The organism is Tenuifilum sp. 4138str, from assembly GCF_041102575.1.
Classification (GTDB): domain Bacteria; phylum Bacteroidota; class Bacteroidia; order Bacteroidales; family Tenuifilaceae; genus Tenuifilum; species Tenuifilum osseticum.
In genome coordinates this window covers 1-57,671 of sequence record NZ_JBGCUE010000008.1, presented here as the reverse complement: position 1 = coordinate 57,671, position 57,671 = coordinate 1, and the positions used below count along the sequence as shown (strand labels likewise).

The 57,671-nt window shown below is 44.5% G+C and carries 41 protein-coding genes (1 of these 41 running past the window's edge); 17 read left to right on the top strand and 24 right to left on the bottom strand.

The annotated features are described in order from the left end of the window. Positions 1–699: the 3' portion of an SH3 domain-containing protein gene (locus AB6811_RS08840; RefSeq protein WP_369490088.1), read on the top strand. It extends 198 nt beyond the left edge of the window; 699 of the gene's 897 nt are visible here — the last part of the coding sequence; its start codon lies off the left edge, out of view; its stop codon occupies positions 697–699. A gap of 9 nt (positions 700–708) precedes the next feature. Here AB6811_RS08840 and AB6811_RS08835 read toward each other — a convergent pair whose 3' ends face one another. The 5 genes from AB6811_RS08835 to ppnP all read right to left on the bottom strand — a co-directional run bounded on the left by AB6811_RS08835 (position 709) and on the right by ppnP (position 4,256). Then, a complete protein-coding gene (locus tag AB6811_RS08835) occupies positions 709–1,770 on the bottom strand; it encodes an ABC transporter ATP-binding protein (protein WP_369490087.1) in 1,062 nt (353 codons plus the stop codon). A 4-nt stretch (positions 1,771–1,774) separates the two neighbouring features. Then, a complete protein-coding gene (locus AB6811_RS08830) occupies positions 1,775–2,563 on the bottom strand; it encodes an ABC transporter permease (protein WP_369490086.1) in 789 nt (262 codons plus the stop codon). Between the two features lie 10 nt (positions 2,564–2,573). Next, the gene (locus AB6811_RS08825) at positions 2,574–3,518 is read right to left on the bottom strand and encodes an extracellular solute-binding protein (protein WP_369490085.1); all 945 of its coding nucleotides are present in this window, start codon (positions 3,516–3,518) and stop codon (positions 2,574–2,576) included. A gap of 4 nt (positions 3,519–3,522) precedes the next feature. Then, a complete protein-coding gene (locus tag AB6811_RS08820) occupies positions 3,523–3,903 on the bottom strand; it encodes a winged helix-turn-helix domain-containing protein (protein WP_369490084.1) in 381 nt (126 codons plus the stop codon). Between the two features lie 71 nt (positions 3,904–3,974). Continuing rightward, on the bottom strand, positions 3,975–4,256 hold the full coding sequence (gene ppnP / locus AB6811_RS08815) for a pyrimidine/purine nucleoside phosphorylase (protein WP_369490083.1): 282 nt from the start codon (positions 4,254–4,256) through the stop codon (positions 3,975–3,977). A gap of 609 nt (positions 4,257–4,865) precedes the next feature. Between ppnP and AB6811_RS08810 the strand changes: the two genes are divergently transcribed. The 3 genes from AB6811_RS08810 (at position 4,866) to AB6811_RS08800 (ending at position 9,338) form a co-directional block, all read left to right on the top strand. Continuing rightward, a complete protein-coding gene (locus tag AB6811_RS08810) occupies positions 4,866–5,126 on the top strand; it encodes a hypothetical protein (protein WP_369490082.1) in 261 nt (86 codons plus the stop codon). A 318-nt stretch (positions 5,127–5,444) separates the two neighbouring features. Further along, on the top strand, positions 5,445–7,088 hold the full coding sequence (gene pruA, locus AB6811_RS08805; RefSeq protein ID WP_369490081.1) for an L-glutamate gamma-semialdehyde dehydrogenase: 1,644 nt from the start codon (positions 5,445–5,447) through the stop codon (positions 7,086–7,088). Positions 7,089–7,193: 105 nt separating this feature from the next. After that, a complete protein-coding gene (locus tag AB6811_RS08800; protein WP_369490080.1) occupies positions 7,194–9,338 on the top strand; it encodes a Tex family protein in 2,145 nt (714 codons plus the stop codon). A 176-nt stretch (positions 9,339–9,514) separates the two neighbouring features. Here the strand turns inward: AB6811_RS08800 and AB6811_RS08795 are convergent, their stop codons facing one another. After that, entirely contained in the window at positions 9,515–10,645 is a 1,131-nt protein-coding gene (locus AB6811_RS08795; RefSeq protein ID WP_369490079.1) for a methyl-accepting chemotaxis protein, read from the bottom strand. Between the two features lie 300 nt (positions 10,646–10,945). Between AB6811_RS08795 and AB6811_RS08790 the strand changes: the two genes are divergently transcribed. From AB6811_RS08790 to AB6811_RS08775, 4 genes are read left to right on the top strand one after another with little or no spacing between them, the layout of a single operon-like run. Then, a complete protein-coding gene (locus AB6811_RS08790; RefSeq protein WP_369490078.1) occupies positions 10,946–13,423 on the top strand; it encodes an endonuclease MutS2 in 2,478 nt (825 codons plus the stop codon). A gap of 59 nt (positions 13,424–13,482) precedes the next feature. Next, entirely contained in the window at positions 13,483–14,802 is a 1,320-nt protein-coding gene (locus tag AB6811_RS08785) for a DUF7033 domain-containing protein (protein ID WP_369490077.1), read from the top strand. Further along, positions 14,786–15,727 carry a GNAT family N-acetyltransferase gene (locus AB6811_RS08780; RefSeq protein ID WP_369490076.1) on the top strand — a complete coding sequence of 314 codons (942 nt, stop codon included), beginning with the start codon at positions 14,786–14,788 and terminating at the stop codon, positions 15,725–15,727. The genes AB6811_RS08785 and AB6811_RS08780 overlap by 17 nt, the downstream gene beginning before the upstream one ends. Before the next feature lie 4 nt (positions 15,728–15,731). After that, a complete protein-coding gene (locus AB6811_RS08775; protein WP_369490075.1) occupies positions 15,732–16,820 on the top strand; it encodes a GNAT family N-acetyltransferase in 1,089 nt (362 codons plus the stop codon). 5 nt (positions 16,821–16,825) lie between these two features. Here AB6811_RS08775 and AB6811_RS08770 read toward each other — a convergent pair whose 3' ends face one another. From AB6811_RS08770 to AB6811_RS08740, 7 genes are all read right to left on the bottom strand, one after another. Then, the gene (locus tag AB6811_RS08770; protein WP_369490074.1) at positions 16,826–17,533 is read right to left on the bottom strand and encodes a cell division ATP-binding protein FtsE; all 708 of its coding nucleotides are present in this window, start codon (positions 17,531–17,533) and stop codon (positions 16,826–16,828) included. Positions 17,534–17,581: 48 nt separating this feature from the next. Next, positions 17,582–18,511: a TIGR01777 family oxidoreductase gene (locus tag AB6811_RS08765; RefSeq protein ID WP_369490073.1), complete on the bottom strand. Its 930-nt coding sequence runs from the start codon at positions 18,509–18,511 to the stop codon at positions 17,582–17,584. Next, a complete protein-coding gene (locus AB6811_RS08760) occupies positions 18,511–19,236 on the bottom strand; it encodes a T9SS type B sorting domain-containing protein (RefSeq protein WP_369490072.1) in 726 nt (241 codons plus the stop codon). The genes AB6811_RS08765 and AB6811_RS08760 overlap by 1 nt, the downstream gene beginning before the upstream one ends. A gap of 12 nt (positions 19,237–19,248) precedes the next feature. Beyond that, on the bottom strand, positions 19,249–21,654 hold the full coding sequence (locus AB6811_RS08755) for a TonB-dependent receptor (protein WP_369490071.1): 2,406 nt from the start codon (positions 21,652–21,654) through the stop codon (positions 19,249–19,251). A 106-nt stretch (positions 21,655–21,760) separates the two neighbouring features. Next, positions 21,761–23,803 (bottom strand): LTA synthase family protein, encoded by a 2,043-nt coding sequence (locus AB6811_RS08750; RefSeq protein ID WP_369490070.1) that lies wholly within the window; start codon positions 23,801–23,803, stop codon positions 21,761–21,763. Between the two features lies 1 nt (position 23,804). Beyond that, entirely contained in the window at positions 23,805–24,596 is a 792-nt protein-coding gene (locus tag AB6811_RS08745; protein WP_369490069.1) for a TlyA family RNA methyltransferase, read from the bottom strand. Next, positions 24,583–25,152, bottom strand: a complete 570-nt coding sequence (locus tag AB6811_RS08740) for a HEAT-like fold family protein (protein WP_369490068.1) — start codon at positions 25,150–25,152, stop codon at positions 24,583–24,585. Before AB6811_RS08740 ends, AB6811_RS08745 begins: the two co-directional genes overlap by 14 nt. Positions 25,153–25,184: 32 nt before the next feature. On the opposite strand from AB6811_RS08740, the gene AB6811_RS08735 reads away from it, so the two are divergent. After that, positions 25,185–25,892, top strand: a complete 708-nt coding sequence (locus AB6811_RS08735; RefSeq protein WP_369490067.1) for a Rossmann-like domain-containing protein — start codon at positions 25,185–25,187, stop codon at positions 25,890–25,892. Between the two features lie 68 nt (positions 25,893–25,960). Here AB6811_RS08735 and AB6811_RS08730 read toward each other — a convergent pair whose 3' ends face one another. The 7 genes from AB6811_RS08730 to rbr all read right to left on the bottom strand — a co-directional run bounded on the left by AB6811_RS08730 (position 25,961) and on the right by rbr (position 32,618). Continuing rightward, the gene (locus tag AB6811_RS08730; RefSeq protein ID WP_369490066.1) at positions 25,961–28,120 is read right to left on the bottom strand and encodes a S46 family peptidase; all 2,160 of its coding nucleotides are present in this window, start codon (positions 28,118–28,120) and stop codon (positions 25,961–25,963) included. A 16-nt stretch (positions 28,121–28,136) separates the two neighbouring features. Further along, positions 28,137–28,745, bottom strand: a complete 609-nt coding sequence (locus AB6811_RS08725) for a Maf family nucleotide pyrophosphatase (RefSeq protein ID WP_369490065.1) — start codon at positions 28,743–28,745, stop codon at positions 28,137–28,139. A gap of 12 nt (positions 28,746–28,757) precedes the next feature. Continuing rightward, complete coding sequence (locus AB6811_RS08720; protein WP_369490064.1) at positions 28,758–29,720, bottom strand: geranylgeranylglycerol-phosphate geranylgeranyltransferase; 963 nt, start codon at positions 29,718–29,720, stop codon at positions 28,758–28,760. A 14-nt stretch (positions 29,721–29,734) separates the two neighbouring features. Continuing rightward, the gene (locus AB6811_RS08715; protein WP_369490063.1) at positions 29,735–30,265 is read right to left on the bottom strand and encodes a KdsC family phosphatase; all 531 of its coding nucleotides are present in this window, start codon (positions 30,263–30,265) and stop codon (positions 29,735–29,737) included. Positions 30,266–30,280: 15 nt separating this feature from the next. Beyond that, positions 30,281–31,078 (bottom strand): Rossmann-like and DUF2520 domain-containing protein, encoded by a 798-nt coding sequence (locus tag AB6811_RS08710; protein ID WP_369490062.1) that lies wholly within the window; start codon positions 31,076–31,078, stop codon positions 30,281–30,283. A 456-nt stretch (positions 31,079–31,534) separates the two neighbouring features. Further along, positions 31,535–31,912 carry a response regulator gene (locus AB6811_RS08705; protein WP_369490061.1) on the bottom strand — a complete coding sequence of 126 codons (378 nt, stop codon included), beginning with the start codon at positions 31,910–31,912 and terminating at the stop codon, positions 31,535–31,537. 127 nt (positions 31,913–32,039) lie between these two features. Then, a complete protein-coding gene (rbr, locus tag AB6811_RS08700; protein WP_369490060.1) occupies positions 32,040–32,618 on the bottom strand; it encodes a rubrerythrin in 579 nt (192 codons plus the stop codon). A 118-nt stretch (positions 32,619–32,736) separates the two neighbouring features. Here rbr and AB6811_RS08695 point away from each other — a divergent pair, with 118 nt between their 5' ends. Then, positions 32,737–33,081, top strand: coding sequence for a DUF8478 family putative metalloprotein (locus AB6811_RS08695; protein WP_369490059.1), 345 nt, complete (start codon positions 32,737–32,739; stop codon positions 33,079–33,081). Between the two features lie 127 nt (positions 33,082–33,208). Beyond that, the gene (locus AB6811_RS08690) at positions 33,209–35,605 is read left to right on the top strand and encodes a TonB-dependent receptor (RefSeq protein ID WP_369490058.1); all 2,397 of its coding nucleotides are present in this window, start codon (positions 33,209–33,211) and stop codon (positions 35,603–35,605) included. A gap of 159 nt (positions 35,606–35,764) precedes the next feature. Here AB6811_RS08690 and AB6811_RS08685 read toward each other — a convergent pair whose 3' ends face one another. From AB6811_RS08685 to AB6811_RS08670, 4 genes are all read right to left on the bottom strand, one after another. Continuing rightward, positions 35,765–38,272, bottom strand: coding sequence for an FISUMP domain-containing protein (locus AB6811_RS08685; RefSeq protein WP_369490057.1), 2,508 nt, complete (start codon positions 38,270–38,272; stop codon positions 35,765–35,767). A 227-nt stretch (positions 38,273–38,499) separates the two neighbouring features. After that, a complete protein-coding gene (locus AB6811_RS08680) occupies positions 38,500–41,874 on the bottom strand; it encodes an FISUMP domain-containing protein (RefSeq protein ID WP_369490056.1) in 3,375 nt (1,124 codons plus the stop codon). 14 nt (positions 41,875–41,888) lie between these two features. Beyond that, entirely contained in the window at positions 41,889–44,279 is a 2,391-nt protein-coding gene (locus tag AB6811_RS08675; protein ID WP_369490055.1) for a caspase family protein, read from the bottom strand. A 354-nt stretch (positions 44,280–44,633) separates the two neighbouring features. Continuing rightward, positions 44,634–48,077, bottom strand: a complete 3,444-nt coding sequence (locus AB6811_RS08670; protein WP_369490054.1) for a PEP/pyruvate-binding domain-containing protein — start codon at positions 48,075–48,077, stop codon at positions 44,634–44,636. Between the two features lie 370 nt (positions 48,078–48,447). Between AB6811_RS08670 and gdhA the strand changes: the two genes are divergently transcribed. From gdhA to AB6811_RS08640, 6 genes are all read left to right on the top strand, one after another. Then, complete coding sequence (gene gdhA / locus AB6811_RS08665; protein WP_369490053.1) at positions 48,448–49,803, top strand: NADP-specific glutamate dehydrogenase; 1,356 nt, start codon at positions 48,448–48,450, stop codon at positions 49,801–49,803. Between the two features lie 216 nt (positions 49,804–50,019). After that, positions 50,020–50,553 carry an NADH-quinone oxidoreductase subunit NuoE gene (gene nuoE, locus AB6811_RS08660; RefSeq protein WP_369490052.1) on the top strand — a complete coding sequence of 178 codons (534 nt, stop codon included), beginning with the start codon at positions 50,020–50,022 and terminating at the stop codon, positions 50,551–50,553. Positions 50,554–50,599: 46 nt separating this feature from the next. Further along, the gene (locus tag AB6811_RS08655) at positions 50,600–52,378 is read left to right on the top strand and encodes an NADH-ubiquinone oxidoreductase-F iron-sulfur binding region domain-containing protein (RefSeq protein ID WP_369490051.1); all 1,779 of its coding nucleotides are present in this window, start codon (positions 50,600–50,602) and stop codon (positions 52,376–52,378) included. A gap of 38 nt (positions 52,379–52,416) precedes the next feature. Further along, positions 52,417–56,130 carry an FAD-dependent oxidoreductase gene (locus AB6811_RS08650; RefSeq protein WP_369490050.1) on the top strand — a complete coding sequence of 1,238 codons (3,714 nt, stop codon included), beginning with the start codon at positions 52,417–52,419 and terminating at the stop codon, positions 56,128–56,130. Beyond that, on the top strand, positions 56,108–56,563 hold the full coding sequence (locus AB6811_RS08645) for a ferritin family protein (protein ID WP_369490049.1): 456 nt from the start codon (positions 56,108–56,110) through the stop codon (positions 56,561–56,563). The genes AB6811_RS08650 and AB6811_RS08645 overlap by 23 nt, the downstream gene beginning before the upstream one ends. An 814-nt stretch (positions 56,564–57,377) precedes the next feature. Next, positions 57,378–57,560, top strand: coding sequence for a hypothetical protein (locus AB6811_RS08640; protein ID WP_369490048.1), 183 nt, complete (start codon positions 57,378–57,380; stop codon positions 57,558–57,560). The last annotated feature ends 111 nt before the right edge of the window (positions 57,561–57,671 follow it).

The following is a 57,671-nucleotide window of genomic DNA, read 5'->3' as shown; positions in this document are numbered from 1 at the left end:
GTATCGGAGATAATTGGCACCCTTGGGCAGGGTGATACCGTAGTTGCAGTGGTATCGGATAAATACTGGATTATGGTGCGGAATGGGTATGCAACCGGTTACGTTTCCACCGATTACCTAAGTAAAATTGAGTATCCCAGCACACCTAAATTTTTGAAGCTAATTGAGCGTTTAGCGAACTGGCAAAATTGGTACTTCTGGGTTATAACCATTGCACTACTGTTTATCTGGGTTATAGCCGAAGAGCTTGTAATAGAAGCAAAACAGTTTTTAAAGAAACGACACGATTTTAATATCAAGGAGGTTATTGTGTCGTACGTAACTTTTTTTGTGGTTGGCCTACTATCGGGCATCATTTACATTTACTGGAAGGATTATTTCATTGAGAGTATAACAAAAGGTATTTCGGCTAACAGTTTTGGAACTGACATCGTTACCATCTCCATATGGATTCAATTATCGCTTTTGGCAATCAGCATACTTTATGATTACCTCGGCTCCATTTTCAAAACCGGCTTAAGGTTTGGAACATTACTTTCATTTATGGACTTTCTGTTTGGGTTATTCATTTTTTCAACCACATTTTTCCTTGTTATAGCCTTAAGCTACTACGCAATTGTGTTTATGATTGTATTTTTCACTTCGCGATACATACATGTGGTTTACCAGAATGGTATTAAACACAGGTTACGGAAATAGCCTTTGGAATTAAATTTCAGGAATGAACCTCACTGCATTAGCCTTTACTGCTGCATAAAGCTTAATGCCCGGTGAGATTTTTAGCTTTTCCAACGATTCTTTAGTTATTAGTGCAAACACCTTAAAACCGCAGTCAATCACTACCTCGTAGCCAAAACGCTGGGCAAAAATATCGATAACCCTTCCGCTAAAAACATTTATTGCACTTTGATTCTCGGCCTGTGTTGATAGCACAACGCTTTCCTCAGGGAAACAGACAAAGCCATTAGAGTAAGATGGGTTAGCATAAAATGCAATGGTTTCACCAAAAGGTAACTCGGCATAAATAAGACCATCGGGAGTAGCACGAACTCCCTTTACCCTATAGAAGTTTTTAGCCCCTGTAAAGTTAGCCACAAACTCGGAACGAGGGTTTTGGAATACCTCAACGGGCTCGCCAACCTGCACCAACTGTCCGTTGTGCAAGACTCCCACCTTGCTTGCCAGCGAAATGGCCTCCTGGTAGTTATGGGTAACGTGAATAATGGTTGTTCCTGCACGGTTGATTGACCTAAGCAGAACACCTAAATCCAGATGGAGCTGAGAATCTATGGCAGATAAAGGCTCATCGAGTAAAAGTATTGGCGGATTAAATGCGAGTGTACGGGCAAGAGCAACCCTCTGCTTTTCACCACCTGAGAGGCTTGTTACACCCTGGTTAAGGATATGGGAAATAGAAAACTGTTCCGCAAGTTCAACTACCCTTTGCTTAACTGCAAAAGAACTGTATTTTCGGAGCTTTAAAGGGTAAGCAATGTTATCGAAAACACTAATATGAGGGAAAAGGGCTAAATCCTGAAAGAGAATCCCTACATTGCGTTTACCTGCAGGACTCTTAGCTATATCGATACCATTAAAAAGGATTCTACCGCCATCGGGCTTCACAAGACCGGCAATTATTTGCAGTAAAAGCGACTTCCCAGAACCAGACGGGCCTAACAACATAAAGTAATCGCCTTGCGACACCTTAAAGGTTATCTCCCTAAGTGAAAATAATTTAAAATGCTTTGATATTTGATCTACAACCATCATAACCCTACCGTTTACGGGAGATAACACGCAGCAAAATGAAAACTACAAGGCTTACCACAAGAAAAATTATAGCGGCAGGCTGTGCATATTTGAGTCCAAAAGCTGTAAACCTATCGTAAATCATAACCGAGGCAACCATAGGATGATATGCAATAATAACTACGGCCCCAAACTCACTCATGCCACGGGCAAACATCATTACCAGCCCGCTTAGGATGTTACGCCAGGCAAGCGGCAATGAGATGGTAAAAAATACCTGAAAGGGGGTTGCGCCCAGGGATAATGCTGCCTGCTCCAACCTCACGGGAACCTGTATGAAACCATCGCGGGCTGAATTAATAAGAAATGGCAAGCTGACAAAGGCCATTGCCAAAGAAATGGCAAATGGAGTTCCAATCAACCTTACCCCAAAGGCATCAAGAGATTTACCAACCAAGCCATCGCCAGCAATTAATCCGAGCAAAGCTATACCAGCTACGGAGTGTGGAATAACGATTGGCAAATCAATTATTCCGTTTATTACACTTTTAAACGGAAAATCGTAACGGGCAAGTATATACGCTAAAGGAATCGCTGGAATTGCAAAAAGAATGGAGGTTAGCATGGCTACCCAAATGGATAACCATATGGAACTTAGCACCTGACTGTCGGCTGTAGTTGCGGCAACATCCTTAAATGGAGTGTTGATTATCATCCCCAGTAATGGAGCAATAATGAAAAGTAACACAAAGGCACCCAAAAGGGTTAGAACAAGACGAAATGTTGAATAGCTATTTACTCCGCCTTTACTCATCAACAATGATTTAGCGAATAAACTCTTTAAAATCGTCGGGGACTGAACCACAACTGTTGCAGCTAAACGGAATAAGCGACTGCTGTCCCATTTTGGTTATAAACTTCATTCCTCCGGTATCGGACAAAAAGTAGGTTGCAAATTTGCGTGCCAACTGGGGGTTAGGTGCGTTTTTAGGAATTGTAAATGCATATACTATAGGTTCGCCTGCAATGGTTATTGAATCGTTGGGCGAGTTTCCCCTTATCTTCACCTGAACAGAGCCATAGTGCTGAGCTAATGAAAAGTTTCCAAGATTTATACTGTCAGGCAAAGGAATGTAATTTAACTTATGCTGCTTAACCACCGACTCATATATAAAAAGGTAATCAATGGCAGATGTTTCGAGCATGGCCACCAAATCCACCTCTTTAGGACGAATAAACTGATTATCTTTCCCCTCGAGTGATTCAGCCAAGCCATCAATACAGTAGTGTTTTTCAGCAAGCTGAAAAAGAAGTAAGGTTCTATAACCGCAAGGGTCGGAATTGGGATCGCTACGTCCATAAGCCACATCGGAACGTAAAAGAATGGTAGGCCAATTTAACGAATCGATTATATTGGCATACTTTGATTTAGATGAATAGGCTATAACCATGCGATTTGTTGCAAAGGGAATAAGAAAATCGGCATGCTCAGTGACCAGTAGGCTGTTAATCACCTTATAGTCGGCCGAGAAAAACAGGTCGCAGGGTCGGTTAAGGTCGGTGATTTTGCGTGCGCACTCAACACTGCCGGACGCCTCGAGGTTGATGGTTACCTCAGGGTTAAACTTCATAAAGCTATCAACCGCAGCTTTTAGGGGCAAGGACAGACTGCCGGCATGGAATACTGTGAGCGTTTTTCTGCTATTGTGTGAATTGGAGCAACCAGTCAATAAATAGATTACAGCAAATAGGGCTATCCAACTTCGCATTATATCACTTGTTTATGGTTTGGAAGAATTTTTTAACCACGCGCTTAACGGATTCGTTAAACTCGTTGCGAAGCTGGCGGTATGCATCAACCAGTTGCTTACCATCGGGAGTTAGCTCCGATTTGCCGCCATCGCTACCACCCCGCGACTTGCTCACAAGGGGAAAACCAAGTTCCTCCTCGGCTCTACGGACCAACTCCCATGCCTTACGGTAACTGATATCCATTTTTTTTGCAGATGCTGCAATTGATTCCAGCTCATCGATGTTCAACAGTAAACAAAGCTGCTCCTGGGTAAGAATCGATTGGTTAGTGTTACGTTCGCGCAACACTATTGAGTAGTCCAGAAAAACATCGTAGTATTTTGAGCCCTTAGGTCCTGCCATAACCCCACCTGATATGCAATTGCATTCCTATCGGCAAATATACAAAAGGGGGATTATTCCCCCTAATTTTTTTACTTGTAAAGGCAACGGTAAGCGGTATCGCCATTTACGCGAACCTTGAACTTAACATCCTTGGGAACAATGTAGGTTTCAAACTCCTTGTAGGTTTTCCAGGTTGACTCACCGGGAAGCATAACGTCCATTTGACCTGAAATAACGGTCATATACTCCACGGTTGATGTACCAAACTCGTATTCACCCTGAGCCATAACCCCTACAGTTGCCCTGCCTTCGGCAGTTTCAAAGGCTATTGACTTAACCTTGCCATCAAAGTATTCATTGGTTTTAAACATAACTTATTTTTTTTCAAAGTTAACCAGTTAAAATATTTTTAGAAATGATTTTAGTCAGAAATTTTTGATTGAAACAACCCCAAGGATGCAAACAAAATTGTCAATTAATACATCAATGTGGTTTAGTTAACAAAAATATTCATGCCTGTCATCCTGAGTGTAGCGAAGGAGCTTTTGAATAGTGTGCAGTGTACAGTGTGCAGTTTACAGGGAAGATGGAGAGTAGTGTTTGGTTTTTAGTGTTTCGTGAAATGCTTTTTTTCACTATCAACTATTAACCATCAACTGTCAACTCCATTTGTCATCCAGAGCGGCCTGTCCCGCCCTAGTCGGGAGCGAAGGATCTCTAATCGCTCCCTTGAGATGTTTCGCATGCGCTCAACATGACAATAGTTTCACGAGCAACGTCTCAAGCCCTGTAAGGGCGTAATATTTGTAACACCATGATTATTCTTAAATGTATCGCGATGCACGCAATACATTTTCCAAAGAGCAAGGGGAAAGCGTTGCATCGCAACAGAAAAGTATGGCAAAGAGCGATTTACACGTTCTTTCTTGTCTTGATACAAGAAAGAACCAAAGAAAATCAAGGCTGAAAAGCCTGACCCGATGGGTGTCCCGTGGGTGGAACTGCAACGCGATACTATTCGCCACGCCTGTGGCGTGACTCATGTGGTATCGCTTACTAAGCCCACCGCCACGTTCCACCCCCGACCCATTGCCGGGTCAGGCTTTTATGCCACTGTGCTTGACTCTCCGTATTGGTTAAGGAATTGCATAAAAGAAGAGTTGAAGGCACTAAGAGATGCTCAGCTTGACAATGGTTTCACAAACAACGAACAACGAACAACGAGCAACTTACACGAATAACTTCATTTGTCATCCTGAGCGTAGCGAAGGATCTCTAATCGACCCCTTAAGATGTTTCGCTTGCGCGCAACATGACAAATAACCTTAACTAAACAACATTGATTAATACATTAAAAAAATCTCGCAAGATGTCTATAAAAGACATGCATTACCGGAAATTCTGTTGAAATTGATTAATACCTCAAAACAATTTGAATTTCTCATTGTTTAATTATTTAGATTAATTCCAAATAGGCAATTTTTGATAAAAGTCATTTCAAGAAACAACCGTTATGCATATTTTTACATATCGATAACAAAAAAAACACATTGAAACCTATGAATAACGCAATTTTCATGTACGATTTACCAAAAAACGAACCGGTGCTCAGCTACCTGCCTTGCTCACCAGAGCGCGAAGCACTGGAAAAAGAAATTAAACGGCTATCATCCAGCGTAATGGATATACCGCTTATTATAGGAGGCAAGGAGGTTCGAACAGGTAAGTTAGGCAAAGTGGTTATGCCACACAATCACAGTCATGTTTTAGCCCAGTACCATATTGCAGGCGAGGAAGAAACCCATATGGCCATTGAGGCTGCGCTTAAGGCGCATGAGTACTGGTCGCAGGTATCGTGGGTTGAGCGCTTGAGCATCACACTTAAGGTGGCCGAACTGATATCAAAAAAATATCGAGCCACGTTAAATGCAGCAACCATGCTTGGACAGGGCAAAAACGTTTACCAGGCTGAGATTGATGCCGCATGCGAAACAATTGATTTTTTGAGATTCAATGCTCACTATATCTCTGAGATTTACAACCAGCAACCCATTTCAGAAACCGGAACAATAAACAGGTTGGAATACAGGCCGCTGGAAGGATTTATTTTTACAGTAAGCCCATTCAACTTTACGGCTATAGCATCGAACCTGAATATGGCACCTGTGCTGATGGGTAATACTGTGGTTTGGAAACCAGCTTCAACCGCACTACTTTCGAACTACATACTCATGCAAATTTACAAGGAGGCCGGAGTTCCCGATGGTGTAATCAACTTTATACCGGGCAAGGGCTCTGCCATTGGCAATGCGGTGTTCAACCATCCAATGCTTGCAGGAATCCACTTTACCGGTTCAACAGCAACATTCAACACATTTTGGAAAGCGGTTAGCAACAACATAGCTAAATACCGTTCGTACCCCAAACTAGTTGGAGAAACGGGCGGTAAGGATTTCATTTTTGTTCACCCTAGCGCCAACATAAACCAGGCAGTGATTGCTGCCGTTCGGGGTGCCTTTGAGTACCAGGGGCAAAAATGCTCAGCAGCATCGAGGGCATACATTCCAGAGTCACTTTGGCCGGAATTTAAGAAAAACATACTAGGCATTATGCATGAGATCAACATGGGTGACCCTACCGACTACGAAACATTTGTAAACGCAGTTATTGACGAGGCATCGTTCGACAATATTATGAGCTACATTGAAAAAGCAAAGCAATCCGATGCTGCTGAAATAATTGCCGGAGGCAAGGGCGATAAAAGCAAGGGTTACTTTGTGGAGCCAACAATCATAGTAACAACCGACCCACACTTTGTGACGATGGAAGAGGAAATATTTGGCCCAGTGCTGACCATATACGTTTACCCCGATGAGAAGTTTGAGGAAACGCTTGAGCTTTGCGATAAAACCTCACCGTATGCGCTTACGGGTGCAATATTCTCGTCCGACAGGCAAGCATTGAACAAGGCATGCAGGGTACTGCGATACTCGGCTGGTAATTTCTACTTTAACGATAAACCCACAGGGGCTGTGGTAGGACAACAACCCTTTGGTGGCGCTCGTGCAAGTGGAACCAACGATAAGGCCGGTGGCCCTTTCAACCTGATTCGCTGGACAAGCCCCCGAACTATCAAGGAAAACCTAAACCCACCAACCGATTACAGATACCCCTACATGACTAATGCCCGCTGTGGCGAATAGCATAAATTCATAAAATTAAGAACGGCTACTTTTATTTAGGTGGCCGTTTTTTTTGTTTGCAAGCCAAAATATAATTTCGTTTTTTTGCGATGAAAATTGAAATTTATGGAGATAGCAAGTAAAACCAAGCACGTAGAACTGATAGCAGCTGAACTTAACATTAACAGCCGAGGAGTTGCGAACACCATTAAGCTACTTGATGAGGGTGCTACAATCCCTTTCATAAGCCGCTACCGTAAGGAGATGACTGGGAACCTTGATGAAACACAAATTACTGCTATCCGTGACCTATCCGTTAAGTATTCAGAACTCGACAAACGAAAGGAAACTATACTTTCCACCATTGTAGAGCAAGGAAAGCTAACCGATGAACTTAGAGCAAGAATTATTGCCTGCTATAACCCTACCGAACTGGAAGATATCTACCTACCCTACAAACCCAAGCGAAGAACTAAGGCAACCATTGCCAAGGAGAAAGGATTAGAACCCTTAGCCTTACTGATTTTTAAACAGCAGGAAAGGAACATACTTGCTAAGGCAGAAGCCTTTATAAACGATAAAGTTGCCGATGCTGACGAAGCGCTTGCCGGCGCACGCGATATTATTGCGGAGTGGGTTAGCGAAGATGAGAAAGCGCGAAACGTGGCCCGAAAGCATTTCCGAAAATCGGCCATCATAAAGTCGAAGGTGGTAAAGGGCAAGGAAACGGAGGGCATTAAGTACTCCGACTACTTTAACTGGGAGGAGGAGGTGAAGCGATGTGCATCGCACAGGTTCTTGGCGATGCAGCGCGGGCAGGACGAAGGATACCTGCGGGTTAGCATAACTCCTCCAACTGAGCCTGTTATTGAAGAGCTGGAGCGTGTATTTATCCGTTCAAACGGCGAAGCCGCCGAACAGCTAAAGCTAGCAATAGCCGACAGCTACAAACGACTTATTGAACCATCGATTGAAAACGAATTTACCGCCGCACTAAAGGAAAAAGCTGACGATGAGGCCATAAGGGTTTTTGCTGAAAACCTGAGGCAACTCTTACTCTCGCCACCCCTTGGTCAAAAAAGCGTGCTTGCCATTGACCCAGGCTACCGAACAGGATGCAAGGTGGTTTGCCTTGACCCACAGGGAAACCTACTGCATAACGAAACCGTTTTTCCACACCCACCCCAAAGCGAGCAAGGGAAGGCCATGAGTAAGATATCGGCATTGGTTGATACCTATAAGATTGAAGCTATTGCAATTGGTAACGGAACAGCAAGTCGTGAGACCGAGGCATTGATTAAACGAATTAGGTTTAACCGCGATGTAAAGGTTTTTGTTGTTAGCGAGGATGGAGCATCGGTATACTCGGCTTCGCCGGTGGCTCGCGAGGAATTCCCAGAATACGATGTAACCGTTCGGGGAGCGGTTTCAATTGGCCGTCGCCTAATGGACCCGTTGGCCGAGCTGGTTAAGATAGACCCCAAGTCGATTGGCGTAGGCCAATACCAGCACGATGTTGACCAAACCAAGCTGAAAGGTAGCCTTGACCAGGTTGTGGAAAGCTGTGTTAACCACGTTGGGGTTCACCTGAACACAGCCAGCAAGCACCTACTAACGTACGTTTCCGGGCTTGGACCCCAGCTGGCAAAAAACATTGTTGAATACCGAGCCCAAAATGGCGCATTTAGAAGCAGAGATGAGCTAAAAAGGGTTCCACGCCTGGGCGAAAAGGCGTTTGAACAATGTGCGGGATTCCTTAGAATTGCCGAGGCTGAAAACCCACTCGATAACACAGCTGTTCATCCGGAAAGCTACCATATTGTTGAAAAAATGGCAGCCGATTTGGGCTGCTCAGTAGTGGACCTAATCAGGAATGAGGAGCTAAGGACAAAAATCAAGCTTGAAAAATATGTAACCGACAAGGTAGGCCTGCCCACACTAAACGACATAATGCAGGAGCTCTCAAAGCCCGGTCGTGACCCACGTAAAGCTATCAAGGTATTTGAATTTGCCGAAGGTGTTTTTAGCATTGATGACCTTAAGCCCGGGATGGTACTGCCCGGGATAGTTACCAATATCACCAATTTTGGAGTATTTGTTGATATAGGTGTTAAGCAAGATGGGCTGGTACATATATCGCAAATGGCCAACCGATTTGTATCAAACCCGCTTGATGTTGTTAAGTTACACCAACACGTAAAGGTGAAAGTACTTGAGGTTGATATTCCCAGAAAAAGGATTCAACTATCAATGAAGGATGTGGAGCAGTAAGAAATGCATTTACACCAAGTGACATGAATTTTATGGAATGAGTCGGAATGAATCGGAATGAGTCGGAATAGATAGAATGGGATGGAGTTAGAGGAAGTTAGAGGAATTGTAAAAGTGAACAGTTAAACCAAAATTTTTTAATTGAAAAATACAGTCGATGAATCAACAAACAGAATCTATTCCTTCCGAATCTTAAAATACGATACCAATTCCACAAATTGGTTTGCAAACTCTGAAAGTTTATTACTGGTTGTAACAACCTCCTCGCTGATAGCAACATTTTGCTGTGCAACAACATTTTGCTGTTGAATGGCATTATTAACCTGCTCAACACCTACGTGCTGCTCAATACTTGCAGATGTAATCTCCTCAACCAGATTGGTGGTTCGTGTAATATCAGGAATAAGCTCGTTAAGCATGACCTGAGTATGCTGGGCAACATTCACACTTTTACCTGCTAGCTGAACTATTTCATCGGCGGCCAGCTTGCTTGTTTCAGCAAGTTTACGCACCTCAGCAGCAACCACGGCAAAGCCCTTGCCATGTGCACCTGCACGGGCTGCCTCAACGGCTGCATTAAGTGCAAGTATGTTGGTTTGAAAGGCTATATCGGTTATAACATTGATTTTTTGAGCAATGTGGTTGATGGACTCCAAATTCTCCTCAGCCGATTTGTTCAGATTTTTAACGCCATCAAGAACCTTGCGCGAGTAAACCTCGGTTTGCTTAGAGTTATCGGCATTCCTTTCAATATGGGCAGCAATTTGCTCCATGGACGATGATATCTCCTCAATTGACGATGATTCCTCAGCAGCCCCTTCAGCCAACTGGCTTGAAATGGTGTTTAGCTCATCGCTCATGTCGCGTAACCTGCTCACGTTATTTTGGATTTGCAAAACAATTCGCCCAAAGTTATCCTTTATCATACTGGTAGCCTGAATAAGCTGACCCAAATCGGTTTTGGGGTTGACATTTGTATCGTCATCGGGAATGTTAAAATCGCCCTCGGCTAGCTTGTAAAGCTTATCAATTGCCCTTGATAGCGGACGAACCACTTTTATGGTTGCGTAATAAAAGCATAGCACGCTGAAAAGCACGTTAACGGCAAGCATCACGTAACGAATCAATGTGTCGCCATCGTAAAATTTCACCCTGATGCTCACCGTTGTCATGATGAACAGCAGGTTTATTAGCCAAACAATGCCAACTTTCACAAATATGCTATTCTTATAAACCCTGCTAAGGAGAATTGCAGCGGCCACTCCCGAAACTAGAGTGCTGATAAGTAAACTAATTATGAAGTCCATAGATAGTTTTTTTTAAAATGTTGGCTACTGATTTGAACTAATTGATGTGTAAGTTATAAAAAAAATCAACATCAAATTATAGCATTAACATAATGGTATCCGAAACATGAATAACTCAGGATTACAATCGCAATTGCATTCTAAACCATAATAATTCAGGTTTTGACAACTGAAACCTATAGCCTTTCAATACATTAACCATAAATAGAATGAGTTATTTTCTATACTTCAAGCAACAAATTTTCATCCACATCGGTATCAAATCGCTAACTTTGCACAAACTAACATTTTGCATTTACAATGATTTACCCCGATACCTTTGAGCAAAAGGTTGGATTTGATAAGGTTCGCGAGTTAACGCTTGCGCACTGCCTATGTGAACTTGGCGAACAGCGAGTAAGGGATGCCGGATTCAACACCAATCCTGACATTGTTTTTGAATGGATTGAGCAAACCCATGAAATGAAGACTATCTGCCAGATGGAGGATGGCTTCCCCACCGATGGCTTTATTGATGTTACTCATGCCCTACGTAAACTTAATGTGGAAGGGCAATGGCTCGATGAGAATGAGCTACAACAGCTACGGCGCTCGCTGGATACCATAAAGCAACTTCTTGCATTTGTGAAAAGGGTATCGGATAAATACCCAGCAATTGCGAAGCTTGCAACAGGAATAAACTACTACCCTTATGTTATTGAACGTATTGACAGCATTCTGGACAGATACGGTCGAATAAAGGATAATGCATCGACAAAGCTGGCCGAAATTAGAGCAAGCATAAGAGCAAAGGAAGCATCGGTAAACAAGCTAGTGCAAGGAATAATGCGCAGCGCTCGCGAACAAGGAGTTGTTGAAGCTGACACACAGCCAACAGTCCGCGAAGGACGGGTGGTTATTCCCGTTGCGGCTGCAAACAAAAGGAAACTAAAGGGGATTGTTCATGACGAGTCGGCTACCGGCAAAACCGTTTTCATTGAGCCCGTTGAAGTGGTTGAACTTAACAATGAAATTCGGGAACTTGAGTACGAGGAGAGGCGTGAAATAGTTAGAATACTGATTGAACTAGCCGATAGTATAAGACCGTACCTGCCGGAGCTGCTTACTGCCTACGATTTCATAGGCGAAATTGATTTCATCAGGGCAAAAGCGCTACTAGCCATGGAGTTTGATGGGGTTAAGCCCATACTAAACAGTAACTCAACGGTAATATACCTTCGTCAAGCCCGACATCCAATTCTACAGCTGAGCCTTAAAAGAGAGGGGAAAAGGATTGTTCCGCTCGATATTGAGCTGAACCTAAACGATAGGATTCTACTGATATCGGGCCCTAATGCCGGGGGCAAATCGGTTTGTTTAAAAACGGTTGGGTTACTGCAGTACATGCTACAATGCGGTTTCCTTCCGTGTGTTTTGGAAAATTCCGAAATGGGAATATTTTCAAAGATTTTCATCGATATTGGCGATGAGCAGTCGTTAGAGAATGACCTAAGCACTTACAGCTCGCACCTAATCAACATGAAACAAATGCTTAGGCATGCCGATGGCCAAAGCCTTGTGCTAATTGATGAGTTTGGGGCTGGAACTGAACCTACCGCTGGAGGAGCAATAGCCGAGGCAATTCTTCAAGAGCTATGCAACAAAGGAACTTTTGGGGTTATTACAACTCACTACTCCAACCTTAAACATTTTGCCGCCAATACACCTGGCATTGTAAACGGAGCCATGCTTTTTGACAACGAACGTATTGAGCCCCTGTTTAAGCTTGAAATTGGCAAGCCCGGCAGTAGCTTTGCATTTGAAATTGCAAGAAAAATTGGACTTCCGGAAAAGGTTTTGGATGTGGCATCACAGAAGGTGGGCTCCGATTACATCACCTTTGAAAAGCATCTGCGTGAGATATCGCGCGACAAACGATACTGGGAAAAGAAACGCGAAAGCATAAGGCTTGCCAATAAACGAGCCGAAGAGGCTGAGGAAAAACTCCAAAAGGAACTGGAAGAGCTAGAGAAAAAACGTAAGGAGATTTTTGCTACTGCAAAAAAGGAAGCCCAGGAATTACTGGCCAACGTGAACAAACAAATTGAAAACACTATTAGAACCATTAAGGAAACTAACGCTGATAAGGAACGAACGCGCGAGGCCAGAAAAGAGCTAGAAAATTTAAAAATCGAAATAGAAAATCCAGAAACCACTAACGCTCTAATTGAGCGTAAAATGGAACTTATTAAGCAACGGCAGGAAAGAAAAGCACGAAAGAATCAGCAAAAAGAGACCATAACAAGCAAACCTGTAAAGGAGGATGAAGTAAAAGCAATAGAACCCGGCGATAAGGTGAAAGTGGAAGGAAGCGATATGGTTGGCGAGGTGATTAGCATTAGCGATAAAAGCGCATCGGTTGCCATAGGCGGAATGATAACCGTAGTTAAGGTAAATAAACTCAAGAAAATATCAACGGGAGAATACCGTGAAGCGGCAAAGCAGAAACCAACTTTAATCACTGGATTCGACGTTTATAAGCGGAGGTTAAACTTCAAGTCCGATATTGATGTACGAGGATACAGGGCCGAAGAGGCCCTTGAAGCAGTTCAGGATTTAATAGATGATGCCCTGATGCTCGGGTTCAACCGGGTGCGAATTCTACATGGGAAAGGAAATGGAATTCTCAAGCAGGTAATTCGTGACTTTTTAAAGGCTACGCCGGGCGTAAAAAACTTTAGCGACGAACATGTGGAGTTTGGCGGGGCAGGAATTACGGTGGTTGACCTTGACGTTTAGCGCCTTAGCCTATGAAAATTGAAAGGCATTTTGTATATTGCCAATCAAAATAATAGGTTGTGGAATTACTTATTTACAGCCGTCAATCAAGTACGAGGCTAGAATATATTTGCCGATTTATTTTCAAGGACATACTCCGTATGCCCTACCGATTATCGAGTTCCTACACCGAAGCATCGGAATACAAAGGGCCAATACTAAGCTACGATAAACAGCCGATACCCGGCTCAATAAGCATTATACCAACAACCCTACTGTTTGAAACAGGAATCAACCAAATTCCAATGGAAATAGGTGAATGGTATAGCACGCCTGCATTCCCCATGACCTGGAACCATAAAGCCGATATTCCTTTTGACCTGCTTGCAGGCGCATTCTACCTGGTTACCCGCTACGAAGAGTACTTACCCCACAAGCCCGATAAACACGGACGTTTCAGGTTTACTAATAGCATTGCATACAAAAATGGTTTTCTGGAAATACCTGTTGTTGATGTTTGGGCGCACAAGCTAGGGGCAGTTATTAAGGAAAAGATTGGCAACTCACACTCAAAACACCGTAGCTTTACCAGCCAAATAACTTTTGACCTGGACAGCGCATTCGCTTTCAAGGGCAAAGGAATAATCAGAAGCGCACTGGGCTTTACCAAGTCAGCCATTACATTCGATTTTAAAAGGGCTAAAACTCGATTCAGGGTGCTTGCAAACAAAGAACAAGACCCCTTTGATATTTACGACCATTTATTTACTAAACTACCAGCAGGCGAAGCCACCAAATGGTTTATACATGTTGGCAGCTGGAGCAAATACGATAAGCAGATAAAAACCAGTAACCCTTCGTTCTTAAATCTGATCAACAAGCTGTCGACACGCTATCCAATTGGCATACACCCATCATATAAAACCTTTCTGAGCGATACAATTTTCCGACAGGAACTGTCGAAACTAGTAGATATTCTAGGACAAGCTGTATCGGCATCGAGGTTTCATTACCTACGACAAAGCATACCTTACTCATACTACCCGCTAATGCGAGCAGGAATCACCCAGGAGTACTCAATGGGGTATGCCGATAAGCCAGGATTTAGGGCAGGAACCTGTACCCCCTACCCCTTTTTCGACCTATTTGATAACACAACCAAGAATCTAAAAATCTTCCCCTTTGCCATAATGGATAAATCGCTGCTTAACATTGTACGCTACGACCCGAATCAAGCCTTTGAACTAGTTAAGCGCTTGGTCCAGGCTGTTAAAAATGTAAACGGGAACTTTGTCAGCGTATGGCACATCGATTACTTAGCTCAAAATAACCCAGGTATTTCGCTCATGGATATTCTGGAAAAAACCATTGAAATGTGCAGGAATGAAGAAAAATCTTGAAATAGAGTTTTTACATCGCGAGGAGATTGACTGTAAGCGTTGGAATGCAACAATTGACAATGCCTTTAATGGAAGTATTTATGCATACTCATGGTATCTGGATGTGGTTTCTCCAAACTGGGGGGCACTGGCAACAAATGATTACAGCTACCTTTTTCCGCTTCCAATAAAACGAAAATATGGCATAAACTACATAGTTCAACCCTTACACTGCCAGCAGCTGGGACTATTTTCAACAAATCACATTTCGGCAAATATTGTAGATTTGTTCATTGACCAAATACCCGCAAAGTTCAAGTATGTTGATTTAAATCTTAACATCCATAATAAAACCAATAAGCACACTGGTCATATCAACAAACGAAAAACATACATGCTCGATTTATTAAACTATAACGAGCAAGTATTCAGAAACTACAACCAAAATACCAAAAGGAATATTTTTAAAGCCATTGCCAACGAGTTTACACTTACCACCACGTTAAATCCGGGAGATTTTATGAAATTTTACAGGCAATACGGCTTTATGGTTAATCGGAAAAAGGATGTCATTGTTATTGAGAAACTCATTGAGAGTCTTTTAACCCACAACAAAGCAAACATTGCCGGAGTAACTGATAGGAATAACAAACTTTGTGCAGTGGCATTGTTTGCTGAAAGCCACAACGCCTTACACTACCTGCTTGGCTCAGCCGAACCCGAAAATAAGAAAAAAGGTGCAATGTTTTACTTAATGGATGGAGTAATAAAAAACCACTGCGGAATGGATAAAGTACTTGATTTTGAGGGTTCAATGATTTTATCAATTGCACGATTTTTTAGTGGTTTTGGGGCAAAACCGTGTACTTATTTTAATTACCATCGTAACTCCTTACCGGCAGGTGAGGCATTGGTTAGCATCAAGCAAAAACTTAAACTCATTTAGGGATATGCTGTCGATATCAAAAATCTCGTTAAGGGAGCTGAAACTATTCAATGATGATACGGGTTTAAGCGAGAAAGATTTTTTGCCCATTAGTAAGGTTAGAGCAATGTCGTTAATAGCAAACCCCCGTGCCAACTCAAACGAAAATGTGCTTTACCAAGCCCACTGGAACGAAAAACTTATTGCATACCTAACGGTATTGCCCGACATTGCATATGCCAACAACCAATCGATACCATTTGCATGGATTAGTGGAGCATGGGTTCATCCCAGTTTCCGAAGGCAAGGAATAGCCACAAAACTAATTGACGCAGTGGTGTTGGACTGGAAGGGTATGTTAATGGCAACTAACTTCTCTAAAATTACCGAAGCTGTATTTGAAAAGACCAAAACATTTAAAACTATCAAAAAAATTGAAGGGCAAAGGTTTTTCCTACGCAAAACCCTATTAAGTTACTACAACTGCTGCAGCCATAGCAATCCCTTTTCCTATACAGCCGAAAAGTTCATAAACTTGTTGAACTACTCAAACCTTACGCGCAAATTTCTTAAAATTCCAAAAAATATTGAAATTGAATACTTTACAAGACCCGACGACGAAATACTAAACAAGCTAACCCTAGCAACAGCCAACACGCTTACAAAACGAAGCACTGAAGAGATAAATTGGATTATCCGATATCCGTGGTTGATTAACGGCCTGCTGCCCGACAGAGCAGCACAAAAGTTCTTTTTTGCCTCGGTGATACCTGCCTTTGCATATTACATGGTAAAAGTATTTAAAGATGATGAACTTATTGGTGTTTTACTCATGCAGCATAGCAATACCCGTTTTACAGTTCCTTACTACTGGTTTGAAAGCGGCACCGAAGATATTATGGCCAGGGTGATACTGCTGCATGCTTCAAGGGCCAAAGCATCATTTATCAACATTTACAATCAAAAGATTGTGAATTCCATGCTTAATCTACGACCATACTACTTCTACAGCAAAAAACGAACCCGTAAATATCTAGTGGCCGACAGTATGGCTGATTCAATAGGAGACAGTTTTGAACTAATGGATGGCGATGGTGACTGTGCATTTATATAGTGGCGCTAATCCATCAAACTTTCGAAATCAATTTCGGTCATTTGCTCGGTCTCAACAACCTTACCCTTTTCACACTTAATGGTGCGGGCTGGAAATTTCTTTATGATTTGATTGTTGTGTGTTGCCATTATTATGGAGATTCCTGAAGCTGAGAGGTTATGGAGTATTTGCATAATTCCCTCCGAGGTCTCCATGTCAAGGTTACCGGTTGGCTCATCGGCAAGTATAAGTTCAGGATTATTCAATAGTGCCCTTGCAATAACAACACGCTGTTGCTCACCACCCGATAGCTGATGGGGCATCTTATAATCCTTAAACTTTAGCTCTACCATATCCAGAACCTCAGCAATACGCTGCTTTATTGCTGACTTGTCTTTCCAACCAGTTGCTTTTAGCACAAAAAGCAGGTTATCGTATACACTTCTGTCAGTAAGCAGCTGAAAATCCTGAAATACTACACCAATTTTTCGGCGTAACTTAGGAATATGCTTGCGTTTAAGCTTCTTCAAGTTGAAACCACACACAAGCCCATCGCCCTCTTTGAGAGGTATTTCGGCAGTAATGGTTTTAATTAGACTTGTTTTTCCGCTACCAACTCTACCCACCAAGTAAACAAACTCACCCTTACCTAGCGAAAAGTTAACATCGGACAGAACAAGATTATCCTCCTGAAATATGTTGGCTGAACGAATATCAACTGTAAAATTATCCATATAATGCCGAAATGTTTCAAAACGCTAAGGTAAGAAAAAAAATAGAATCTACTTTGCCAACAAATCGGCAATGGCATTTTCAAGGACAGGGAGGTTCCAGCTAAAGCCTAACTGGGTTAAACGTTCTGGGTAAACAGGCTGGTTTGCCAAAAGCACCTCGTTAGCCATATTTCCCGGCAAAAGGTGTAGGATAAAAGATGGTATGCGGAATAGGATTGGACGGCGGTAGTAATGGGCAACCTGGGAAGCTATATCGGCATTGGAATTGGTAGTGGGTGCGGTAAGATTAAATGCTCCCGAGGCAGCCGAATTATCGATAAGAAACTTTATTGCCCTAACATGGTCGGCTATATGAATCCACGGGACAATATTTTTACCATCGCCCAGTATTGCGCCTGCAAAGTAACGGATTGGTTTCGCAATTTTAGGAAAATAACCACCATCGCTGGCCAGCACTATACCCGTGCGGAGTAAAATCACCCGGGTAACATTAGCGCAAGCCAAAGCCTCATTTTCCCAATCGCTTACAAGGGCAGGTAAAAAACCAGTACCTACTGCCGATTTTTCAGTTAAAACAGAACTACTATTACATGGATATACGCCAACAGCTGAAGCTTGGACAAACACTTTGGGTGGTTTACGGCATGATGTCATAGCCTGCGCTAGAGCCCTTGTTGGAAGTATTCGGCTATCAACAATCCTCTTTCTATTTCGTTTTGTCAAAAGCGTTGCAATATTGTAGCCCGAAAGGTTAACAACAACATCAACACCCTCAAGCAGGGCAGTTAATTCGCTATCGGGTTTACCGCTCCATTCTATAATATCAACATTGATACCAGATTTTTGAACCTTTTTGGGGTTACGGGTAAGCAATTTTACCCGATACCCTTCATTTAGGAGCATGGGAACCAGACTCCTTCCAATAAGACCAGTTCCCCCTGCAATTACTGCAACCTTGTTATCAATAACTTTCTCCATTATTTGGACAGTTCAATCCAGGCTCTTTCTACTATTTTTAACGCAGATGTAAAGGTAGCTATATCGGGAATAATTTCGCCATTAGCCCCCGATGGGTTGCTATGGCCAATGGGTTTGAAATAGAATAGGCTATCGCCCGTTTTTCTAGATACCAAAGCCTCATAGATGATTGCTGGTTGCCCCGATGTGGCATACTCCTCATCGCCCGGGAACCGGTTGTTGTGCCAGTAGTTGTTAAAGTCCCACGGTTTATTGACCTCCATATACACCTTAAATTCATCAATACCAGCAGGCAGCATGGTCTTTAAAGCAAATGAACCTGAAGGGGTTGCACCGCTAAACGCATCGACCCCCTGATTAACGCGAGGAGCGTTTGACGCGGTTAAATTTTTCCAGCGCGGCAATGCAGCTGGCTTATTTCGCTCACCCGGCAGCCATTTCCCTTTATCGTAAACGCCATAGCGGAAGATTCCTGTTGAAATGGATTGCGATGCGTAAAGTGTGCCTATAAAGTTCCCACTTAAATCTTCAACCCAAATGGCAATAATTGGATACTTGTATTCCTGTCCGCCAATTACTACAACTTGGGCTGGTACACCATTGCTGAATGGTGAGGTTGTCAGCTCTTGAGTAATTGTTTCGGTCAGTGACTGCTGGGTTGGTTTGCACTCCTGCAAAACCAACAAACTCAAAATCACGGAAACTATGATAGAATATCTTTTCATCGTTATCATTTTTTAGAATTCAACAATTACGCCAATGGTAGGTAATACGGTTCCCCCACCGGTTCCCTCAATCTTCTTTAGCAGGTATCGGGTAGCGTCGTTTGGGTCAACCACAGGATTACCGCTGGTATCGGAAACTGTAGTGTAAAGCGGGGGCCTATCGCCCTGGAAGTTGTAAACATTCTGAATATCGACATAGAAGTTCAGCATCCACGACTGAAAGTAGTAAGACTTATCGACACGGATGTCGAGCTGGTGGAACGACTGCAGTCGAAGACTATTGAAACGGGAGTAATCGAGCGATGGCTGACGCTGAACATTCCATACATTTATCAACGATGAGGTTGCTAAATCGTAAGGGGTGTACGGCGGGCCACCTACAAATCGCCACTTGAAGCCAAAATCCCATCCTTTTTTAAAGGAACGAGTGGCTGTAAGTGTAACCAAATGGCGATTATCCCAGGATGTTGGAATCCATTTACCTGAAGGTTTTAGGTTACTATTCATTAAGCTAGTTTCGCTTCTAACCAAGGTGTATGAGAAAAGAGTATTGAAACCCAAAAGCTTTTTATTTCGGTAAAGTAACTCAACCCCAAAGGTTCGCCCTTTCCCTGTGGACACTAAAGGCTCATCGCCAAAGGTTCCATAGTCGGCACTTTTGCTTGATATTGACACCGAGTCGTTTTTGGAAACCGGGTACTTATTGTAGAATTTCATGAAACCTTCAACAGTAATCTGACTTTGCTCATTGGGTTGCCATTCAAAACCAGCCATCAGATGGTCCGATTGGATATACGACAAACCATTTGTTTTATTCACTAAAGAGCCAGTGGCGTTGGCAAACCCCAAGGCTGTGTATGGAGGCAGTTGGTAGTATCTTCCAACATTTGCATTCAAAAATAAATTGGGTTTAAGCATATACGAGGCTGATAACCTAGGGCTAAGCTGCTTAAAGAGGTTATTCATCTCGGCTGAATAGCTACTTGCATCGGCCCGAACCCCTAACGAAACCGTTAACTTTGCGAAAAAGGTTCTGTTCACCTGGCCAAAAATATTCCACTTAAACAAATCCATGTTGGTTTCATAAGTATCGGGGGTAAAGGTTTCACCAATAAACTTTGCTCTATAAGTGGAGTTAAAATATCGGGCATACTCCAAACCCGCTCCAAAATTTATACTGTAATTTTTCAACCCTAAATCGCGCTCATAGCGTAACTTATTCTCGGCCTCCCACGATGTATAGTCGAGAACCTTGGGGAGGTTATCATCGTTATTCGTAAACTTGTACTGCCTGTTGTTTAGCATATTTCGGCTAACCACAAGGGTATGGTAGCCATTGCTAGCATAGTGCTTGTAAACTGTTCCCAGGGTATAATTCCATTGTGTATTTACAGGTAAATAACCAAGGATGTAACGTTGATACTCATCGGGGTTTTTCAAGCCCAGGTTCAGCTCAAACTCATCAATGGCACCGAGTCCAATTACGGTAATCTCATTTTTTGTATCGATACGGGTTTTAGTCTTGAACTGAAAGTCGTTATAGTTGGGCAAAAACGGAAGTCCCAAGGCGTTAAAAAGGAATTGCAGGTAAGAGCGGCGAGCTGAGAAAATCATGGTAGTATTATTGCTTAATGGCCCATCGAGGGTCAGCGCTAAATCCGATGCTCCTACTGCTCCCTTAACCTTTAGCCGCTCACTGTTTCCATCAACCTGACGGAAATCGAGTACTGAACTAAGCGCGTTGCCCTTTGAGGCGGGGAAAGCGCCAGAATAGAAGTTTACCTCACGCACAAAATCAACATTAATGATTCCTACTGGGCCTCCGGAAGCCCCCTGTGTGGCAAAGTGATTCAGGTTTGGGATTTCAACACCATCGAGGTAGAACCTGTTCTCATTTGGCCCTCCACCCCTAACAATAACATCGTTACGGTAAGCAAGCGAGGGAGCAACGCCAGGCAACGACTGAATAACGCGGCTAATGTCGCGGTTTCCTCCCGGATTACGCTCAATCTCATCGATACCGATACGGCGTAAAGAAAGCGGGGCTTCCTCGCTTCGCCTAAAAGGCGATGCCTTTACCACCACACTCTCAATCTCATAGGGCATTTCCTCCAGTGGAATATCGATAAAAATATTTTTTGAGCGGGTTACCATTACTGCTTCGGAAATGTAGGGTTTAAAACCAATGGCAGTAACCTGTAGCTCAACCCACCCAGGTTCCAGACCGGCAATAACAAAATTGCCATCAAAGTCAGAGGTGGTGCCAATAATTTTTCCATATACAATTACTGTGGCAAATGGAATTGGTTCGTTGGTTTTACTATCAAATACTCTCCCCTTTATCATACCCTTATCCTGGGCATTGAGTGGGTTTAATAGTATAATCGATATAAAAAGCAATAATGTTTTACGTAACATAGCATAAAGAATTTTGCATAAGAAACGCATCGCAGCATGTTTTGTTTAACATTTGCGATATTGCCTTATATAAAAATAGCTAAATTTTCAATTCCCCTAAACAAACCTACCTGCTTTTTTCAATGTCTTTAATAAGCAGGTAGTTCATACATGCGGTAAGCGCCTTAGCCCTCAACATAAGTGAGTCGAGATGTTTATCGGGTGAATAGTTGCTTGGCTCAAGCTTACGATGCTCCCTATCGCTCCACCGATAAAACAAAGGGGTTGAACTAAAATCGACCAGACCAATGCTATCGGCAGCAATGCTGTAGCAGTAAAGTCCAAAATCGTTTGCACAATAGGTGTTACATAGGTTGTTTCCAAAGTTTGGATATCGCGCACTTGAAAGCGAAAGGTTGTAAAGGGTAGGAAAAATGTCCTTATGCGATGCAAAACGCCTGGTATTGATTGGATTTTTAGGACGATATTTAGGTGGAATATAGATGAGTAATGGAACTGAGTACTGCATAAACAAATCGGCCTGCGGATACTCAAAGTTCTGTCGGATATTGTGGTCGCCGGTGGCTACAATTATAGTTTTTTCGCCAAGGGGGGAAGCAATAATACGTTTGATAAAATTGCCCAAACAGCTATTGGCGTAATGGTATGCCCTAAGCCCTTTCAACACTATTGCCCCGTCGAACTTCATGCGTTTGCGCGCCCAATCTGGAATTGAAATGGGGTAACCCTGGTAGTTGTCAGGAATGTCGTATGGAGTATGGTGCGAAATGGTCATACCGAATATCAGGTAAGGTTTGCCATTAGAATTTGCAAGCACATCGAAAGCCCTTTGGAAAAGCACCTCATCGTGCATGCCCCACTCCCCTTCCTTGCCCTCGGGGTATAACTTCCTGAGGGTTGGTTCTGCTTCAATGCTATTAAAATACTGACGTGGTATAAACTTATCCATATTCCTCCAACCCATTTTACCTCCGGTTAAAAATATATTTGTATATCCCTTTTCATAAAAAGGCTTTGCTGCCGAAGCATCAAATGAAAAGTTCTGATAAGGTGACTGAGATAGTGGACTTTTGGGAGTGTTTACAAGTATACTTTCTAAGGAGTAGATTGTTCCTGAGTACGATGGTAAAAAGTTACGGAACAGGTAGCAGCTATCCAAAACATCGGCAAGGGAACCCAACATGTTGCAGCTATCGGAATGCATATCGATATAAAAGTTACTCATGCTTTCCATTAGGATAAAAACCACATGCGGCGGATTATTTTCAAGAAAATGGTTTTGAGGAGTGGTGGTGTAAAAGGTTTCAGCTGATACACTATCGACCTTTAAACCATAAAAAACACCTGCTGCATCCTCTATTGATTTGAATTTTAAGGACTTGAGCATTTTAGGTATATTGATGTCAATCCGGCTCCTTTGCCTATCAGTCCACGCAATTTTTGTGCTGAAAAGACCGTTAACAGGCAACGTATTTACAAAAATATTTTTAGATATGATTGTATGCTGCTCATCAATCGAAGTAACGCCTATGTTGCCAAGCATTCCCAAAAAGTATAAGCCCGAAATTGCAACCACAATTAATACTCGCAGCCAAATAGGCCTTAACCTCTTGCAGAAGTTGCAACTTATGGGCTTATAAAGATGCACGAACAGCTTACTAAAAGTCCAAATCAACACTATAAACAACGCCAGAATCGGGATTACGGGATATTCTTTCCAAATGGAAACTAGCACAGCCCAGGTATCATCCTCAAAAAAACCAAAAATTATTACGCTAATCTTTGTATGGTAGAACTTATAAAAGTAAAAGTTGATTACCTCAAACATCACCACCAAAATCATAAGTGCAGTAGAGTAATACCTGAAAAACTTTGTAAAGTTCCCCACCCTATCGCTAAAAATCAATCTAACAAAAGCCAGTAATAAACATGGTAACAGGGCAATAGTCAGCACTTTTAGGTCGAACTTTAAGCCCACGGTGAAAGCCTTTGCAATATCGCCCGACAATCCACTAAGGTCGTTCCAATTAGCAAACGAAAACAGAAATATTAACCTCGAAATAAAAAGGATTAGTACTCCAACCGCTAAGTTTTTTACTATCCAAAGAATAGCCTCAACAAAGCTATCGAAACCCGTTTTATCTGTCATACTAAACTAGCCTGTTATTTTCAAAAGCGCTATCAACTATTGTCTTTACGTTGGGTAAACCTTTAATGGAATTGCTAAAAAGGGCAAGGTATTCAATATTATAGCCCTTACCCTTGAGGGGTGCAAAGGTAATACTATTCAGGTAGATGTTATGCTGAGCAAAGCACTTTGCCACGTTCTCAATTACAACCTCGTGAACCTTTTTATCCTTTACCACCCCATTTTTACCAATATTTTCCTTTCCCGCTTCAAACTGTGGCTTAATGAGCAAAACCATAAACCCATCGGGTTTAAGGAATTTCACTAACGATTGAGCTACCTGCGTAAGCGAAATGAACGAAAGGTCGGCGGTAATTACATCAACCCTAGTACCCAATGCCGAGATATCCAAGGTTCGAATGTCAGTTTTTTCCAAGGAGCAGACCCGTGAATTGTTAATCAATTCTGGGTCTAACTGGTTGGTTCCCACATCAACAGCCCAAACAAACCTTGCACCATGCTTTAGGGCGCAATAGGTAAAGCCACCGGTTGAAGCCCCCACATCGAGCACCAGTTTGTCTTGGAAGTTGAGCCCAAAATCGTCTATTGCCTTTTGAAGCTTAAGTTCCCCGCGGCTAAAAAAATCGTTGGGGTTAATGGAGAGCTGAATAGAGTCGGTTTCGGCTACCGCAAACGATGGTTTAGTAACCTTTTTCCCGTTCACCAGAACCTCGCCTGCGGTAATATGCGCTTTTGCGCGCTCGCGCGAGCGGCATAATCCTTTCTTCACCAAATATATGTCAAGCCTTACCATTCCCTGCCCTTGTCTTTTTTATTCGCCGAACCATAGCTTTAACCCCCTGAGTTGAATCGATTTGAATAAGCCTTAGGGTATTAGGCAACTCCTCGGCAATCCAGGTATATTGATTTGATAGAATCCACATAATTTCAAGGCAATGAACCCTAACTGCTACGGGAACATCGGTGCTAAGCAACCAGCCATAGCAAGCCTCTATCAATCCCTCAACCTTGCTATTGCGCGCTTCAATCCATTCAGTAAGTTTATTTTGATTACTTTCCAACCATGTTTTGAACAGCTTGCAGAAATGGCGACGAACTGAGTTGTTTTGCAAACTGGGAATAACAGCCAGTAACCTATCGGCATGGACATCTAAAAGCGAGGTATTATCCAATAAGCAGTTCTCCAGAACCCAAGCTGCATGGAAAGCCAACTGGCTATTTTTGGACAAGCTTAGTTCAAAAAGCGTATCAGTTCCATTGGGTATGGCAGAAAAAAAAGATGCCAGCTGTTGCACTTCGCTTTTACGAAGTGAGTATTTTAGCCGTTCCGTTAGGTTATCGATTTCCATCAGCAAAAATTGCGAAACCACAAATTTAGTGTATGGCCAACAATTACGATATACTCGAACAGCTTTTTGATAAGGCAAAGAGCATAAACCCCTTTAGCGATGGGCATTTTACCTTTGGTGAAAAGTATGTGGCAGTTCAGAACGGACTGGGACAAATAGGTGTATGCGCCACATTAGGTAAAAAGGTAGACCACACAAACCTTGAAAATTTTGACCTTGGCAAAGCTGAATGCCGGGTTGCTGCTAACGCATTTGCCAACGCAACCCTAAACTACCTTGTAGAACCCGACGGGGTTGGTGATATTTTTGACACGGTTGATTTTAGCAGCCATACCAACCTGGTGATGATAGGCTACTTTGGCTCACTGGTTCAGAAGCTGCAAACCAAGGGTATCAAACCCCTGGTTTTCGACATCGACCAGCACGAAGCGCCAGTGCTACCGATGGATAAACAGCACGAATACCTCACGGTTGCCGACTGTGTTATTCTCACCTCAACCAGCCTAAGCAATGGAACATTCAACGGGATTGTAAAAACCGTAAACCCGCAATGCTCCATATACATGCTTGGCCCCTCCACCCCGCTGGACGACCTGATGTTTACCATTCCACAGGTGAAGGGACTATTTGGCTCAATTTTCCCGATCCATAGCTCCGAAACCCTCAACCTTATAGCCCAGGGTTACGGTACCAAGGGCTTTATGCACACCATGCGGAAGGTTTACAGGATAAGAAAATAGCTATTACGAAAAAACGCTTAGCTACATAAAGAAGCTAAGCGTTTAAGTTAATACTTGATATTTACCTATTATTGCAAAATCACCATCTCGTTAATCAAATTCTTAGCACCGGCATACTTATCGATAACAAAAAGCGCGTAGCGTATATCGAGCGATATGTTACGGCAGTAGTTGGGGTCAAACATTACGTCGCTCATGGTGCTTTCCCAGCAGCGGTCAAAGTTTACACCTATAAGATTGCCTTCGGCATCGAGCACGGGACTACCGGAATTACCGCCAGTTGTATGGTTTGAGGCGATGAATGCAACCGGAACAGTTCCATTAACAGCATAGGGGCCAAAATCCTTTGTCTGGTAAAGCTCTATCAACCGTTTTGGCGGAACGTAATCGGGAACGTCGCGCTGCTGCGATTTTTCGTAAATCCCATCGATAGTGGTATAGTAGTCGTAAACCACACCATCGCGCGGGGCAAAACCGCCCACCTTGCCGTATGCAATGCGGAGGGTAGAGTTGGCATCGGGAAAGAATCGCTTATCGGGTTGCATACGCATTAACCCTTCCACGTAGGTTCTGTAAAGGATATCCAGACTATCGGTAATTTCAAAGTAGCGTTTTTGCACATTCTTACGGTAAAGGTCTTCGAACTCAAAGTAGATGCTAAAGATTGGGTCGTTCAGGAACTCACGGGCATTGGTGCTATCAATGTCATTCAAAAGGGTTAAAACCCTTACGCTATCGGCAAAAGCGGTTTGTGAATAGATTTGCTTAGCTAACTCCCGCCAATTACCCGACTGCTGGATGAACTTACCTAAAAATTCAGGTTGAAGCTGTTGGGGAATACGCTCGTAGTAGGCTTGCATCATAGCAGCAAAAACCTCCCTGTCAACACTGAGTTCAAAGTCCTTGAAGAAATCGCGAACATACTCCACTAGCTTATTACGCTGTTCAGCCAATTTCCCCTTATCAACACCGGGGTCAAGAGCCATGCTCAACAATCGCTCAAAACGCGATGCAAAGCTGAGCATTTCAACCCCATAAACCGCCTCGTTGCGGTAATCCACAACCAGCGACAGAGGAGCTAACTCAGCGTAAAGCCTATCGAAGGTAGGAAGTAACCAACCGTAACGCTCCTTAAGCTCAGGGTTTGTAGCCGCCCACGCAGCAAACATACTCTCCTGCTCCTGCTTTTTGGAAACAGCATCCAACCTGCGCAAACCCATTGTTTCACCAATCCACTTTTTCCAGGCATTGGCCACTCGGGCATGCTTAGCCGCATACTTAATGGCAATAGTATCGTTTGACTCGGTAAACTTATTGAAAATTGAAAGGCGGATATCGCGCAGATTTATTTTATGCGGGTTGCTTTGGTCAATAAGCAACCTAACGGCATGGGAGGTTATAAACTGCTGAGTGCGGCCGGGAAAGCCATAGACAAGGGTAAAATCGCCTTCGTTAACACCTTTCATCGATATTTTGAAGAATTTTTTGGGTTTGTAGGGAACATTGCTTGGTGAGTATGGTGCTGGATTATTGTTCTTATCGGCGTAGATACGGAATAGCGAGAAATCGCCAGTATGGCGAGGCCAAACCCAGTTGTCGGTATCGCCACCAAACTTACCTATTGACTCTGGGGGTGTACCCACCAGGCGCACATCTTCAAACACCTGGTAAACAAACATGTAATACTGATTGCCATAGTAAAAAGGACGAATGCTAGCTTCGTAACCAATGCCTTCCTTTTCAGCTTTTGCAATTAGGCTATCGGCCACCTGCTGAATGCTCTTTGCCCTTTCCTGCTCGGTCATAGATGGGGCTATGTTTTTCAGGACTAAATTGGTTACATCGTCCATGCGCACAAGGAACCTCACCTTGAGACCCGGATTGGGCAATTCTTCGGCTTTACTGCTAGCCCAAAAGCCGTTGGCTAAAAGGTTGTTCTCAACCGTTGAGTGCGATTGTATTTCAGGGTATCCGCAATGATGGTTTGTAATCAGAAGGCCCTCAGCCGAGATAAGTTCACCGGTGCAGCCCCCGCCAAAATGAACTATGGCATCCTTAAGGCTTGCCTTATTTACGCTATAAATATCCTCGGCAGTAAGCTTAAAGCCCATTCGTTGCATCTCGGCAATATTTTTACCAATAAGCATTGGTATCCACATGCCCTCATCGGCCATTCCCCTGAAAGTAAGGGACACAGCAAGCAGTATTAACAAAAATGATTTTCTCATAGCTATTCGGATTTTTCTACTTTGACAGTGAATTGATAAAAGAGATTAATTGCGAGTGCAGCGTATGAATGGGTAACCCCATTACGTTAAAGTATGAACCATCGATGCGTTCAACCCCCACGTATCCAATCCACTCCTGCACCCCGTAAGCTCCAGCCTTATCGTACGGTTTATACCTGCTGATGTAGTAATCTATCTCCTCCATACTTAAGCGTTTGAAATGAACCTCGGTTGCAACATCGAAAACCCTTTCGGAATTTTTGGATTTAAGGCACACGCCGGTAATAACCGTATGCGACTTATTGGACAAAGCGCTTAGTATTCGGCGGGCATCGGCTTCATCCTTTGGCTTGCCAAGGATTTGGTTGCAGCAAATAACAATTGTATCGCAGGTGATAAGGATTGTGCTATCATCGAGCCTATCGGCTAAGTGTGTAGCCTTTTGCTTTGCGAGGTAAACCGGCACATCGGCCAAAGGAAGGTTGGCAAGGAATGGCTCCTCATCGTCGTGATTTGTATCCCATATCTCAAATTCCACATCAAGCCCTTTAAGCAGCTCACGCCTCCTAGGCGATTTAGATGCCAGAACTAGTCGTTTCCCCTGGAGCAATTCATGTAGCAACATCAACAAAAAACTTTACAGGTTTACTATAAAACGGAAAATGAGTGTGTAAATCAGCCCTAAAAGCATGATAATCTTGCATAGCGAACTTGCCTTATGGTAATCCTTCTTGGACGATGCAAGCAATACGCTAAAAATCAAAATAAAAATGGGGATTACTATGAATATCACCAGGTAAACTAACGAAACATAATCGAAAGGCTTAACCGAAAGCTTAAAAAGATATGCCGAAAAGGCAACTAACAGGGCAATCAGGGTTAACGACAACACTGTAGCAATAATCAATTTTGAAGTTTTGACCCCAAAGTGAACGGGTATTGTGTTTCGCCCAAGCGATGTATCGCCTTCAAAATCTTCAATATCCTTAATAATTTCCCGTGCAAGAGTAAGCATAAAGGCAAAAAAGGCATACCCCCCTACCCAGTAAACAATCACCTTCATGTTAAGCTGGTAAATGAAAATGACATCGCTGAAGGTTCCAAGCAAGGGGAACTCAAAAATCAGGGGGATGAGCGGAACCATTGCAGTTAAAAACGCAACCACCAGGTTACCCACAAATAGCTGACGCTTATAGGTAGTTGAGTAAAACCAAAGCACACCGGCAGTAAGGAAGAATAGTAACGAAAACACTGGTCTTCCCACACGAAACGAAACTACCGTGCCCAGAAAAATCCCGAGAATGGAAAGCACTAAATGGAAAGCAATTGCTCCCCGACGGGTTACCTGTTTTCCAACAACCACCGTTTCGGGACGATTAATCAGATCGGCTTTAGTATCAAAGTAATCGTTTATAACGTATCCGCCGGCTGCAACCAGCATGGTTGCAAGAACTAAGGCTACAAAATACCAAATGGGCATCTGTAATTCTAATCCATAACCTGAAAGTATGGTTTGTATAAGCATATACCTAACCAGCACCATTGTTGCTGCAATAATCAGCAAGTTCTTGAACCGGACTAATCGAAAGTATTTAAGCATAGCACAAATGTTTTTTACTGTAACCCGTTTGCGGATGGGCCCCATTTCCCATTGACCCTTAACACCTGCTCAATTACATCGCGCACACAGCCCTTGCCTCCTGCAAAACTCGAAATGTAGGCTGAAATTTGCTGTATTTCAGGTGCTGCATCCCTTGGGCAGGTTGGGATTCCTACTCGTTGCAGAACCTCAAAATCGGGTAAATCGTCGCCCATGTAAAGTATATCGGAGAGTTCAAGCCCATACTTAAACCGAAAATCCTCAAGAGCCTCAATTTTATCGGTAGTACCAAGGTAGATATCGGTTACACCTAATCCCTGAAAGCGTTGGCGAACCGCCTCGGACTTGCCTCCGGAAATGATAGCCACCGGAAAACCACGTTCTATAGCAACGTGAACAGCATAGCCATCGCGCGTGTTCGAGGTTCTAAGTAGTTCACCCGATGGGTGAATGATAATTGTACCATCGGTAAACACCCCATCAACATCAAAGGCAAATGCCTTGACATGACTAAGTAATTCCTTAAAATTCTTTTTACCCACCATAAAGAAAGATTATGCCTATGTACGGTTTTTTAACCCTTTGTCACTTCCTGACAATTTTTGAATGCTCAAAGATAGCTCTTTGTACAAATCGGCCAAGCCAAATACTTTCAACATCTGAGCATGGCGCTCCATGGTTTGAATATCGTTACGTACAGCGGGACCGGTTTGGTAAAGTGCCGGATTCCCCTCAAAAGCCTTGCGAATGGTTTCCTCCACAAGAGGTTTAACAACCTCAAAACTAATATGATGCTCCGTGGTTAATTGGTATGCCAAAGCCAACATGTGGTTTGTAAAATTACATGCAAAAACACCTGAAAGGTGTAACCACCTTCGCTGCTCTGAACTCATGGGAACTATAGTTCCCGACAATTTTGAGGCAAACTGCTCCAGGGAAGCGTAGCATTCATCGTTACTTGCCTCAAGGCAAATAGGAATGTTACTAAAGGGAACTATCTTACTCCGCGAAAAGGTTTGAAAAGGGTAAAAAACGCCAAAGCCCTTAGCCCTCAACCCTTCAAAAACCGACATGGGAGTACTTCCACTAGTATGAACAACACAACCCTTTAGCTCAGGCAAAACTGAAACAATACTGGCAATAACATCATCGGGAAGAGCAACAATATAGATACTCGCACTGGTTCTCAAACTTTCAAGTTTGCAAATTGGCTCAGCCCCAACAAGGTTTGCCAATTTACTTGCACTCTCCACGGTTCTGGAGTAAACCTGTAGGATAGGAAACCCTGCATTGCTTAACGCAACAGCCAACGAGGTTGCCAAATTGCCCGCACCAAGCAGTACCACATCGTGTATCATGGCGTAGATGTAATTTGAGGTATAAAGGTAAGAAAGAAAAATGAAAAGAAGTCCGTGAAACGTGAAAAGAAGAATTGAGAATATGAGGGAGTTAGAGGAAGTTAGAGGAAAAGTGAATAGTGAAAAGTGAAAAGTGAAAAGTAAAACCAACGAAAATGAGTCGGAATGCTCGGAATGAGTCGGAATGAGTCGGAATAGACAGAATATGATGGAGTTAGAGGAAGTTAGAGGAAGTTTGAGTCCGTGAACCGTGAGCCGTGAGCCGTGAGCCGTTAAACGTTAATATGTGACTTTTAGCGGGAGTGAATCGGAATGAGTCGGAATACTCGGAATGATTCGGAATGATTGGGAATGGACACTCTTAAACCAACAACCAACAACTATCAACTAACAACTATCAACTATCAACTACCAACTATCAACTATCAACCAACAGCTGTCAACTACCAGCTAACCTTAAACTCCCAGCATGCTCTTTACCATAGTCACCAACCTTTCGCCATTTATTGGCTTAGTGATGTAGGCATCACAGCCTACCTCAATGGCCTTTTTCTCATCGTCAACCATGGCAAAGGCTGTTTCGGCAATAATTTTTGTGTGAGGATTTTTGGATTTTATCTGCTTTGTGACCTCTAACCCGTTCAGCTTGGGCATTTTTATATCCATAAGGATAAGGTCAACATCGGTGTTTTGCTCAAAAAGGGTAAGTGCTTCCTCACCATCGCGGGCAATAATGAAATCCGCTTCAATGTTTTTTAGGTAATTGGTAAGCAGTATTACCGAAATATTATCGTCGTCAGCTATCAGTATCTTAAACCTTCTGGAGTTTTCCATCCCCCTAATTTTACTCAGACGTTCATTCTAAAGCGCAAAGTTAAAACGCTTTAAATTAATACACAACTAATTGTTCTTAAACATAAAAAAACCGCAGCAAGGCTGCGGTTAAATAATTAATGGCATACTAGTAATTATCAGCTTTTCCCTCAAAGTATGCCTGAGGATGGTTACAAACAGGGCAATTCTTTAGAGCCTTTTTCCCTTTATGAACGTAACCGCATTTACGACAAACCCATTCAATTTCCTCCTCGCGCTCAAAAACAGTTCCGCTCTCAACCCGTTCAAGCAGTTTGCGGTAACGCTCCTCATGCTCTTTTTCAACCTTTGCAATCAATTTAAAAGCCGTTGCGATCTTTGGAAAACCCTCTTCCTCGGCTATCTTAGCAAATTCAGGGTATAGGCTTGTCCACTCTTCGTTTTCACCCATGGCGGCAGCCCTTAAGTTCTCGGCAGTAGTGCCAATAACTCCTGCAGGATAACTTGCAGTTATTTCAACCATGCCACCCTCAAGGAATTTGAAAAACTGTTTGGCATGTTGCTCTTCCTGCATGGCGGTTATCATGAACAACTCGGCTATTTGTTCATAGCCTTCCTCCTTGGCAACCTTTGAGAAAAAGGTGTACCGGTTCTTTGCTTGCGATTCACCGGCAAAAGCCTTTAGTAGGTTCTGTTCGGTTTTTGTTCCCTTTATGCTCTTTTCCATTGCTATTACTGGTTTATGTTTATAGTTTTGCTAAAATACGCAAAAAACACCAATAAACCATTGTTTAGAATAATTCTAAAGTTACCTTTGCAGTGTTAATTCGCTAACAGCCGAGATGGTGAAAAGTACTAGAAGACTGCTTATATCGATACTCCTGGTAATAATTGCGCTGGGGAATATTCTTATTTACAGCAGCTACAGCCACGTTCACCGAATTAACGGACAATGGGTAGTCCACTCACACCCATACGATACACAATCCGATAAGCAGCCCGTTAAAAACCATAAGCATACCTTATCGGAAATTGTATTGCTTGCCCAGGCAAAACAATTCGAGGAAAGCTCACAAAACCAGGTTTATAATCCCGAAATTGCTGTTACCCGAATACATCTAAAAACAGCAGTACACCACCTTCAAGTAGCATTACAGCTTAAACCTAATAGGGCACCCCCATTTGTATAAATAACCACAATGTAAAACCAGCAGTAAACCTGAAACCATTCGGGTTCCTATACTGATGCTTGCAATGCATCGGCTTGCATGGTTATAGAAATCAAATCAGCATTAACTTCGTTAATTTTTTTTCAGCATGAAAAAGTATTTACCAATACTATTGGTATTCATATACATCAATCATATCGCACTAAGGGCAAATGAACTATCGGAAGTTTGCAAGTTAAACGGAACAGTTATGAGCAATGGTAAAGCCCTACCCTTTGCAAATGTCATTGTTAAAGGCACTACAATAGGGACTGTAACCGACGAAGCGGGCAGCTTTGCACTTTGCGACCTGAAAAAGGGAACTTATACCATTACGGTTAGCGCAGTGGGATTTAAAACTGCCGAAATCAAGGTTGATATAGATGAAACCGACAGGAAAACCGTGGAAATTGAATTGCAGGAGGACCTCTTACACCTTGATGAGGTTGTGGTTTCGGCCGATAGGGGTATGCTTAAGCGTACCCAAGCCCCAGTAATGGTAAACACCATTGCACCTGCACTTTTCGCTTCAACACAATCGGTTGTGGTTGGTGAAGCCCTAAACTTTATGCCAGGCCTAAGGCTTGAGAACGATTGCCAGAACTGCGGATTCAACCAGGTTCGCATAAATGGCATGGAGGGCCCCTACAGCCAAATACTCATCAATAGTCGGCCAATTTTTAGCGGGCTGGCAGGCGTTTACGGGCTGGAACTGCTCCCTGCAAACATGATTGACCGTGTTGAGGTTGTGCGTGGTGGTGGATCGGTGCTTTATGGTAGCAATGCTATAGCCGGAACAATAAACATCATTTTAAAAGATGCCAGCATAAACTCCTATGAGGTTGGGGCATCGGGTTCGCTGATTGGAACTGGGATGGCACGTTCAAATGGGCCTATCAGCGACTATACCGTTAACTTTAACAACACATTTGTTGCTACAAACAACCGTACAGGCATAACCATTTACGGGTTTACTCGCGACAGGAACATGTTCGATGCCAATGGCGATGGTTACTCGGAACTTGCACCCATGAGCAACGTAAGCCTTGGCACCCGATTCTGGCAACGCGTTGGCGAGAGAGGTAAAATTAGCGCCGACATTTTCACTATTCGGGAGAAACGCGATGGTGGAAACAAACAGGATTACCCGTTGCACGAACGCGATGTAGCCGAAGCTGTTAAGCACGACATGCGTGCAGGTTCGCTTATCTTTGAGCGTTACTTCAGGCAATTCGACTTACTCTCGATCTTTGCCTCAGCACAGTACCTGAACCGCGACTCATACTATGGGGCAAATCAGTCGCTGAGCAGTTACGGCAACTCATTCGATTTTACCTATAACACCGGGGCACAGTACAAGGCCATTATTGGGCTATCGACCCTGACCGCTGGACTTGAACTTACCGGCAGCAACCTTAACGACACCAAGCTGGCTTACCGCGATTTAACCAGTCCCACTTTTGATATTGATCCAATAACGGGCGATACGTTAGGAGTAAGTTTCCCCCAGGTTAAAAACACAACCGTTTCGGACCAATCACTTTTGACATCGGGAATTTTTGCCCAGCACGACATGGGCATTGGGAAATGGAAAACTTCGGTTGGCTTGAGGGCTGAACAGTACCGTATTGAAGATTTTGCCCATCCGGAAAATGGAATAAAAAAAGGATTGGTGCTTGTGCCACGGCTGAGCATAATGTACAATGCGCTTCCGTGGATACAGACAAGAGTATCGTACTCACAGGGCTACCGTGCTCCACAGATCTTTGATGAGGACTTGCATGTGGAAACCTCCGGTGCCCGTCAGGTATTCAACAGGAACGATCCAAACCTAAAGCAGGAAACCAGCCACAGCTTTATGCTCTCAGCTGACGCAAACCGGGAAATGGGGAACTTTTTTATCGGCTTTTTGGCTGAGATCTTTTATACACGCCTACAAAATCCATTCTATAACGAGATAGGTGCACCCGACGAAAACGGAACGGTAATTTACACCCGTCGCAATGCCACCGATGGTGCAGCGGTTAAGGGGATAAACCTTGAAACCAAAATCAAATCGTTTAAGGACTTTTCACTTACCGCGGGTTTTACCCTACAGGAATCGCTTTACGATACCCCCCAGGAGTTTAACACGCGTGAGTTCTTTCGTACTCCCAAGCAATATGGCTACCTAATGCTCGACTGGGACTTTGTAAAGGATTTATGTCTATCGGTATCGGGCACATATACAGGCCCAATGCTTGCCCCCTACTTTGGGCCAAATACCAATCCCGATGCAGGGGAACTCCGCTCAACACCTGACTTTTATGATGTAGGGGTAAAGCTAACCTATAACATCAAGCTCGAGGGTAAAACGCTTCAGCTATTCGGTGGGGTAAAGAATATTTTCAACTCCTACCAAAAGGATTTTGATGTTGGTATTGATAGGGATCCATCGTACATTTACGGCCCCACATCGCCACGAACAGTTTACTTTGGAATAAAGCTTGGCAACATGATTCGGTAAAGCAAAAACCCCTGCACTTGCAGGGGTTTGGTTTATTGCTTCTTTTTTCAGTATTTCGAAAATGCTCATTTTTATTTTTTTTCGGGCGCTTCGCGACAAATAATCAAATAGTACAAACGAGAGCGAAGTACACTCTCTCGTTTGTAAATAACCAAATAATCAATCCCTAACGCAACGGACATAGAACCCGTTCCTCTTATAGCTGTAGCCGCGGAACACATTCCCGTAGTCGTAGAACATGCACCGGTAACAGGCATTCGTCGCAATGGACTCGGTACTACTCCACCAGTAACCCTGGTAGCCCACACCGTAGAAGGAACCATAGTAGCTGTCGCGGTAGCCACCCGGAAGGGCCGAGAAGCCAAAGTCATCAGTACCATTGCCATCACTATACCACCCGCTTGTTGCCTTTAACTTGGTACCGCCATCGGTGCCTCGATAGCCAGTTGCGTTAGGGTTGTTAATGGTGGGATCAACATAGTTTTCCATGGCATACCACTCGGCATCACTAGGCACATGCCAACCAGTGGGGCAGAGTTTGCCCGTGCTTACGGCGTACCAGTTATACAGCGCACCGTAGGTGTTTCCATAGGTGGTTTGGTCGTTATTGTACCAGCAGTAGGCGGGGGTGCTTAGGGCAGCCCAGGCTGCTGCGTCGGTTACCAGGGGTATGCTGGTGCCGTCGTTGTACTTGGTGGTTTTAAGGTTCTCCTTCATCCACTGGCGGCCGCCAATCCAAATGGTGTTATAGGTGTTACCGTCAGCATCAGTTATGGTTCCTCCGGGGCCATCGGGCATTGGGGTTGTAAAAGAAACCTGATTCCCATACCGTGTCCCGTAACTATTAGTAGCATACGAGCGAACGTAGTAAACCGTGCCGGGCTGAAGGTTCGTTAGGTTGCTTGTGAAGCTACCCGTTCCGGTTCCATCTGCTGTCATGCCAAGGTTGCTGCTGGTGGTGGGGTTCTCGGAGGTGCTCCAAACCACGCCCCGAGCGGTAATTGGCGCACCGCCATCGGAGGTAATACTTCCACCGCTAACGGCAGATGTTGCTGCTATGCTGGTTACAGCATTAGTTGACAGGGTAATAGCTCCATCTTGTGTTGTAAATGATAGCTGGTTGCCGTATGCAGTACCCACGCTGTTGGTGGCGTACGCCCGAACGTAGTAAACCGTGACGGGTTGTAAATTCGTAAGGTTACTGGTAAATGTGCCTGTTCCGGTGCCGTTGGTTGTTACTCCAAGGTTGGTTTCAACGGTTGGGTCCTGGCTGGTGCTCCAAATTATACCCCGAGCGGTAATTGGCGCACCGCCATCGGAGGTAATACTTCCACCGCTAACCGCCGAGGTTGCAGTTATGCTGGTCACTTCAGTAGTAGTTAGGGTAATAACTCCATTTTGCGTTGTAAACGATAGCTGGTTGCCGTATGTAGTGCCCACGCTGTTGGTGGCATAGGCCCGAATGTAGTATACCGTTCCGGGTTGTAAATTCGTAAGGTTACTGGTAAATGTGCCTGTTCCGCTGCCGTTGGAGGTTACTCCAAGGTTGGTTTCAACGGTTGGGTTCTGGCTGGTGCTCCAAACCACACCCCTAGCGGTAATTGGTGCACCGCCATCGGAGGTAATACTTCCACCGCTAACCGCCGTGGTTGCGGTTATGCTGGTTATTGCATTAGTTGATAGGGTAATAGCTCCATCTTGCGTTGTAAACGATAGCTGGTTGCCGTATGCAGTACCCACGCTGTTGGTGGCGTACGCCCGAACGTAGTAAACCGTGCCGGGTTGAAGGTTGGTTAGGCTACTGGTGTAACTACCCGTGCCAGCACCGTCGGACGTTACGCCAAGGTTACTTGTGGTAGTGGGGTTTTCGGATGCACTCCAAACCACGCCCCGGGCGGTAATGTCAAAACCGCCATCGGAGGTGATATTGCCACCACTAGTGGCAGTGGTAGCGGTAATGCTGGTTACTGCGGCTGTGGTTAATACTGGTAAACCATCGTGTGTTGTAAAGGTTTGCTGGTTGCCGTAAACAGTGCCCACGCTGTTGGTGGCGTAGGCCCGAACGTAGTAAACCGTTCCGGGTTGGAGGTTTGTTAGGCTACTGGTAAATGTGCCTGTTCCGGTGCCATTGGAGGTTACTCCAAGGTTGGTTTCTACGGTTGGGTTCTGGCTGGTGCTCCACACCACACCCCGAGCGGTAATTGGTACGCCACCATCGGAGGTAATGCTTCCACCGCTTACCGCTGAGGTAGAGGTTATGCCTATTATCTCAGCTGTGGTTATAGTTGGCTGTCCATCAAGAGTTTTAACTGATACAGACTTGCCATAAACAACACCTTGTTGCGAATTGCAGTAGGCTCTGATGTAGTAACGTGTATTTACAGCAAGGCCATCTATTACACCTGTAAAATCCCCTACTTTAGGGATTCCCTTACTCAATTTACCATCGTTTACAGTAGGGTTATCGTGCGTGGCATAGCAAAACCCATGGTCGGTGTTACCCTCACCGCTAAGCTCAATAATTTTGGCGTTAACCGTTATGGAGGTTGCCAAAGGGGTTATCGTGCCGGTCTCCACCTTGGTCGCTGGCTTAATCTCAAACTCTTGGCAGGTCAAGAAAAGGCCTAGCGAGAGGACTATTGTTGTTAAATATGCTAATCTTTTCATACTTTTCATGCCAATAAAATAATAAATTGCTTTTACACTATTATCAACACAATAAAAATACGAGGCTTTATTCCATCTATTTATTTAAGATTCTTTTGGGTTACTCATAAAAATATCTTTGACTAACCAGATTAACAGCTTTTCTATGTTTACAATGGTTATAATTCCTTTGAAAACTTCCTATTAATCCAAACTATCAGAAATAAAGTTTGCTAGAATTTATGAAATTAATCTTTTATACAACGAACTGAAAAACCCATTTCCTTATAGGCGGTTGAGGAGAGCACTCTCTCTAAATCCCATATCATTTTCCAGCCCAAAGCGTTCGAAACATCTTCTTCGGTACTAGTCCACCAATGGCCATCGAGTCCCTCACTGGAGAAGTAACCGCCAGTGCGTACTCCGCCTGGAAGTGCAGAGAAACCAAAGTTATCAGTACCATTTCCCATACCATAATTAACATACCACCCGCTTGTTGCCTTTAATTTGGTTCCAGCTATGGAATCACCGCCAACGTAATCAAGTAGCGTTGTCCACTCCGCATCGGTGGGTACGTGCCAACCTGTGGGGCAGAGGTTGCCAGTGTTTACGGTATACCAGTTATACAGCGCACCGTAGGTGTTTCCATAGGTAGTTTGGTCGTTATTGTACCAGCAGTAGGCGGGGGTGCTTAGGGCAGCCCAGGCCGTTTTGTCGGTTACCAGCGGTATGGCAGTACCATCGTTGTACCTGGTGGTTTTAAGGTTCTCCTTCATCCACTGGCGGCCGTTTATCCAAATGGTGTTATAGGTGTTACCGTCAGCATCGGTTATGGTTCCTCCTGGGCCATCGACTGGGGTGGTAAAAGAAACCTGGTTACCATACTGCGTTCCGTAACTATTAGTAGTATACGCCCGAACGTAGTAAACCGTGCCGGGTTGTAGGTTCGTTAGATTACTGCTGAAGTTACCCATTCCGGTGCCATCGTTTGTCATGCCAAGGTTGCTGCTGGTGGTGGGGTTCTCGGAGGTGCTCCAAACCACACCCCGGGCGGTAATGGCAAAACCGCCATCGGAGGTGATGTTGCCACCACAAGCGGCAGTGGTAGGGGTTATGCTGGTTACTGCGGCTGTGGTTAATACTGGCAAACCATCGTGTGTTGTAAAGGTTTGCTGGTTACCGTATGCAGTGCCCACGCTGTTGGTGGCGTACGCACGAACGTAGTAAACCGTTCCGGGTTGAAGATTCGTTAGGTTACTGCTGAAGTTTCCCGTTCCTACACCATCGGTTGTCATACCACTGTTGCTTTCAAGGGTGGGATTCTCGAATGTGCTCCAAACCACACCCCTAGCGTTAATTGGCGCACCGCCATCGGAGGTAATGCTCCCTCCACTAGCCGCCGATGTTGCTGTTATGCTGGTTACTGCATTAGTTGACAGGGTAATAGCTCCATCCTGGGTTGTAAATGATAGCTGGTTGCCGTATGCAGTTCCCACGCTGTTGGTGGCGTACGCCCTAACGTAGTAAACCGTTCCGGGTTGCAAATTCGTTAGGTTGCTTGTGAAGCTACCCGTTCCGGTTCCATTGGTTGCTATGCCTAGGTTGTTGCTGGTGGTGGGGTTCTCGGTTGTGCTCCAAACTACACCCCGAGCGGTAATTGGTGCACCGCCATCGGAGGTGATATTGCCACCGCTGGTGGCGGTAGTGGCGGTAATACTGCCAACTGCAGTGGTGCTTAATTTTGGCAGGTCACATTGAGTGGTAAAGGTTTGCTGGTTACCGTAAACTGTACCCACACTGTTGGTAGCGTATGCACGTATATAATAAACAGTTGCGGGTTGTAAATTTACTAGGTTACTTGTGAAGCTACCCGTTCCGGTTCCATCGGTTGTCATACCAAGGTTGCTGCTGGTGGTGGGGTTCTGACTGGTGCTCCAAACCACACCCCTAGCGTTAATTGGCGCACCGCCATCGGAGGTAATACTTCCACCGCTAACGGCAGATGTTGCTGCTATGCTGGTTACAGCATTAGTTGACAGGGTAATAGCTCCATCTTGCGTTGTAAACGATAGCTGGTTACCGTAAGCAGTACCCACGCTGTTGGTGGCGTAGGCACGAACGTAGTAAACCATTCCGGGTTGGAGGTTTGATAGATTACTGCTGAAGTTTCCCGTTCCTGTTCCATCGGTTGTCATGCCAAGGTTGCTGATGGTGGTGGGATTCTCGGAGGTGCTCCAAACCACACCCCTAGCGGTAATTGTTGAACCGCCATCGGAGGTGATGTTGCCACCACTGGTGGCAGTAGTGGCGGTAATACTGCCAACTGCAGTGGTGTTTAACTCTGGTAGGTCGTATTGAGTGGTAAAGGTTTGCTGGTTGCCGTAAATAGTCCCCACGCTGTTGGTGGCGTACGCACGAACGTAGTAAACCGTGCCGGGTTGAAGGTTCGTTAGGTTACTGCTGAAGTTTCCCGTTCCTGTTCCATCGGTTGTCATGCCAAGGTTGCTGCTGGTGGTTGGGTTCTCGGTTGTGCTCCAAACTATACCCCGAGCGGTAATTGGCGCACCGCCATCGGAGGTAATACTTCCACCGCTAACCGCCGAGGTTGGAGTTATGCTGGTCACTTCAGTAGTAGTTAAGGCAATAACTCCATCTTGTGTTGTAAATGATAACTGGTTGCCGTATGCAGTACCCACGCTGTTGGTGGCGTACGCCCGAACGTAGTAAACCGTGCCGGGTTGAAGGTTGGTTAGGCTACTGGTGTAACTACCCGTGCCAGCACCGTCGGACGTTACGCCAAGGTTACTTGTGGTAGTGGGGTTTTCGGATGCACTCCAAACCACGCCCCGGGCGGTAATGTCAAAACCGCCATCGGAGGTGATATTGCCACCACTAGTGGCAGTGGTAGCGGTAATGCTGGTTACTGCGGCTGTGGTTAATACTGGTAAACCATCGTGTGTTGTAAAGGTTTGCTGGTTGCCGTAAACAGTGCCCACGCTGTTGGTGGCGTAGGCCCGAACGTAGTAAACCGTTCCGGGTTGGAGGCTGGTTAGGCTACTGGTAAATGTGCCTATTCCTGTGCCGTTGGAGGTTACTCCAAGGTTGGTTTCAATGGTTGGGTTCTGGCTGGTGCTCCACACCACACCCCGAGCGGTAATTGGTGCGCCACCATCGGAGGTAATGCTTCCACCGCTTACCGCTGAGGTAGAGGTTATGTCTGTTATCTCAGCTGTGGTTATAGTTGGCTGTCCATCAAGAGTTTTAACTGATACTGACTTGCCATAAACAACACCTTGTTGCGAATTGCAGTAGGCTCTGATGTAGTAACGTGTATTTACAGCAAGGCCATCTATTTCGCCAGTAAAATCCCCTACTTTAGGGATTCCCTTACTCAATTTACCATCGTTTACAGTAGGATTATCGTGCGTGGCGTAGCAGAACCCATGGTCGGTATTACCCTCGCCGCTAAGCTCAATAATTTTGGCGTTAACCGTTATGGAGGTTGCCAAAGGGGTTGCCGTGCCGGTCTCCACCTTGGTCGCTGGTTTAATCTCAAACTCTTGGCAGGTCAAGAAAAGGCCAACTGAAAGGATTAGTAATGTTACGTATGCTAATCTTTTCATACTTTTTAATGCTTTTAGTAAATGGCCATCACCAAATTATCATCACCATGGAACATCGGTGTTTGTGTTCCAAGGATTTTAGTTGAGGTTTCCTTAACGTTGTTAACAACGTATTCTCTAAGTTCGCCTAGGGTGATCACCTTATCACCGTTAGCATCAGCAGCACCCTGCAAGCCAGCTGCAAGGTAGTAGGTGAATAGACCCGTTTCGGATTCGTCGAACCCCAGCGAAGTTTCCTCGCCAGTTGACGAAGTGATTACAGTAAAGCCGGGGTCGGAAAGCCATGTATTCTTGGGCCTAACCTTAACCCCTTTCTGTGCAATCAGGTTCTCGGTGGCAACCTTAACCGAACTGCGCGATGCACCGCTAAAGCAGGCATCGAGTATAACAGTCACGTGCTTTGCGCCCAGTTTGCTCAGGTTCTCGTAAAGCTTCTCAATATTGTAGCCCTGGGTTTCCAGTCGGGCTATCCTGCCATCGCTGGGGAATAGGTAAATATTTTTACCTTCCTTATCGGGGACTCCGTGGCCCGAATAGAATACAAACACTTCGGTTTCGCCCTTTACAATGGCCTTGCGAAGCTCCCCAATATCGGGGTTAAAAATATCATCAAAAAAGAATCCTGCCACCTGCTCGTTGGTAAACAGCAACACCTGCTCAACTCCCAAAACCTTCTCAAAATAATTCTTCATAATCTTAGCATCGTTATCGGCATAGGGGGCAGGTGGTAGTTCTTTGTAATTTGCAACCCCAATTACTATACCCACAGAGTTTGGCCGCTTGGTTTGCGATGGAGCTACTGTGGAAATATTTACCACATTGGCAATATTTGCCCTAAACTTGTTTGAGGTGTACTCAAAACGGGCAACACTCTTCCTAAGCGACTCCACATCCGATTTTACCTCAACAATATTTGGTTTTGGCGGGGTTTGGTCGAGCGCAATGGGTAGCTGTTTGTTTTTTAAGTTTCCTCTACCGATATCCTCCACTATACTTAGGAATATGGGCAGATTCTCCTTGATGGTCACCCTGCGGTTGGGGCTAAGGGTGAAGTAAATCTCTTTCACCTCGCCCGGCTGAATATCTCCAAGCTTACCGTTCACATCTTCTAAAAATATATTGGGGTCGGTGGTTGTAATGGTGTAAACAGCATTGTTGGCTACCCCTTGCCCTGTGTTTTGCACAACTAGCTTAACCTTTACCTGCTCGCCAGCCTGTAATTTTCCATCCGATTTTATGGCCATGGTACCAATACCAGCATCAATAATTTCGTAACCTGAAATAGAAAACTGCGGAGGTTGGTAGGCATATGTGTTAAGCACAAGGTATGCAGGTTCCATATCGTAGCCGTAATGCTCGCTCACGTTAATGGCAAGCCTGTGGGTAGCGGTTTTCAGGTCGATATCAGTGGTTATAGGAATAATAATCTCCTTGCTCTCCTTGGGCCTTAAAACGTTAATCCTTTGGCTGGCATTGCCTATCTTAAGACTCTTATCGGTAACATTCGAGGCTACGTTCACCTCGAGCAGCATGGCATCGCCCCCGCCATGGTTGCTCAGGGTGATTTTTAGCTTTGCGCCTTCTCTGTTTTCAAGTATTCCGTTTCTATTATCATCAATAAATTCGAGGTCGGCAAAGAGGTTGGGCGGTAAACTACGTGTGTTTATAGGTTTAGCAGGTGAGGTTGCTGCATATAGCCTGTAACCGTTATCGGTTATCACCGATTGGGGCTTAATATTCTTATGCTTTGATGCTTTTGAAATAATGCCAGCATAATCGAGCAGCCACATTGCAGCTCCTGCCCCGGCCATAATCAGCGAGATTTGGCGGTACTGCTGTGCCGTTTTATAGTTTGGATCCTCGGTGTGTGGCAAGTTGGAATTCAGATACCGATCATAGGCACTGTTTGACATGGAGTATGTTGCAATTGAGCCACCTATTAAGCCATATGCTAGTGCACCCTTTAACCAGTAAGGTTTCCCATGCTTGAACTGATAATCCCCAGCTCCAGGAAAAAGGGTAGAGTAAGCAAAGGCTTTTCCTATACTTGCATCGGGTATAAGTTTTGCACAAACCCTTGCAGTAATCTTCTCATTTAGCACTAAACCATCTGCTTTAGCGTCCCATGTTATTTTCTTTTCCCCAATACCCTTAACCACAAGGTTTATATCACCTTGTAATGTTTTAGCATCCAACTTTTGATTCTTTTCGTTATAAAACTCAACCCACACAACATATCTGTCAGTTTCTTTACCATTTATCAATTTGTAAAGAACCTGCACTTTGTCGTTTGTGTAGTTTAGATCAACATTGGCTAATCGCACCTCCGATGAAAACTGTGCATTAGCGTTCAATGAGCTAATAGCTATTGCAAAGCAAATCAATAGCAAGTTTAACCGCCTCATAAATGTTTTTTTTGGATTTATGAATTTTGCAGTTAAAATTATATTAATTTCATTAAAATGTAATATCTAATATTACTTTTTTTAGAACCGACCATTTAAAATCTTTATCTTCTACGAGGAATTTGAAGTATTCTATTTTCTATTTCTATTACTAGAGTTTAACCGCTTCGCGGTAATAGAATTTCCTTTCGCCGTTAGCGATAAAGTGATTTTAAAAAACAACCCCCATCATTTGCTATTCCTAGTGGAGGATATACTAAATAAGTGTTATTACTTTACTTAAAACTTTAGCCAGATAGTAGAGAATTTTTTATCATTTACAACACATGAGTTTTAGTAAACTACAAAAATGTTTTAGACTTTTGAAGTCACCACAATCAACCGTTGTGTGCCATCCATTTTAACATCCAAAGGTTTTGGGAAGCGTACATGCCGGAAAAATGTTGTTTCATTAACCGCAGGTAGGCTATCGAGCAGTTCCCAATCGATACGGGAGAATGAGTCGCCATTGGGAACAGAACAGTAACCCACATTCATTGAGATAACGTTGTGAAAGAAGTGTGAGCCGTAAGAGGCATCGAGAGGAAAATCCTCAAAGCTGGTCTCCACAATAACCTTGGCATTGCAAATTTGCGACCATGCAACCGGAATACCTATCCACCTGTCGCGAGTTCCCCACCGACCAGGCCCTATAAGGATATACTTACGCCCTTCGTCCTCAAGTGTATTGTTGAGCCATTCCACCTCGCTAGCCATTTCCAAAGTCATTGCCTTATTGAATGCCTCGCGGCGGATATATACAATATCCTCAATATTTGTCAGGTGTCCATTCCCCATTGCATTATTGGAGAGCAAAATGGCTTCAGCCCGATCAATAGTGTTAATATCGAGCCTATATTCCTGAGCGCTGGCCATTAGCGGCTTTATCTGAAGCAGGAAGAACGATGACCTAAAGTTAACATCGCGGTTAAGGTCAACGGCAAACTCAATCTCGCAGGGAGCCCCAAGAGCTTCCTCAACAATATCGAGTAAAACATCGATGGTTTGGGAAAGGGGTACGTAGCTATACTTTAGGATATTGGCAAAGTTTACCACCCTTGGCCCCGATTGCCCTATACCCGGAATGAGCGAGGAGTTCTCGGAGCTGTAAACCGAAGCACAATGCTTGAGGGTTCCATGCCTTTCGGCCTCGTAGAGGTCGAGGCGGGCAAGTCCTGCTTCATCGCCGGTTAGCAAGTCGTAATCGCACTTGCTGAGGTCAACTGCCAGAAAATCGACCTGTGAATTTTTAATCAGGTCCTCCATGGTATAGTTGACCAACGTTGGATATTTTGGGCAAAACCGGTATGAGCGACCTCCCTCCACCACGTGTTTCCCCAAACCTATGGCAATGTTGGCAAATCCATCGTCGGGGTTGATGTGCCCAAACGGGTAGTAGTTATGCGATTGGGCTACCCCACTGATGTGTGGATAGTAGTAGTTCTCAAACTTATTGCCCACAACCTCCTGAATGATCACGGCCATTTTCTCATCCTCTACTCTAAGATTCATGGCTTTAATGTAAGCCCTTGCCGTTGGGGAAAATACCGATGCGTAAACCAGCTTAATGGCATTCATCAGGCGCTGTAGCCTGACGCTCCTGTCGGGATGAGCATTTGGGATAAGGTAGGTTTCAAATACCCCGGCAAAGGGCTGCATGATTGAATCCTCAAGCATACCCGATGAACGCACAGCCAGCGGCCTGTAGTAAATCTGCAAGAGCCTGTCGAGCCTAAGCTTTAGCTGATCCGAAAGCTCGGCCTTTATAAAATGCCTTTGCAGCTCCTCAAAGCTTTTGCAAGCAAACACCTTATCGTATAGCCCATTGCGTGCCATGAAGCACTCAAACTCATTGGTGCCAATTATTGAAGTTCGGGGTGTAAGCAGGTTGATATTAGGAGTATACTGCGAAATATCGAAGGTGTAGAGCAGGGTATTGATAAAAGCAAGCCCTCGACCCTTGCCCCCAACCGAACCATCGGCAAGGCTAACAATATTGCTGGAATCAACCTCCCAGTTGGTTTCAAAACCTACAATCTTGCCACGTCGTTTCTCCTGGCGGTATTTTTTCAAGGTACTAAGCAGGTACTCCCGGATCTCGGATGGGCCGGAAAAATCGTCAATCTTTGACGGGTGAATGATACGGGCCACCTGTATCTCGCCTCGTGCCGAGAGCCACATGGAGAAGTGGTTTTTTTGGGCATGGTAAAGTAAGCTCTCATCGGGTATGATACGCAGCGCGCGCTCAAACTCCTCCATGGTTGTTGCAATGGCAATGGGATTCCCAGCCTCGTCTTTAAAAACAAAATCGCCAAAACCAAGATAGTTGCTCAAAAAACTTTTAATATCGTTGAGCAAACTCTCCGAGTTTTTGTCCAAAAAAGCAACCTTTAGCTTATAGGCAATGGCCTCGTTCGATTTTTCGAACGATTGAAGGATTATTGGCAAATCGGGGAGCATCTTACGGGCATGCTCAACCAACCGGACACCGGCATTTTCGTCGAGTCTGCCATCGCGGTAAAACTTTACATCGGAAATCATGCAAAGCATGTAATCCTTGTAACGGGTGAAAAGGTCAATGGCCTCCTCGTATGTGCCAGCCAAAAGAATTTTTGGACGAATTCGGATACGCAGCACCTTGTAAAGATCATCGGTGCTTACGTCCTCAATAACCCGCTTGGTTTGGTCTAACACCGAGCCATACAGTAGTGGCAGGTATCGCGAGTAGTATTTTGGGGAATCCTCTACCAGCAAAATAACGCGCGTTAAGGCTATTCGGGTATCGTTTTCAATATTGGCGCGATCCTCAAGCAGCTTTATCATTGAGAAGAATATCTTGGGCTCGCCATTCCATACAAAAATTCTATCGACCCCCTCAATGGTATTGGGGTTTTTCTCAATCTCATTAACAATAATGCTGTTGTTAACAAGCAGGTAAAGGGGAATATGCTTGTACTCGCCCTTAATACGTGAAGCCATACGTAAGGGGGTAACCGTATCGGCCCCCATCATGATAATGATAAGGTTAAAGTATCGCTCCTCGAGCTTCTCCAGGGCTTCGTCCAGTGTTGATACCCCTGTAATACGGGGCACGCTTGAGAGGCTCAACTTGGAATATTCGCCAAGTATGTTATCGGTTAGCCTATCCTCGCGCTCAATGCTGTATGCATCGTAAAGGGTGGAGATAAGCAATATCTCGTGAACCTTAAAGGGCATCAGGTCGTGGTAAATATCCCTATCGGCATTATGCTGGTTTATAAACCGTTGTAGTAGTCTTTTGCTTTGGGACTCAGCGAGATCGGGCTTGCGTTTAGCTTGTGTTTTTTCCTTTAAAACATCCCGCCCCTTTATACTGTTGATGTAGCCTTCAATAATGTTGGCAATATTATTAAGCAGGTCTCGCTCTTCCTTCAGGAAAGGCCCTTCAAACTCATCGGGGAACTGTTTAGTATAAAAAATTTCAATTGCCCCAAAGACACCGTCGATGCTTTCAAAACCCTGACGTTGACACCATGGGGTTTCCTTAAATCCAAAGGTTTGGAACTCATACTGCCCGTATTTTATTCGGGCCACAGTGTGTTCCGGATACTGCCAGGCATCGGGTAAAACAAAGCAAACCCTGTGGAGGGTCTCAGGAATTGGTCTGTTTTCCTTGGTAATATTGATAACGCTATTAATGGCATTCAACTCCTTTAACCGTTCCTTGCTTTGAGCTAGTAGGCGGTAAAACTCCTCGGGATTTGGCTTGCTGTTATTCATCGTATCCAACTTTTATCTTTATCCATTAACCTTTATCCTTTATCCTTTAACCTTGAACTTTAAACCTCGAACCTTTATCCTTCGTAAATACAGGTGGTATTGCATATCGTTCTATCCCGTTTAACGGTTCACGGTTCACGATTCACGTTTTAGCCTTTATCCTTCAAATTCAACCTGTAATTTAGGTATACCACGCAATAAAGTCAAATTATTTAGGCAAAATAAGAAATACTCGTAATCGGCCTACGTGTTTCACGTAGAAGACACTTCCGTAATTCGCTGTTTTTTAATCACATCTATTTACATCGCTTAAAAAAGGTCTTAATTTTCCATTCAGATTTTCATGTTTAACCAACCAAACTAATACAATATGAAAAACGTTGCTTTACAGGAAAAAGTGAACAACTTTATGGCAGGCTTAATTGCCCGCAACCCTAATGAGCCCGAGTTCCATCAGGCTGCCCGCGAGGTAATTGAGAGCATAATGCCCTACATTGATGAGAATCCAATTTACCAGGATGAAAAAATCCTTGAGCGCATCACTGAACCAGAGCGCATAGTAATTTTCAGGGTTCCCTGGATTGACGACAAGGGGAACATTCAGGTTAACCGGGGTTACCGCATTGAGATGAACAGCGCCATTGGCCCCTACAAGGGCGGATTGCGTTTCCACCCCACGGTAAATTTGAGTATTCTGAAGTTTTTAGCATTTGAGCAGGTTTTCAAGAATAGCCTAACATCGTTACCAATGGGTGGCGGCAAGGGTGGCTCTGATTTCGACCCCAAAGGGAAGAGCGACAAAGAGGTAATGCGTTTCTGCCAAAGCTTTATGACCGAGCTATACCGCCACATTGGCCCCGACACCGACGTGCCTGCAGGTGATATCGGCGTAGGTGGACGTGAAATTGGCTACCTGTTTGGCCAGTACAAGCGCATAGTGAATGAGTTTACCGGTGTGCTCACAGGCAAGGGTTTAAAGTGGGGCGGCTCGCTCATTCGCCCTGAGGCTACCGGTTACGGCAACGTTTACTTTGCCCAGGAGATGCTTAAAACCCGTGGCGAAAGCTTTAAGGATAAAATTGTTGCCGTTTCGGGTTCAGGCAATGTTGCCCAGTACACCGTTGAAAAGGTTAACGAGCTTGGAGGCAAGGTTGTTACCCTTTCCGATTCCGATGGATTTATCTACGATCCTAAGGGAATTGACAACGAAAAACTAAAATTTGTGATGTGGCTGAAGAACGAGAAACGCGGCCGTATTAAGGAGTATGCCGAAAAGTATGGCTGCGACTACTTCCCAGCAGAGCGCCCATGGGGTATTAAATGCGATATTGCATTGCCATCGGCCACTCAGAACGAAATTAACGGCGAGGAGGCAAGAACGCTTGTTCGTAACGGTTGCTTCTGTGTATCGGAAGGAGCCAACATGCCTTCAACCCCCGAGGCTGTGGATGTTTTCCTAAACGCCAAAATTCTTTACGGCCCGGGTAAAGCCGCCAATGCCGGTGGTGTAGCCACCTCGGGGCTTGAGATGTCGCAAAACTCTCTTCGCATGTCATGGACACGCGAGGAGGTTGATCAACGCCTGCAACAAATCATGATAAACATCCATGAAACATGCCGTAAATACGGAACCAAGGAGGATGGATTTATCAACTACGTTGATGGCGCTAACATCGGTGGTTTTGTTAAAGTTGCCGATGCCATGATTGCTCAGGGTGTAGTTTAAATGATTTGAGATGAAAACTATTTGCGCTAACCTATAGTTTTGTAACAAACGGAGCATGAGGCCCATTGCCTTGTGCTCCGTTTTTCGCTTTGAAAAACATCCCCTTTTATTGCCCATGAATAGAACAACCAAACCAAAAAAGTCTTTTTTTTGTATTGAGTAATCAATATGTTTTCATATCAACCTAAAACATTGAATATCTAATCATTCTTAACCATGCGAGTTCAACGTATACTCACAAAACCAGCAAGTAGCATTCCTGCCGATGAAGTCGATTTAGCGCTGATTGAGCCACTTATCAAAAAGTATAAGGGGAAAAAAGGAAATTTAATCCCATTGCTACAAGGGGTGCAGTCCATTTACGGCTATATTCCCCGCTCTGCCTTTGAGCTAATTGCCCATGAAACCGGCTTAACCCTGAGCGATATGTATGGTGTGGCTACATTCTACGCACAATTTCGCCTATCGCCGGTTGGTAAGCATATCATTAAGGTTTGCCATGGCACTGCATGCCACGTTCAGGGCGCCGATGCCATTTCAACAGCCCTGAAAGAGGCCCTTAAGGTAAACGACGGTGAAACCACGCCCGATAAGCTATTTACGCTCGAAACAGTAGCCTGCTTAGGATGCTGTTCGCTTGCACCGGTAATGATGATTGATGAAGAAACCTACGGAAAGCTTACCGGTAGCTCAGCTGTGAAAATAGTTAAGGACATTAAGATAAAGGAAACTCAAACTAAAGGTGAGTAACCTACAAGTTACATCAACCTTTAAAACAATATAACGCGTAATAAAAATGGCTGAAACAAAAGTTATTGTTGGCTTAGGTAGTTGCGGAATTGCAGCCGGAGCCAACAAGGTATACAATAGGTTAAAAGCTCTAAAGGAAGCCGATAATTTGGACTTTGAGCTGGCAAAAACCAGCTGTATTGGCATGTGTTTTCGCGAACCGCTTGTTGAGGTGGTAGATGAAAATGGATCAATGATTTATGGCGATGTTGATGAGGACAAAGCCATTGAAATTATACAGCAACACGTTTTGGGGCACAATCCCATAAAGGAGTATGTGGTAAAAACCGATTTATTCCCCACCCCTGATCAATCGTATTTTGACGGCCAGGTCAAGATTGCGCTAAGGAATTGTGGTTATATTGACCCCGAGAATATCCACGAATACGAGGCACGTGGTGGTTATCAGGCTTTAAGAAAGATTGCAAACGAAGCCCTTTCGCCAGAGCAAATCATTCAAACCATTATTGACTCAGGCCTACGTGGCCGTGGTGGTGGAGGTTTTCCAACCGGCATGAAATGGCGCTTTGCCCACGCCAATCAATCGGAAGAGAAGTACATCATTTGCAACGCCGATGAGGGCGACCCAGGCGCATTCATGGATCGTTCACTGCTCGAAGGCGACCCCCATGCAGTACTTGAAGGGATGATAATCGGCGCATACGCTATAGGCGCCACCGAGGGGGTAATATACTGCCGTGCTGAGTATCCATTGGCCATTAAAAGGCTAAATATTGCTTTGGCTCAGGCTCGTGAGCATGGCTACCTGGGCAAAAACATCATGGGAATCCAAGGTTTCAATTTCGATATCTTCATTAAGGAGGGTGCCGGAGCTTTTGTTTGCGGTGAGGAAACCGCCCTTATGGCTTCCATTGAGGGGAAAAGGGGTATGCCATCAAAACGTCCTCCTTTCCCTGCTGAAAAAGGTCTTTGGCAAAAACCATCGAATATAAACAACGTGGAGACCTACGCCAATGTACCTTACATTGTAGCAAACGGAGCCGAGTCGTACAACAAGTATGGTACCGAAAAGAGCAAGGGAACTAAGGTATTTGCCCTAACAGGCAAAATAAAACACGGCGGACTTGTTGAAGTACCCATGGGAACACCGCTGCGCGATATTATCTACAAGCTTGGCGGTGGCATACAAAACGATAAAAAGTTCAAGGCCGTTCAGCTTGGAGGTCCCTCGGGCGGTTGTATTCCCGAACATCTTATCGACATTCAGGTCGATTATGAACAGGTTACCGCAACCGGAGCCATCATGGGTTCTGGGGGCATGGTAGTGATGGACGAAACCACCTGCATGGTTGATGTGGCAAGGTTCTTCCTTGATTTCACCCAAAAGGAATCGTGCGGTAAGTGCACCTTCTGCCGCATTGGTACCAAACGAATGCTGGAGATTCTCACCCGCATCACCGAAGGCGAAGGCCAGGAAGGCGATATTGAAAAACTGGAGGAATTAGCCCTGCAGGTAAGGGAGAGTTCTCTGTGCGGCTTGGGTCAAACAGCACCTAACCCTGTACTTACCACAATCAAGTATTTCCGGCATGAGTATGAGGCTCACATCCGCGACAAGAAATGCCCAGCCCACAGCTGCAAGAAACTACTTACCTACGAGATTGACCCCAACAAGTGTACCGGATGTACCGTTTGTGCCGTAAAATGCCCGGTTAAAGCCATTGATGGCGAACGGAAAAAAGTTCACCACATCAATCAGGATATTTGCATTAAATGCGGCGATTGCTACAACAGCTGCCGTTTCGATGCTATTACCAAGAGTTAACCAAACGTTGATGATTAAACGCATTAAATTGATTTGAAATGAGCGAATTGGTCAATATAGTTCTAAACGGTAAAAACACAACCGCAAGTAAAGGCGAGTATATTCTTGATGTTGCCCGCCGTCATGGCATCGAAATCCCTACCCTTTGTAACGACCCAAGGCTTGAGCCCTATTCGTCGTGCTATGTTTGCGTGGTTGAAATTGAGGGTCAACGGAATCTCCAGCCCTCTTGCTCCACCAGGGTGGCCGAAGGAATGAAAATAAACACTGACAACGAGAGGGTTTATAAGGCGCGTAAGACAGCGCTCGACCTAATAATGAGCAACCACTACGCCGACTGTGTTGCGCCCTGTCGCGAACGCTGCCCGGCCGGCGTTGATGTTCAGGGCTATATCTCGCTGATTGAGAAAGGACTTTACAGTGAGGCCATTGGTTTAATCAAACAGGTTAACCCCCTACCTGCAATCTGCGGTAGAGTATGCGTTCGCCCTTGTGAGGCTGCATGTCGTAGGAATTACATGGATGAGGGCAACGGGGTTGGTATCGATTACCTAAAACGCTTTGCAGCCGACCGCGATATGGAATCGGAGCACCACTACAAACCAACCATTGCACCCTCTACAGGGAAAAAGGTGGCAATTATTGGGGCTGGTCCAGGGGGGCTGTCGGCAGCATACTTCCTTCAGCAGAAAGGTCATCAGTGCGACATATATGAAGCCCAACCCCACGCAGGGGGATGGCTCCGGTATGGAATACCGGAATATCGTTTACCCAACGATATACTGGACAAGGAGGTGTCAACCATTACCGAGCTTGGTGTAAAAATCTTTTACAACCAGCGCCTTGGCAAGAATTTAAGCTACAAAACCATAGCCGAGAACTATGATGCAACCATACTAACCATTGGCTCCCAAAGGGGACAGTTACTTGGCGCTGAAGGCGATGATGCCGATGGAGTTTTTTCCGGCATCGATTTCCTCCGCAACATGGAGGTTACTGGCCAGCGTTACGACTTCAAAGGTAAACGCATTGCCGTTGTTGGAGGTGGAAACACAGCAATGGACTGCTGCAGAACCTCAATCCGATGCGGCAGCACCGATGTAACCGTTATCTATCGCCGAACTGAGGCCGAAATGCCTGCAAACCCAATAGAAATACACGAGTCAAAACTCGAAGGTGTAAAGTACATGTTCCTAACCGCACCGGTTAGGGTAAACAAAACCGCCGATGGCAAGGTAAAATCGATGACTCTTATCCGCATGGAGCTTGGCGATCCCGATGCATCAGGGCGTCGACGCCCTGTTCCGGTTGAGGGCTCAGAGTTTGAAATGGAGTTCGACTATATCCTGGCAGCCATTGGCCAAAAAACCGAGGTTGATTTCCTCGACGACATCAACAAACACTCCCGGCATGGTGAACTGAAGGTTACCAAATGGGGCGATATTGAGGCTGATAGGCAAACCCTCCAAACGGGCATACCATCGGTTTTCGCTGCAGGCGATGGCGTAACCGGCCCTGCAACCATTATCGAGGCAATAGCACAGGCTAAACTTGCCTCGCATAGCTGCCACTTGTACCTTACGGGACAGCCAGTTGTTCCACCCCGCAAGGAGTTCCTTAGCAAAAAGGATAATTTCCGCAAGCTGTCCAGCAACGATTTTGTAACCCGATACCAAAAACAGCAGCGCGAGGAAATGCCCGTAATGGAAGCAACCCAGCGTGTCAACTTCAAGGAAGTTGAGCTTGGCTATACCCATGAACAAGCCATGCACGAAACTGCTCGCTGCTTAGAATGTGGATGTGTTGAATACTTTGAGTGCGACCTAAAACGCCACGCCGATACCTATCAGGCCGACCAACTCCGATTTATGGGCGACCATAAGGAGTTTGATGTTAACTTCACCCACCCTTTCATCGAAATTGATAATAACAAGTGTATACTTTGCTCAAGGTGCGTCCGCGTTTGCAAGGAAATAGTGGGAGCTAACGCCCTTACGCTTGTTAAGCGTGGATTCGACACATTTGTAGCACCCGCCTTTGGCGATAACCTTGCCGACACTACTTGCGAATCGTGCGGTTTGTGTATTTCTGCTTGCCCTACAGGAGCTATCACTGAGAATGTACCTTTTAAGCCCGGACCCGTTAAAACCGATAAGTTCGAAACCATTTGTGGATACTGCTCTGTGGGCTGTACGCTTACCTTCCACCATAAGAGCGGATACCTAATGCGTGTAACAGGTGCTAATGGTCAAGTGAATACCGATGCAAACCTATGCATGTACGGTAAGTTCGGGTACAGGGAGTTCAATAGCATCAACCGTTTAACCAAGCCACTAAAAAAAGAGGGAAACAAATTTGTTGAAATCAGCTACCAAGAGGCTTTCGATATTATCAACCAAAAGTTTAAATCCGTTGACCCCGATGCAAACGCCTTTTTTGCTGGAGCAATTTTAACCAACGAGGAGCAATACCTGGTTCAGAAACTTGCTCGGGCAGGCGCAAAAACCAATAATGCTGGTAGTTTCCATTACCTTGGCACAGGTAACGGATTTACGTCTGACAGTATCCAGAGTTCAATGTTTGGCGATATAAGCAAAGCCAACCATATCTACCTATTTGCAACTCAAATAAACCGATACAACGCCGTGGCTGGTTACATGGTAAATGCATCGAAAAAACCGGTGACCGTAATTGCCAAGGAAGAATCGAACCTGTCCAATAGGTCAAAAGAGTTCATAAAGGTAGACTCATACTACCATTTCATTAAAGCGGCTAACCATTACCTACTAAGTGGTAACAAGCAAAATATGGTGTTTATTGGCGACCACTGTGAAGGTTTTGGCGCTTACAGCGCAAATTTACTTCTGGAAGATTACGCAAACCTTTGCGAACAGGCTGGTTGCGAACGGAGTGTTATTGAGCGTTTTGCCGATGAATTCAATAACGATTATGGCGCACTGTTAATTTTTGCCGAAGCCGAGGTCTCCGATAATACCGCTGCTGAAATTATGAACTTAATGCTGATTACTGGCAAATTGGGCAAAACAGCTGGCGGCTTGATTTCCTTAAAACCTAAGAATAATTCACATGGGCTATCGGACATGGGTTTAAACCCCAATTGGGGATTAGGCTTACAGGATATAACTAACCAGGAATTTGCCGACAAACTTAAGAGAAAATGGGGGGTTGAAAGTTTACCGAGCAAAAAAAACAACCTGGTAGAACTTTTAGAAAAAGGAAGTTTATCAAATATTCTCATTGTAGGCGAAGACCCAATTGGAACTGCCAAGCATAAAGCAGCCGTGAAGGATTACTTACAAAAAGTAAGATTTAAGGTGGTAATCGATGCGTTTTTAACTGAAACAGCCCAAATTGCCGATATAGTCCTTCCTGCTTCGCTTTGGTATGAGAGTGGAGGTTCGTTCACCAACACCAACCATACCATCCAACAGTTTGAGGTAGGTGTAAAACCTAAGGTTGCGTTAACAACTGCCGATTTACTTACCAAGCTGCTGAATGGGTTTGGGGTGAATAGCCCAACCGATATTTACGATATCCAAACCGAAATACTATCGCTTTTGCCGCAAACAGAATCTGGTAAGTATCTACAGTTTACACAAACCTCCAGCGAGGGGCAACACCTTCAATTCCATGCAGGTTGCAGCTATTTGATGCACAACTTTGATGTTGAATTTGAAAACAAATTGATTAACGCAAAAACCCATAGCCATGAAAGAGTTTTCCAACATTAATGATATTTTGGACTTTGCCATAGCCCGTGAACAGGATGCGGTTGATTTTTACAACCGGTTAGCCGCAAAAGCACGGAACAACGATATGCGGCATATATTTGAACAGTTTGCCCGCGAGGAAATGATGCATAAGGCACGACTTGCCAAGATAAAGGAAGAGGGAGTTATTACCCTCCCAACCGAGAAAGTGGTTGACCTAAAGATTGCCGATTACGTTGTGCTCGACTCCGAGCGCGACGACATGACCTACGAGCAGGCACTTATTCTGGCCATGAAACGCGAAAAGGCGGCCTTTAAGCTATACCTTGCCCTTTCTGAAAAAGTTGATAAAACTGAGTACAAGGAACTATTCAAGCAGCTGGCACAGGAAGAATCGCGCCATAAACTACGTTTTGAACTGGAATACGATGAATACGTTCTAAAGGATAACTAAAACCCATCCCTAAAAGCCCCCTGGCGGGGCTTTTTAACCAAGAATTGTCGATATAAAGCACTCTCACCGGCTTATTAAGTCTATTCATTCCGAAATTTTGGAATGAAGGGGCTTTTGTAAGTCGATTCACCAACATTATTTCTCACTGAAAGAATTTTGGTTTAAATGTTCACTTTTGACTATTCCTTTAACTTATTCTAACTCTATTGTATTCCGACTATTCCGAATCATTCCGAATCATTCCGAATCATTCCGAATCATTCCGAATCATTCCTCTAAACTCGTGACACTTAGGTTTAATAGATATTCGTCAATAAATTTCGAAAATTTATCAAATTCATTAATCAATGTCGTTTAGTTAACAAAAATACACATTCCTGACATCCTGCGCGCAGCGAAGGATCTCTAAACGACCCCTTGAGACGTTTCGCTTAGATCAACATGGCAATAGCTTCACGAACAACGAACAACGCTTCCAGCCCTGTAGGGGCGTAATATTTACAACTCCATTGTCATCCCGAGCGTAGTCGAGGGATCTCGATTTAAGATTTAAGATTTAAGAACTCACAAACTAGCACACGCCTTTAGACGCACACAAATCGCCCTGAAAGGGCAAATCTCATTAGCCCAGGGTTTTAACCCTGGGAATTGTGGTATTCAAAATATTAAGCGATGCACGCATTACATTTTCCAAAGAACAAGGATGAGGCTTTGCATCGCAACAGAAAAACATAGCTAAGAGCGATTTACATGTTCTTTCTTGTCTTGATACAAGAAAGAACCAAAGAAAATCAAGGCTGAAAAGCCCGACCCGATGGGTTCCCCGCGGGTGGAACTGCCACGCGATACAATTCGCCACGCCTGTTGCGTGGCTCATGTGGTATCGCTTACTAGGCCCACCGCCACGTTTCACCCTCGACCCATTGCCGGGTCAGGCTTTTATGCCTCTGCTTGCTTCTTCCGCTCCATTCCCTCTCAGGGAAAAGTGCTGGTGTGAGGTCGTATCCCACATTCAACCCAGATGACCCCTTTAAATCTCCCCTGAGAGGGGAGACTTTAGCCCTGCAATAAGGTTTCCTTATTGCTTCGCCCCTCTCCTGTCAGGAGA

Excerpts from the sequence above, each read along its gene's own strand:
- AB6811_RS08755 (WP_369490071.1), bottom strand. The coding sequence starts at position 21,654 with ATGTTACGTAAAACATTATTGCTTTTTATATCGATTATACTATTAAAC.
- AB6811_RS08675 (WP_369490055.1), bottom strand. The coding sequence starts at position 44,279 with ATGAGGCGGTTAAACTTGCTATTGATTTGCTTTGCAATAGCTATTAGC.
- rbr (WP_369490060.1), bottom strand. The coding sequence starts at position 32,618 with ATGGAAAAGAGCATAAAGGGAACAAAAACCGAACAGAACCTACTAAAG.
- AB6811_RS08690 (WP_369490058.1), top strand. The coding sequence starts at position 33,209 with ATGAAAAAGTATTTACCAATACTATTGGTATTCATATACATCAATCAT.
- AB6811_RS08685 (WP_369490057.1), bottom strand. The coding sequence starts at position 38,272 with ATGAAAAGATTAGCATATTTAACAACAATAGTCCTCTCGCTAGGCCTT.
- AB6811_RS08770 (WP_369490074.1), bottom strand. The coding sequence starts at position 17,533 with ATGGATAATTTTACAGTTGATATTCGTTCAGCCAACATATTTCAGGAG.
- AB6811_RS08795 (WP_369490079.1), bottom strand. The coding sequence starts at position 10,645 with ATGGACTTCATAATTAGTTTACTTATCAGCACTCTAGTTTCGGGAGTG.
- AB6811_RS08705 (WP_369490061.1), bottom strand. The coding sequence starts at position 31,912 with ATGGAAAACTCCAGAAGGTTTAAGATACTGATAGCTGACGACGATAAT.
- AB6811_RS08670 (WP_369490054.1), bottom strand. The coding sequence starts at position 48,077 with ATGAATAACAGCAAGCCAAATCCCGAGGAGTTTTACCGCCTACTAGCT.
- AB6811_RS08720 (WP_369490064.1), bottom strand. The coding sequence starts at position 29,720 with ATGCTTAAATACTTTCGATTAGTCCGGTTCAAGAACTTGCTGATTATT.
- gdhA (WP_369490053.1), top strand. The coding sequence starts at position 48,448 with ATGAAAAACGTTGCTTTACAGGAAAAAGTGAACAACTTTATGGCAGGC.
- AB6811_RS08835 (WP_369490087.1), bottom strand. The coding sequence starts at position 1,770 with ATGATGGTTGTAGATCAAATATCAAAGCATTTTAAATTATTTTCACTT.
- AB6811_RS08740 (WP_369490068.1), bottom strand. The coding sequence starts at position 25,152 with ATGGAAATCGATAACCTAACGGAACGGCTAAAATACTCACTTCGTAAA.
- AB6811_RS08810 (WP_369490082.1), top strand. The coding sequence starts at position 4,866 with ATGGGTGTCCCGTGGGTGGAACTGCAACGCGATACTATTCGCCACGCC.
- nuoE (WP_369490052.1), top strand. The coding sequence starts at position 50,020 with ATGCGAGTTCAACGTATACTCACAAAACCAGCAAGTAGCATTCCTGCC.
- AB6811_RS08800 (WP_369490080.1), top strand. The coding sequence starts at position 7,194 with ATGGAGATAGCAAGTAAAACCAAGCACGTAGAACTGATAGCAGCTGAA.
- AB6811_RS08790 (WP_369490078.1), top strand. The coding sequence starts at position 10,946 with ATGATTTACCCCGATACCTTTGAGCAAAAGGTTGGATTTGATAAGGTT.
- AB6811_RS08645 (WP_369490049.1), top strand. The coding sequence starts at position 56,108 with ATGAAAGAGTTTTCCAACATTAATGATATTTTGGACTTTGCCATAGCC.
- AB6811_RS08775 (WP_369490075.1), top strand. The coding sequence starts at position 15,732 with ATGCTGTCGATATCAAAAATCTCGTTAAGGGAGCTGAAACTATTCAAT.
- AB6811_RS08655 (WP_369490051.1), top strand. The coding sequence starts at position 50,600 with ATGGCTGAAACAAAAGTTATTGTTGGCTTAGGTAGTTGCGGAATTGCA.
- AB6811_RS08640 (WP_369490048.1), top strand. The coding sequence starts at position 57,378 with ATGGGTTCCCCGCGGGTGGAACTGCCACGCGATACAATTCGCCACGCC.
- AB6811_RS08780 (WP_369490076.1), top strand. The coding sequence starts at position 14,786 with ATGAAGAAAAATCTTGAAATAGAGTTTTTACATCGCGAGGAGATTGAC.
- AB6811_RS08710 (WP_369490062.1), bottom strand. The coding sequence starts at position 31,078 with ATGATACACGATGTGGTACTGCTTGGTGCGGGCAATTTGGCAACCTCG.
- AB6811_RS08825 (WP_369490085.1), bottom strand. The coding sequence starts at position 3,518 with ATGCGAAGTTGGATAGCCCTATTTGCTGTAATCTATTTATTGACTGGT.
- pruA (WP_369490081.1), top strand. The coding sequence starts at position 5,445 with ATGAATAACGCAATTTTCATGTACGATTTACCAAAAAACGAACCGGTG.
- AB6811_RS08730 (WP_369490066.1), bottom strand. The coding sequence starts at position 28,120 with ATGAGAAAATCATTTTTGTTAATACTGCTTGCTGTGTCCCTTACTTTC.
- AB6811_RS08830 (WP_369490086.1), bottom strand. The coding sequence starts at position 2,563 with ATGAGTAAAGGCGGAGTAAATAGCTATTCAACATTTCGTCTTGTTCTA.
- AB6811_RS08680 (WP_369490056.1), bottom strand. The coding sequence starts at position 41,874 with ATGAAAAGATTAGCATACGTAACATTACTAATCCTTTCAGTTGGCCTT.
- AB6811_RS08765 (WP_369490073.1), bottom strand. The coding sequence starts at position 18,511 with ATGGAGAAAGTTATTGATAACAAGGTTGCAGTAATTGCAGGGGGAACT.
- AB6811_RS08735 (WP_369490067.1), top strand. The coding sequence starts at position 25,185 with ATGGCCAACAATTACGATATACTCGAACAGCTTTTTGATAAGGCAAAG.
- AB6811_RS08750 (WP_369490070.1), bottom strand. The coding sequence starts at position 23,803 with ATGACAGATAAAACGGGTTTCGATAGCTTTGTTGAGGCTATTCTTTGG.
- AB6811_RS08760 (WP_369490072.1), bottom strand. The coding sequence starts at position 19,236 with ATGAAAAGATATTCTATCATAGTTTCCGTGATTTTGAGTTTGTTGGTT.
- AB6811_RS08650 (WP_369490050.1), top strand. The coding sequence starts at position 52,417 with ATGAGCGAATTGGTCAATATAGTTCTAAACGGTAAAAACACAACCGCA.
- AB6811_RS08715 (WP_369490063.1), bottom strand. The coding sequence starts at position 30,265 with ATGGTGGGTAAAAAGAATTTTAAGGAATTACTTAGTCATGTCAAGGCA.
- AB6811_RS08820 (WP_369490084.1), bottom strand. The coding sequence starts at position 3,903 with ATGGCAGGACCTAAGGGCTCAAAATACTACGATGTTTTTCTGGACTAC.
- ppnP (WP_369490083.1), bottom strand. The coding sequence starts at position 4,256 with ATGTTTAAAACCAATGAATACTTTGATGGCAAGGTTAAGTCAATAGCC.
- AB6811_RS08745 (WP_369490069.1), bottom strand. The coding sequence starts at position 24,596 with ATGGTAAGGCTTGACATATATTTGGTGAAGAAAGGATTATGCCGCTCG.
- AB6811_RS08725 (WP_369490065.1), bottom strand. The coding sequence starts at position 28,745 with ATGTTGCTACATGAATTGCTCCAGGGGAAACGACTAGTTCTGGCATCT.